The sequence below is a fragment of the Paenibacillus sp. GCM10027627 genome (genome assembly GCF_042675505.1).
GTDB lineage: Bacteria > Bacillota > Bacilli > Paenibacillales > Paenibacillaceae > Pristimantibacillus.
On sequence record NZ_JBHTHB010000005.1, the window covers coordinates 1 to 57,671 of the forward strand.

The 57,671-nt window shown below is 44.3% G+C and carries 59 protein-coding genes and 5 tRNA genes (1 of these 64 running past the window's edge); 13 read left to right on the forward strand and 51 right to left on the reverse strand.

Features of this window, described 5'->3' with window-relative positions:
• Positions 1–261: 261 nt before the first annotated feature.
• Together ACFQZE_RS17400 and ACFQZE_RS17405 are read left to right on the forward strand one after the other, a co-directional pair.
• Positions 262–1,284, forward strand: a complete 1,023-nt coding sequence (locus ACFQZE_RS17400) for a permease (protein WP_379359308.1) — start codon at positions 262–264, stop codon at positions 1,282–1,284.
• Positions 1,281–1,661: a DUF1980 domain-containing protein gene (locus tag ACFQZE_RS17405; RefSeq protein WP_379359310.1), complete on the forward strand. Its 381-nt coding sequence runs from the start codon at positions 1,281–1,283 to the stop codon at positions 1,659–1,661. The genes ACFQZE_RS17400 and ACFQZE_RS17405 overlap by 4 nt, the downstream gene beginning before the upstream one ends.
• A gap of 40 nt (positions 1,662–1,701) precedes the next feature.
• On the opposite strand, the gene ACFQZE_RS17410 is transcribed toward ACFQZE_RS17405, so the two are convergent.
• Positions 1,702–2,115, reverse strand: a complete 414-nt coding sequence (locus ACFQZE_RS17410; protein WP_379359312.1) for an O-methyltransferase — start codon at positions 2,113–2,115, stop codon at positions 1,702–1,704.
• Positions 2,116–2,398: 283 nt separating this feature from the next.
• Between ACFQZE_RS17410 and ACFQZE_RS17415 the strand changes: the two genes are divergently transcribed.
• Together ACFQZE_RS17415 and ACFQZE_RS17420 are read left to right on the forward strand one after the other, a co-directional pair.
• Positions 2,399–3,664 carry a methyl-accepting chemotaxis protein gene (locus tag ACFQZE_RS17415; protein WP_379359314.1) on the forward strand — a complete coding sequence of 422 codons (1,266 nt, stop codon included), beginning with the start codon at positions 2,399–2,401 and terminating at the stop codon, positions 3,662–3,664.
• A 135-nt stretch (positions 3,665–3,799) separates the two neighbouring features.
• Positions 3,800–4,705 carry a polysaccharide deacetylase family protein gene (locus tag ACFQZE_RS17420; protein ID WP_379359316.1) on the forward strand — a complete coding sequence of 302 codons (906 nt, stop codon included), beginning with the start codon at positions 3,800–3,802 and terminating at the stop codon, positions 4,703–4,705.
• 12 nt (positions 4,706–4,717) lie between these two features.
• Here ACFQZE_RS17420 and ACFQZE_RS17425 read toward each other — a convergent pair whose 3' ends face one another.
• The 4 genes from ACFQZE_RS17425 to ACFQZE_RS17440 form a co-directional block, all read right to left on the reverse strand.
• On the reverse strand, positions 4,718–5,356 hold the full coding sequence (locus ACFQZE_RS17425) for a 3D domain-containing protein (RefSeq protein WP_379359318.1): 639 nt from the start codon (positions 5,354–5,356) through the stop codon (positions 4,718–4,720).
• Positions 5,357–5,446: 90 nt separating this feature from the next.
• The gene (locus tag ACFQZE_RS17430) at positions 5,447–6,244 is read right to left on the reverse strand and encodes a CAP domain-containing protein (protein WP_379359320.1); all 798 of its coding nucleotides are present in this window, start codon (positions 6,242–6,244) and stop codon (positions 5,447–5,449) included.
• A 238-nt stretch (positions 6,245–6,482) separates the two neighbouring features.
• On the reverse strand, positions 6,483–7,508 hold the full coding sequence (locus ACFQZE_RS17435; protein WP_379359322.1) for a Gfo/Idh/MocA family protein: 1,026 nt from the start codon (positions 7,506–7,508) through the stop codon (positions 6,483–6,485).
• Positions 7,509–7,523: 15 nt separating this feature from the next.
• Positions 7,524–8,300, reverse strand: coding sequence for a sugar phosphate isomerase/epimerase family protein (locus ACFQZE_RS17440; RefSeq protein ID WP_379359324.1), 777 nt, complete (start codon positions 8,298–8,300; stop codon positions 7,524–7,526).
• A gap of 330 nt (positions 8,301–8,630) precedes the next feature.
• Here ACFQZE_RS17440 and ACFQZE_RS17445 point away from each other — a divergent pair, with 330 nt between their 5' ends.
• Positions 8,631–8,858, forward strand: coding sequence for a 3-dehydroquinate dehydratase (locus ACFQZE_RS17445; protein WP_379359326.1), 228 nt, complete (start codon positions 8,631–8,633; stop codon positions 8,856–8,858).
• A gap of 76 nt (positions 8,859–8,934) precedes the next feature.
• Here the strand turns inward: ACFQZE_RS17445 and ACFQZE_RS17450 are convergent, their stop codons facing one another.
• From ACFQZE_RS17450 to ACFQZE_RS17465, 4 genes are all read right to left on the reverse strand, one after another.
• A complete protein-coding gene (locus tag ACFQZE_RS17450) occupies positions 8,935–10,200 on the reverse strand; it encodes an MFS transporter (protein ID WP_379359328.1) in 1,266 nt (421 codons plus the stop codon).
• 172 nt (positions 10,201–10,372) lie between these two features.
• Entirely contained in the window at positions 10,373–10,945 is a 573-nt protein-coding gene (locus tag ACFQZE_RS17455) for a TetR/AcrR family transcriptional regulator (RefSeq protein ID WP_379359330.1), read from the reverse strand.
• The gene (locus tag ACFQZE_RS17460; protein ID WP_379359332.1) at positions 10,935–11,669 is read right to left on the reverse strand and encodes an MBL fold metallo-hydrolase; all 735 of its coding nucleotides are present in this window, start codon (positions 11,667–11,669) and stop codon (positions 10,935–10,937) included. Before ACFQZE_RS17460 ends, ACFQZE_RS17455 begins: the two co-directional genes overlap by 11 nt.
• Before the next feature lie 95 nt (positions 11,670–11,764).
• On the reverse strand, positions 11,765–12,637 hold the full coding sequence (locus ACFQZE_RS17465; protein ID WP_379359334.1) for a LysR family transcriptional regulator: 873 nt from the start codon (positions 12,635–12,637) through the stop codon (positions 11,765–11,767).
• Between the two features lie 112 nt (positions 12,638–12,749).
• Between ACFQZE_RS17465 and dapA the strand changes: the two genes are divergently transcribed.
• Positions 12,750–13,628, forward strand: coding sequence for a 4-hydroxy-tetrahydrodipicolinate synthase (gene dapA, locus ACFQZE_RS17470; protein WP_379359336.1), 879 nt, complete (start codon positions 12,750–12,752; stop codon positions 13,626–13,628).
• 86 nt (positions 13,629–13,714) lie between these two features.
• Here the strand turns inward: dapA and ACFQZE_RS17475 are convergent, their stop codons facing one another.
• The 6 genes from ACFQZE_RS17475 to ACFQZE_RS17500 form a co-directional block, all read right to left on the reverse strand.
• Positions 13,715–14,494: a YheC/YheD family protein gene (locus ACFQZE_RS17475; protein ID WP_379359338.1), complete on the reverse strand. Its 780-nt coding sequence runs from the start codon at positions 14,492–14,494 to the stop codon at positions 13,715–13,717.
• Between the two features lie 74 nt (positions 14,495–14,568).
• Positions 14,569–15,435, reverse strand: a complete 867-nt coding sequence (gene hflC, locus ACFQZE_RS17480; protein ID WP_379359340.1) for a protease modulator HflC — start codon at positions 15,433–15,435, stop codon at positions 14,569–14,571.
• Positions 15,432–16,484 carry an FtsH protease activity modulator HflK gene (hflK, locus tag ACFQZE_RS17485; protein ID WP_379360093.1) on the reverse strand — a complete coding sequence of 351 codons (1,053 nt, stop codon included), beginning with the start codon at positions 16,482–16,484 and terminating at the stop codon, positions 15,432–15,434. The genes hflC and hflK overlap by 4 nt, the downstream gene beginning before the upstream one ends.
• A gap of 199 nt (positions 16,485–16,683) precedes the next feature.
• Positions 16,684–17,619: an SPFH domain-containing protein gene (locus ACFQZE_RS17490; protein ID WP_379359342.1), complete on the reverse strand. Its 936-nt coding sequence runs from the start codon at positions 17,617–17,619 to the stop codon at positions 16,684–16,686.
• Positions 17,620–18,051, reverse strand: a complete 432-nt coding sequence (locus ACFQZE_RS17495) for an NfeD family protein (protein ID WP_379359344.1) — start codon at positions 18,049–18,051, stop codon at positions 17,620–17,622. It abuts the gene before it with no gap.
• A gap of 264 nt (positions 18,052–18,315) precedes the next feature.
• Positions 18,316–19,290 carry an MraY family glycosyltransferase gene (locus ACFQZE_RS17500; RefSeq protein WP_379360095.1) on the reverse strand — a complete coding sequence of 325 codons (975 nt, stop codon included), beginning with the start codon at positions 19,288–19,290 and terminating at the stop codon, positions 18,316–18,318.
• A gap of 274 nt (positions 19,291–19,564) precedes the next feature.
• Between ACFQZE_RS17500 and ACFQZE_RS17505 the strand changes: the two genes are divergently transcribed.
• Positions 19,565–19,933, forward strand: a complete 369-nt coding sequence (locus ACFQZE_RS17505) for a hypothetical protein (protein ID WP_379359346.1) — start codon at positions 19,565–19,567, stop codon at positions 19,931–19,933.
• 176 nt (positions 19,934–20,109) lie between these two features.
• On the opposite strand, the gene ACFQZE_RS17510 is transcribed toward ACFQZE_RS17505, so the two are convergent.
• From ACFQZE_RS17510 to ACFQZE_RS17540, 7 genes are all read right to left on the reverse strand, one after another.
• Positions 20,110–20,514, reverse strand: a complete 405-nt coding sequence (locus tag ACFQZE_RS17510; RefSeq protein WP_379359348.1) for a hypothetical protein — start codon at positions 20,512–20,514, stop codon at positions 20,110–20,112.
• Positions 20,515–20,682: 168 nt separating this feature from the next.
• Positions 20,683–20,765: transfer RNA gene (locus ACFQZE_RS17515), tRNA-Leu, on the reverse strand.
• A 55-nt stretch (positions 20,766–20,820) separates the two neighbouring features.
• Positions 20,821–20,896 (reverse strand) — tRNA-Lys (locus ACFQZE_RS17520).
• Positions 20,897–20,940: 44 nt separating this feature from the next.
• Positions 20,941–21,015 (reverse strand) — tRNA-Glu (locus ACFQZE_RS17525).
• 167 nt (positions 21,016–21,182) lie between these two features.
• Positions 21,183–21,273: transfer RNA gene (locus ACFQZE_RS17530), tRNA-Ser, on the reverse strand.
• A 5-nt stretch (positions 21,274–21,278) separates the two neighbouring features.
• Positions 21,279–21,354: transfer RNA gene (locus ACFQZE_RS17535), tRNA-Asn, on the reverse strand.
• Between the two features lie 27 nt (positions 21,355–21,381).
• Entirely contained in the window at positions 21,382–21,861 is a 480-nt protein-coding gene (locus ACFQZE_RS17540) for a SprT family protein (RefSeq protein ID WP_379359350.1), read from the reverse strand.
• A 110-nt stretch (positions 21,862–21,971) separates the two neighbouring features.
• Between ACFQZE_RS17540 and ACFQZE_RS17545 the strand changes: the two genes are divergently transcribed.
• Complete coding sequence (locus ACFQZE_RS17545) at positions 21,972–22,337, forward strand: hydrolase/acyltransferase (RefSeq protein ID WP_379359352.1); 366 nt, start codon at positions 21,972–21,974, stop codon at positions 22,335–22,337.
• Between the two features lie 127 nt (positions 22,338–22,464).
• Positions 22,465–22,608, forward strand: coding sequence for a cortex morphogenetic protein CmpA (cmpA, locus tag ACFQZE_RS17550; RefSeq protein WP_379359354.1), 144 nt, complete (start codon positions 22,465–22,467; stop codon positions 22,606–22,608).
• Positions 22,609–22,682: 74 nt separating this feature from the next.
• Here the strand turns inward: cmpA and ACFQZE_RS17555 are convergent, their stop codons facing one another.
• The 5 genes from ACFQZE_RS17555 to ACFQZE_RS17575 all read right to left on the reverse strand — a co-directional run bounded on the left by ACFQZE_RS17555 (position 22,683) and on the right by ACFQZE_RS17575 (position 27,836).
• Positions 22,683–23,339 carry a nitroreductase family protein gene (locus ACFQZE_RS17555; RefSeq protein ID WP_379359356.1) on the reverse strand — a complete coding sequence of 219 codons (657 nt, stop codon included), beginning with the start codon at positions 23,337–23,339 and terminating at the stop codon, positions 22,683–22,685.
• Positions 23,340–23,623: 284 nt separating this feature from the next.
• Entirely contained in the window at positions 23,624–25,792 is a 2,169-nt protein-coding gene (locus tag ACFQZE_RS17560) for a Tex family protein (RefSeq protein WP_379360097.1), read from the reverse strand.
• A gap of 191 nt (positions 25,793–25,983) precedes the next feature.
• Positions 25,984–26,628 (reverse strand): MBL fold metallo-hydrolase, encoded by a 645-nt coding sequence (locus tag ACFQZE_RS17565; protein WP_379359358.1) that lies wholly within the window; start codon positions 26,626–26,628, stop codon positions 25,984–25,986.
• A gap of 1 nt (position 26,629) precedes the next feature.
• Positions 26,630–27,196 (reverse strand): thioredoxin family protein, encoded by a 567-nt coding sequence (locus tag ACFQZE_RS17570; RefSeq protein ID WP_379359360.1) that lies wholly within the window; start codon positions 27,194–27,196, stop codon positions 26,630–26,632.
• Positions 27,197–27,221: 25 nt separating this feature from the next.
• Entirely contained in the window at positions 27,222–27,836 is a 615-nt protein-coding gene (locus ACFQZE_RS17575; protein WP_379359362.1) for a DedA family protein, read from the reverse strand.
• A 223-nt stretch (positions 27,837–28,059) separates the two neighbouring features.
• Between ACFQZE_RS17575 and ACFQZE_RS17580 the strand changes: the two genes are divergently transcribed.
• Complete coding sequence (locus tag ACFQZE_RS17580; protein WP_379359364.1) at positions 28,060–28,371, forward strand: dehydrogenase; 312 nt, start codon at positions 28,060–28,062, stop codon at positions 28,369–28,371.
• A 66-nt stretch (positions 28,372–28,437) separates the two neighbouring features.
• Here the strand turns inward: ACFQZE_RS17580 and ACFQZE_RS17585 are convergent, their stop codons facing one another.
• From ACFQZE_RS17585 to tuaD, 18 genes are all read right to left on the reverse strand, one after another.
• Entirely contained in the window at positions 28,438–28,626 is a 189-nt protein-coding gene (locus ACFQZE_RS17585; RefSeq protein WP_379359366.1) for an H-type small acid-soluble spore protein, read from the reverse strand.
• Positions 28,595–28,825 (reverse strand): hypothetical protein, encoded by a 231-nt coding sequence (locus ACFQZE_RS17590; RefSeq protein WP_379359368.1) that lies wholly within the window; start codon positions 28,823–28,825, stop codon positions 28,595–28,597. Before ACFQZE_RS17590 ends, ACFQZE_RS17585 begins: the two co-directional genes overlap by 32 nt.
• A gap of 80 nt (positions 28,826–28,905) precedes the next feature.
• Positions 28,906–30,348 (reverse strand): cardiolipin synthase, encoded by a 1,443-nt coding sequence (gene cls, locus ACFQZE_RS17595; protein WP_379359370.1) that lies wholly within the window; start codon positions 30,346–30,348, stop codon positions 28,906–28,908.
• 677 nt (positions 30,349–31,025) lie between these two features.
• A complete protein-coding gene (locus ACFQZE_RS17600) occupies positions 31,026–32,048 on the reverse strand; it encodes a glycosyltransferase family 2 protein (RefSeq protein ID WP_379359372.1) in 1,023 nt (340 codons plus the stop codon).
• A complete protein-coding gene (locus ACFQZE_RS17605) occupies positions 32,038–33,444 on the reverse strand; it encodes an undecaprenyl-phosphate glucose phosphotransferase (protein WP_379359374.1) in 1,407 nt (468 codons plus the stop codon). The genes ACFQZE_RS17600 and ACFQZE_RS17605 overlap by 11 nt, the downstream gene beginning before the upstream one ends.
• A gap of 84 nt (positions 33,445–33,528) precedes the next feature.
• On the reverse strand, positions 33,529–34,470 hold the full coding sequence (locus ACFQZE_RS17610; RefSeq protein ID WP_379359376.1) for a glycosyltransferase: 942 nt from the start codon (positions 34,468–34,470) through the stop codon (positions 33,529–33,531).
• A gap of 40 nt (positions 34,471–34,510) precedes the next feature.
• Positions 34,511–35,500, reverse strand: a complete 990-nt coding sequence (rfbB, locus tag ACFQZE_RS17615; RefSeq protein WP_379359378.1) for a dTDP-glucose 4,6-dehydratase — start codon at positions 35,498–35,500, stop codon at positions 34,511–34,513.
• A gap of 8 nt (positions 35,501–35,508) precedes the next feature.
• Positions 35,509–36,066, reverse strand: a complete 558-nt coding sequence (gene rfbC, locus ACFQZE_RS17620; protein ID WP_379359380.1) for a dTDP-4-dehydrorhamnose 3,5-epimerase — start codon at positions 36,064–36,066, stop codon at positions 35,509–35,511.
• A gap of 44 nt (positions 36,067–36,110) precedes the next feature.
• On the reverse strand, positions 36,111–36,998 hold the full coding sequence (rfbA, locus tag ACFQZE_RS17625; protein ID WP_379359382.1) for a glucose-1-phosphate thymidylyltransferase RfbA: 888 nt from the start codon (positions 36,996–36,998) through the stop codon (positions 36,111–36,113).
• Between the two features lie 6 nt (positions 36,999–37,004).
• The gene (locus ACFQZE_RS17630; RefSeq protein ID WP_379359384.1) at positions 37,005–40,664 is read right to left on the reverse strand and encodes a glycosyltransferase; all 3,660 of its coding nucleotides are present in this window, start codon (positions 40,662–40,664) and stop codon (positions 37,005–37,007) included.
• A gap of 36 nt (positions 40,665–40,700) precedes the next feature.
• The gene (locus ACFQZE_RS17635) at positions 40,701–41,432 is read right to left on the reverse strand and encodes an ABC transporter ATP-binding protein (RefSeq protein WP_379359386.1); all 732 of its coding nucleotides are present in this window, start codon (positions 41,430–41,432) and stop codon (positions 40,701–40,703) included.
• Positions 41,433–41,442: 10 nt separating this feature from the next.
• On the reverse strand, positions 41,443–42,219 hold the full coding sequence (locus ACFQZE_RS17640; protein WP_379359388.1) for an ABC transporter permease: 777 nt from the start codon (positions 42,217–42,219) through the stop codon (positions 41,443–41,445).
• 22 nt (positions 42,220–42,241) lie between these two features.
• Positions 42,242–43,414 (reverse strand): glycosyltransferase family protein, encoded by a 1,173-nt coding sequence (locus ACFQZE_RS17645; RefSeq protein ID WP_379359390.1) that lies wholly within the window; start codon positions 43,412–43,414, stop codon positions 42,242–42,244.
• Positions 43,411–43,923, reverse strand: coding sequence for a GNAT family N-acetyltransferase (locus tag ACFQZE_RS17650; protein WP_379359392.1), 513 nt, complete (start codon positions 43,921–43,923; stop codon positions 43,411–43,413). Before ACFQZE_RS17650 ends, ACFQZE_RS17645 begins: the two co-directional genes overlap by 4 nt.
• A 12-nt stretch (positions 43,924–43,935) precedes the next feature.
• On the reverse strand, positions 43,936–45,063 hold the full coding sequence (locus tag ACFQZE_RS17655) for a DegT/DnrJ/EryC1/StrS family aminotransferase (RefSeq protein WP_379359394.1): 1,128 nt from the start codon (positions 45,061–45,063) through the stop codon (positions 43,936–43,938).
• Positions 45,056–45,946, reverse strand: a complete 891-nt coding sequence (rfbD, locus tag ACFQZE_RS17660) for a dTDP-4-dehydrorhamnose reductase (protein ID WP_379359396.1) — start codon at positions 45,944–45,946, stop codon at positions 45,056–45,058. The genes ACFQZE_RS17655 and rfbD overlap by 8 nt, the downstream gene beginning before the upstream one ends.
• A gap of 25 nt (positions 45,947–45,971) precedes the next feature.
• Positions 45,972–46,973 carry an NAD-dependent epimerase gene (locus ACFQZE_RS17665; RefSeq protein ID WP_379359398.1) on the reverse strand — a complete coding sequence of 334 codons (1,002 nt, stop codon included), beginning with the start codon at positions 46,971–46,973 and terminating at the stop codon, positions 45,972–45,974.
• 41 nt (positions 46,974–47,014) lie between these two features.
• Entirely contained in the window at positions 47,015–48,352 is a 1,338-nt protein-coding gene (gene tuaD / locus ACFQZE_RS17670) for a UDP-glucose 6-dehydrogenase TuaD (RefSeq protein WP_379359400.1), read from the reverse strand.
• A gap of 331 nt (positions 48,353–48,683) precedes the next feature.
• Between tuaD and ACFQZE_RS17675 the strand changes: the two genes are divergently transcribed.
• From ACFQZE_RS17675 to ACFQZE_RS17685, 3 genes are all read left to right on the forward strand, one after another.
• On the forward strand, positions 48,684–50,927 hold the full coding sequence (locus ACFQZE_RS17675; protein ID WP_379359402.1) for an O-antigen ligase family protein: 2,244 nt from the start codon (positions 48,684–48,686) through the stop codon (positions 50,925–50,927).
• Positions 50,928–51,015: 88 nt separating this feature from the next.
• Positions 51,016–52,050, forward strand: coding sequence for a peptidoglycan DD-metalloendopeptidase family protein (locus ACFQZE_RS17680; RefSeq protein WP_379359404.1), 1,035 nt, complete (start codon positions 51,016–51,018; stop codon positions 52,048–52,050).
• Positions 52,051–52,097: 47 nt separating this feature from the next.
• Positions 52,098–52,556 carry a bactofilin family protein gene (locus ACFQZE_RS17685; RefSeq protein WP_379359406.1) on the forward strand — a complete coding sequence of 153 codons (459 nt, stop codon included), beginning with the start codon at positions 52,098–52,100 and terminating at the stop codon, positions 52,554–52,556.
• A 115-nt stretch (positions 52,557–52,671) separates the two neighbouring features.
• Here ACFQZE_RS17685 and ACFQZE_RS17690 read toward each other — a convergent pair whose 3' ends face one another.
• From ACFQZE_RS17690 to ACFQZE_RS17715, 6 genes are all read right to left on the reverse strand, one after another.
• Positions 52,672–53,457 (reverse strand): ABC transporter permease, encoded by a 786-nt coding sequence (locus ACFQZE_RS17690; RefSeq protein WP_379359408.1) that lies wholly within the window; start codon positions 53,455–53,457, stop codon positions 52,672–52,674.
• On the reverse strand, positions 53,450–54,370 hold the full coding sequence (locus ACFQZE_RS17695; protein ID WP_379359410.1) for an ABC transporter ATP-binding protein: 921 nt from the start codon (positions 54,368–54,370) through the stop codon (positions 53,450–53,452). The genes ACFQZE_RS17690 and ACFQZE_RS17695 overlap by 8 nt, the downstream gene beginning before the upstream one ends.
• Before the next feature lie 130 nt (positions 54,371–54,500).
• On the reverse strand, positions 54,501–55,355 hold the full coding sequence (locus ACFQZE_RS17700) for an ABC transporter permease (protein WP_379359412.1): 855 nt from the start codon (positions 55,353–55,355) through the stop codon (positions 54,501–54,503).
• A gap of 28 nt (positions 55,356–55,383) precedes the next feature.
• Positions 55,384–56,160, reverse strand: a complete 777-nt coding sequence (locus ACFQZE_RS17705; protein ID WP_379359414.1) for an ABC transporter ATP-binding protein — start codon at positions 56,158–56,160, stop codon at positions 55,384–55,386.
• A gap of 170 nt (positions 56,161–56,330) precedes the next feature.
• A complete protein-coding gene (locus ACFQZE_RS17710) occupies positions 56,331–57,332 on the reverse strand; it encodes an aliphatic sulfonate ABC transporter substrate-binding protein (RefSeq protein WP_379359416.1) in 1,002 nt (333 codons plus the stop codon).
• A 69-nt stretch (positions 57,333–57,401) separates the two neighbouring features.
• Positions 57,402–57,671 carry the 3' end of a TauD/TfdA dioxygenase family protein gene (locus ACFQZE_RS17715; protein ID WP_379360099.1) on the reverse strand. 642 nt of this gene lie beyond the right edge of the window, so 270 of the gene's 912 nt are visible here — the last part of the coding sequence; its start codon lies off the right edge, out of view — the gene reads right to left on this strand; its stop codon occupies positions 57,402–57,404.

The following is a 57,671-nucleotide window of genomic DNA, read 5'->3' on the forward strand; positions in this document are numbered from 1 at the left end:
AAACAAAAACACCTCCAAAGTTGTCCTCCACATCTTACGATGTCTCGGCATTTTCTTGAAGGTGTTTTGATTTGTCTCACACTATGGGGTCAGTTCCTAGAGCGTCGGCTTTTTTTTGCGCCAAAGCTTGCGGCAGTAGAAATAGACAATGGATGGCACTGGACGTGCAATAGTTGTCCTAATGGATGCATGATTTGCATACGATAAAATAAACCATTCAATCGTTATTCTTACTTATTACAGAAGGAGGAAGCTGCTGCCATGACACAATCTCTATTTCGTTACGGCACGCCGCTTTCGGCTCTCTGCTGCCTCCTTTTGACGGTCCTTATCCTAACAAACCGCGAGCTGCCTAACGATTTGGCTGTCCTTCTTCAAAATAGCCAAGTCCAAACGTTCAAAGAGCTATTTCTCGGTATTTTGCTGGAGGCTTTCCCCTTCATCCTTTTAGGCGTCATTTTCTCCGCTCTCCTGCAAGTGTTTGTGTCGGATGATACGATTCGCAAATTTACGCCTCGCAACCGATATGCAGGCGTTCTTTTCGGCGGGTTGATCGGGATCCTGTTTCCCTTATGCGAATGCGGCATGATCCCCGTTATCCGGCGATTGATTCGCAAAGGAATGCCGGCCTATATCGGGGTCGTCTATTTACTTGCCGGGCCTATCGTCAATCCCATTGTATTCGCCTCTACCATTACTGCATTCCGCGAGGCTCCCGAAATGGCCTATACCCGCATGGCGCTTGGTTTTGCCGTAGCGGTAGCCATCGGCTATGCCTTTTCCAGAAAAATGGATTGGAATCCGCTGCGGGTCGCGTCTGCGCCTCCTTCATCCGCTTTTCATATCGTTACCCCATCCGTCGGAGGAACGCCGCCGGCTACAAACAAATGGACTTCCACCCTGACCCATGCATCCGATGAATTTTTTGATATGGGCAAATATTTTATTTTAGGCGCTTTGCTGACGGCCTTGATCCAAACATCGGTGGAACGCGACATTTTGCTGTCTTTTGCCGATCAACCTCTCTTGTCTTACCTATTTATGCTTGGCTTCGCCTTTGTCCTGTCCATTTGCTCCACTTCCGACGCTTTCATCGCCTCTTCTTTTCAAGGTGTATTTCAGCCGGGACCTTTGCTCGCCTTTCTTGTATTCGGCCCTATGATGGACTTTAAAAGCATGCTCATGATGATCTCGGCCTTCAAAGTGAAATTTGTTCTTATTGTTATGATAGCGGCCTTCGCGCTTACGCTGGCCGGATCCTGGCTCGCGGGGGTGCTGCTATGATTCATCCATTGGCGAAAGCCATCATTATGTTAGGGTTTTCCTTGCTAGTCGCTTATTTGACTTACACGGGAGAAATTGTCCGTTATATTGAGCCGGAAATGGTACTTCCAGTGAAAGGATCCGCCGTTATTCTATTTGCGGCAGCAGTCTTTCAGCTTTTTTCCTCTCTTCGGCCCCAAGCTCATCGCCACTCTCCTAATTGCGGATGCGAGCATCACAAAGCTTCGCCTTTCAAAAAAACAGCTATTTACGTTCTGTTTCTCCTTCCGCTGCTGCTGGGCTTTTTCATTCCTGGGGAGGGTCCCCCTCGTTCCGATTACCCGGCTGCTCTTTCAGAACCACCAGGCGGCGATCCATCCCTCCTGGACAAAAAATAAGCAATGGCTCCTATATTAGGCTGCCATTGCTTATTGGCGTTTAAAGATATTCACGCAGCATATGCTGCGGTCTTGGCTGTGCGGCAAACCGATTGTTCCAAGTCGACATATTGTAATTGGATTCGTAGAGAATGCTTGCCGACCAGGAATTCGTACTTTGGCGAACGGAGAAATCATACATAATTTCGCCATGTGTCCAGTCCTTTCTATATTTAAGAGCATCGATAGCCATTTGGCGAAAATCTTGTACCTGAGCGGGCGTCAGCCCTTTTCCCATCCCTTCAATTTTCCCGTCTTTACTCTCGATGGGATGATGCCTGATTCCAAACTTGCCTACCGTATTGTTTCGAATATGAATTAGAACCGTCCCTGCCGCTAAGTTCGTCAATTCGCTCTCCAACTGACGGAAAACAAAATCGATCTGGCGCGCCAACGAAACTGAACTCGCTTCCATTCCTGTATCCCCCTCATCATTTCGACATGTCATTTCTCTATCCGACAAAAACCAACTTGATGAACATCGAATTGTTTATTATCGTAGCAAACGAAAATACAATGTTCACCGAAAAATTTTTTAGTATTTTCCGAAAAAACCGTTGCGCTTTTATGCCTAAAATCAATATTTTTTATAAGTCTTAGGTCCTGTGCCGAGGGGCAATATTGCTTTCGACAATTATAGACCATTTTCGATACCGGTGTTATAATATGGGTATTCCAATAAAAGGAGCGCTTACATAATGGTTCAATGGTACTATTCGCTGTCAGTACGCAATAAATTGATGGTTTTCGCTTATTTGATTTTAGCGCTTTTTGCCATTGTCACACTTTTATTAAATAGCTTTTGGGGAGGAAATGCACTGCCGATTATTATTGGGACTATTATATTGGCCATTGCAGCTTTTCCGATCGTTGCCTTTGTAGAAAAATCGATTACAGGGTCCTTTGACGAAATATCGGGAGCCGCTTATCGCATTTCCAAAGGAGATTTTACGCAAAAGATCGATACGTCGGCATCGGCGGGCGCAGGCGAGCTCGGCCATTCCTTCAACAGCATGGTGGACAAGCTTCGCGAGATTTTGACCGAGACATCCAATATTATTAAGCATGTAGCGGACACGAGCCGCAGCATATTCGAAAAAAACAATCACATCGGGACGGCTATGGGGCAGGTTGCGGCTTCTGCCAATGAGCTTGCGACGGGCGCCAATGAAATTTCGGAGGATGTCACCGACATGAGCGCATCTATTACCGAAATTGAAGAGAAGGTTGCCGCTTACGCCCTGTCGACAAAAGAGATGAACGCCAGAAGCGAGCAAACGATCACGCTGGTGGACAAAGGCCGCGAGGCGCTTGAAGTTCAAGCCGCCGGCATGCAGCGCAACGTAGAGGCTACCGCCAAAGTAGCGGAAACGATTGAAGATTTGGCACGGAAGGCGCAAGGCATCTCCGCCATTACCACTACCATTTCCGATATTGCCGAGCAAACCAACTTATTGTCGCTCAACGCATCCATTGAGGCGGCAAGAGCGGGCGAGCATGGCCGCGGCTTTGCCGTTGTGGCCCAAGAGGTTCGGAAGCTCGCTGAAGAATCGACTTCTTCAACAAAGCAAGTATTCCATCTTGTAAAAAGCATCGATGAAGGCATTCAGCAAGCGATTAGCAATATGAAAGTAAATGAAGAAGCCGTTACACTGCAAACGGAGCATATTCGCCAGTCGGAACAAGTATTTAAAGAAATCGAACAAAGCATCGGATTTATTACGACTCAAATTTACGCTTTTTCACAAGAAAGCGATGTCATGCTCGAAAGCGCACAAAAAATTTCCGGAGCGATCCAAAACATTTCGGCTATTACCGAGCAGTCCGCAGCAGGCACCGAGCAAGTATCCGCATCGATGAACGAGCAAATTTCTTCTGTACAAGCTGTCGTTCAAGAGACGGAACGGATGCTGCAAATGGCTACTCAGCTCCAACGCACAATTCAAGTATTCAAAATGAAGTAACGCCAAAGTGAAAGCGCGTGTTCAGGTCAACTGAGCACGCGCTTTGTTTTTTTCGAAAAAAACGAATGAATCCCCCGGACGTCGGAAAAATTACTGTTACGCTTCAATATTATGTAACGGGAATGGATGGGGAGAATGGATAAACAAGCATCGAGACCTTTTAAAAGGGTCGCCATTTGGGGGGCTGTTATGATTGCAGCTATCGCCTTAATGATCGCCTCTCCTGCTTTTCGGCCGGATAAAGGAGTGCAAGCCGCTTCTACACATAAGCAATCTAACGATCAAGTAGACAAAAAAAAGACGCGGCCAAAGTCCGCCAATCCGAGCAGAAAAAAATCGGCGAAATCGTCCGGAAATCAAAAACAGACCCGCTCCGCCAGCGTCTCATGGGTTAAACTGGGCAAATTATATCCCGGCGCTTTTATAACCAACGGGCCAAGAGGCAAAAAAAGAGTGGCCCTTACGTTTGACGATGCGCCGGATTCCAGGGTTACTCCCCAAATTCTTGAAATTTTGTCCAACTATCATGTCCGCGCTACATTTTTCCTTGTAGGAAATAAGGCGGCCAACCATCCCCAGCTCGTAAAGCGCATTTTAAAAGAAGGCCATGTCATAGGCAATCACTCCTATAATCATGCAATCTTCTCCAAACTGACAAACGCGCAATTTCAAAATCAAATTTGGCGGACGGATAAAGTGATCAATCAAATTTCAGGAGTTTCTCCTAGACTTATTCGGCCTCCATACGGAGATTTGCTTCCTCATCAAGTAGCGTGGAGCCGGGCAAATGGATTTACTATGGTTAACTGGGATGTCGATTCGGAGGATTGGAAAAAAAACCCGAGCAGCGCACTTGTTTTGGCCAATATAAAAAGAACCCTTCAACCGGGTTCTATCGTGTTGCAGCATGCGGGCGGCGGGGAAGGCCAGTACTTATCCGGCACTATCCGCGCGCTTCCCGATTTAATTGAGATGCTTCAGGACAAAGGTTATGAAATCGTTACGCTGCCTGAGCTGTTGGGGAAAAAAGCATATCGATAAAACGTTGCGCGCTTATTTTAAAATATAAGCTTTTACGTTTTGAATACCGAATTTATAGGCTTGCTGGGTCGTGCCCGGAACAAAAATATCGATGCGGTTTCCTTTAATGGAGCCGCCCATATCTGTCGCTGTAGCGATAATGCCGTTTTGCGGCAATCCATTATAGTCATAGCCTGTAATGTAAAGCTTCGTTCCTAGCGGTATCATTTTTGGATCAACGGCAATCGTTCCCACTTTGAGCTTGTTGCCGAAGTAATCGACTCCGCCCCAGCCGCCGTTTTCGGAAGCGGAAGCCGTATATGCAGTAGCTTGAACAAACAGCTGCTTCGTGTAAACGTAGTCGTAACCGCCGGGACCTTGTACAAGCCCTTCGCTGCTTTGCCCGGCAGCGGCCATCGAATTCGATTCTTTTGGCTTAGACGGCTCGCTTTGATCTGGAATCGACAGCTTCATGCCCGGCTGCAAATTCAAAGCATCAAACGATTTGTTGGCGTCCATGATTGTTTTCAATGGAAGATTATATTGCTTGGATAAAGTCCAAAATGTATCATTGTCTTTCACAGTATGTGTTTTTGCAGCCGCTCCAGCCGTCCCTGCACCTAGTACAACAGACAACGCGATGGCCGCGCTTGCTATCATTGCTTTTTTCAAAACGAAGTACCTCCTGAATTTTGTAAGAAAGAAGGGGGAACGTTAAGCCGTAAGCCGTTCTCAACGTTCCGCCTATAAAACCTTTTGGCTTTAGCCGATAAACATTTGCACCCATTCGCCGTTGACATAGCCAACGCCGATTTTCGTAAAGTCTTTATTTAAGATGTTGGCGCGGTGACCCGGGCTGTTCATCCAGTCACTCATCACGCGAGCCGGAGTCGGTTGCCCGGATGCAATGTTCTCTCCCGCGAAGTTGTACTTCACGCCGAAGGAGCGCATCATATCAAAAGGCGAGCCGTAAGTCGGCGAAGTATGGCTGAAATAGTTGTTTACATCCATGTCTCTTGCTTTCTCAGTAGCCACTTTGCCAAGCAAAGAGTCCGTCTGCAATGCCGGAAGTCCTTGCTTTGCTCTTTCTTGGTTAACGAGCGTTACCACTTGAGCTTGGAATGTGCCTGCTTCAGTCGTTGGCGCTGGTGTCGGTTGAACCGGCGCTGTTGGCGTTGGCGTCGGTTTTACTGGAGCCGTCGGTGTCGGCGTTGGTTTCACTGGCGCTGTCGGCGTCGGCTTGATTGGAGCCGTTGGCGTTGGCTTCACCGGCGCTGTTGGCGTCGGTTTGACCGGTGCCGTCGGTGTTGGCTTGACCGGAGCCGTCGGTGCCGGGAACTTGATCGTTACGCCGTTTATGACGATATTAAATTGGCTTAAGTCGAAGCCGTATTTTTTAGCTATCGAATTCAGCGTTTCATAGTTCATATAAAAAGTTTGCGTCTTTACGTCAATCAGTTTGGCAGAAGCAGCATCAGCTTTTGGAGCAGCTAGACCCGTTCCGATCATCGTTGCTGCAAGTATGCTGGCCACACCAATGCGTATCGGTTGCATTTTCATTCCTTAATTCCTCCTAAGCATGATTGAGTTGTTATCGGTTTCGCTTGCCGATGTCCCTAATCTTAGCATGGGGGGTATACCGAATCATGTCTCAAAAACTGCCAATTCGCCTAAAACAGGGCTCAATCATGCGCCGCTGCTGCTTTATTAGAATCTACTAATCGTCGTTTTTGGACGCAAAAAAGCCCCCAAAACCGCTCTTCGAGCCAGTTTGGGGGCTTCTATTTTAGTGGAACCGTTAACGATTTACAGAGACAAATCCGCCCGTTTTTTGAGATTCGAATGCGCATAAAATGACCTTCAGCGATGCCCGGCCTTCTTCGCCCGAAATGTCCGGTTTGGTGTTGGTCAAAATGCTTTCGAGGAATGCGTCGACCACACCGCTCGTCTCTTGTTTATCGTTGGTAGAGATCGCTCCTACATTATACTTCTCTACCGTGCCGTCACGGAGTTCTACAATAACTTGGTCCTCGGGATGAGTTCCAATTTTCAGGACGCCATTTTCGCACCATAGAATTGTACTGTTGTCCTCGCCTCTATAATATGTCCAGCTCGCAACCAGAGTACCGATTGCTCCGCTTTCCATACGCAAAATGCAAGAAGCGTTGTCGTCCACTTCCGTTCCCTTTTTATCGAGAGTGCCTACGAATGCGCCGATTTCCGCCACTTCATCGTTTAGAAGGAAACGGATTAGATCGGATTTGTGAACGCCAAGATCGCCCATCGCTCCCATTAGCGCTTCTTCTTTGCGGAAAAACCAGCTGTTTGCGCCGTCGACGCTCCAGCCGTCCGGTCCTGGATGGCCGAAGGAAGTACGGAAAGTAAGCACTTTGCCCAGTACGCCGGATTGCAAAATGTCTTTCGCCTTTACATGCGGCGGCATGTAGCGCTGGTTATGTCCTACCATTAGATGAACGCCATTTTCGCTTGCTGCTGCGATCATCGCTTCCGCTTCTTCGTCGCTTACAGCCATCGGCTTCTCCACCAGCACATGCGCTCCAGCTTTAGCTGCGGCAATGCTCATTGGAGCGTGATAGGCATTCGGCGTACAAACGCTAACGGCTTCCGGCTTCACTTCGGCCAGCATCGTTTCATAATCGGCAAAGGCTTGCCCGCCGTGCTGCTCCGCATAATGCTGCGCCCGTTCGATCACGGGATCGACAAACGCTACTAGCTCTACATTGGGATGAGCCGCATATTCCGGAATATGGCGATGTTTCGAAATGGATCCGCAGCCAATAACCGCTACTCTTATTTTAGACATATACATTCCCTGCCTTTATTCAAATTTGTTCAAATAATTGTTTTTCACCCATTGCATGCTGGTTGCGACCGACTCAAGCGGCGGATTGCTGCACATGTCCTGCTCCACGATAAGCCACTCTACAGAAGCTTCGGACGCGGCTTCGATCACTTCAAGTAAAGGCAGCTCGCCATTGCCAAGCTCAACCGTATCGATTCCTTTTTCCGAGTCGCCGCTGCGGAAATCTTTGAGATGGAGCAGCGGCAATCTGCCCGCGTACTTTTGAATATAGCCGATCGGATCTTGGCCTACATACTGAACCCAGCCGATATCCATCTCAACTTGCAAATGCATAGGGGAAATATGTTCGTAAAGGACATCAAAGATTAGTTTGCCGTCTATTTCCACTTCAAATTCAAAGTCATGGTTATGATATGCAAAAGCAATGCCTTCTTCGCGAAACCGTCTACCGTATTTCTCAAATTTGACGAAATGAGATAACCAAGCTTCCGCGCTGCGCGCGTCTTCCGGCAGCCATGGACAAATTGCATAGTTGGCCCCGATCATTTTGAGATAAGCAATTTCTTCTTCCAAATGATTCTCAAGCCGCTCAAGCCCGATGTGGCTGCCAATGGCTGTTAGGCCAAGCTCTTGCAAAAGCTCGCGCATGCGGCCAGCTTCGATATTGCCGTAACCGGCAAATTCGACGCCCTCGTAGCCCATTTCCGCCACCTGGCGAAGCATGCCTTCAAAATTTTCGGCTGCCGCCTCGCGGAGCGTATACAATTGCAAGCCAATTCCCATTTTTCTCATTGAAGCCGCACTCCTTTAAGTCATAGTATGCTTTTGTAAGGATGTGTCTTATTTTGCTTTACGCTTTCATTATATCGGCCAAACCGCCCCGAAAATAGCTATTTAATTAGCTTCTTTTTATGCGATTTTGTCCTGACGTTATTATGCTGGCATAAGATCCGCTTGTTTCGCTTTATTAAAAACGGCCCAAAACAATTTGAAACTTTATGCCAGCGGACTGCGTATTATGAGAAATTTGTAACGATTTGATCATCGATTTTTAAGACTTATTTAATATTTATCAGTTAAACTTATTAAAAATCAATCCTATTTAGGATGGAGGCCATACTTATGAAAACTATGCTGGTATTTGAAAATAAAATGATTCCCGTATACTTAACCGATACAAACAAACAAGCGATAGACAAGCTCGCGGCCATTCTTCAACGGAAACTGACCACCGGCAAAAACGCCTTGAAAAAATGCATCACTTCGCTCATTAGCGTCGAAATTGTCGGCAGCGAAGCAACGCTGCATTCCCTATACGAACGCGATACGCTAACCATTTCCCTTTATTAATGCAATAAAGACGCCCTCTAAGCTGCTTAGCAGCAAGAGGGCGTCTTTTTTTTGTTATTATGTTAGCCTTAACTCATCAGCCCGCAGCCAACTCATTTGTTTTGCCGCGATTTCCCCATACAAACATCGCCGTGCCAACCCAGCCGCAAATCGATGCCGCAATAAGCAGAGCGCTAATCGACGTGTCGGAAGCAAGAGAAGAGCCGAGCAGCGGGCCAATGCTTCCGCGAATGCCGAACAGCATCAAATGAATGCCGAACACCGTCGCTTCCCGACCAGGTACGAGGCGAAAAACAAAAGCCAAAATTCCGATATCCCATATCGCCTCGCCAATCCCTTGAATCGCATTGCCTACAATAACAGCCTCGTAGGTTCCCCATAGCCCGTACAGCATAGGGACAACCGCGTAGGCTCCAATCCCCACCGTAAGCGTATATTTAATGTGGAACCGGTCGATCATCAATCCTGCGATCCAAAAGGTTAGCAGCAGCGCAGTAAAGTAAGCAACGCGCGCATAGCCAATTTGCACATTGGAAAGCTCCAGTACATCGACCTGTATAATTTGATAGAGCGGGCTTGAAAACATATTGCCAAAACCAGCAAATGTGGTAGCCAGCAGAAATACGGCCAGCGTCCGATTATTCTTAACCAGTTCCCACTGCTCCGTCAGCGAAAACTTGATCTTTGGACGTCCTGCCGTGTCAGCAGCCTCCGTTTGATTCGGTCGATCACTCTTTTTGGACAGCTTAAGCGTATTAAACAATCCGATGGACAGCATGCCCGCGATAGATGCGGCAATAAGCGGACCCGAAGGGCCAAACGCATCGGACCAGCTGCCGACCAAATAGGCAAGCGGGATCATCAGAATGCCCATCGCTACCCGAACATACCCCATCAAACGTCCTCTAATATCGGAAGGGTACATCCGCGAGACTAGCGCCGCATAAGCCGGAGCCTGTATGCCCATCAACAACTGAAAAACGAGAGCCGCAGCTACATAAACCGACGGATACGCAAAAAAAGCGGGCAGGAGCAGCATCAGCCTCCCGATTGCGTTTGGAATGATGACGAACGGCTTGGGACGGTTCACCTTTTCGATCCAGCTTGCCCACAGCGGGGACAAAATAAGACCAATGGCAGGCGCCGCCGTAAGCAGTCCGACTTGAAAATGACTTGCTCCTTGCTGAATAGCAAACGCTACGTAAAACTGATTCATGACGACATTAAACAGTCCGAACAGACATGACGCCCACAAATCGATGCGTGCATTTCTCCATACCCTCGCTGTTAAAGGCATCCCGAATTTGACCATTTGAGAGTTTGATTTTGTCACGCGTGCCACATTCATCTACCTTCTTCGTCTAGTTGTTAGAACGGACGGAGGACCCTTCGGCTATCGAAGGATCCTCTTGTTACGTCTCTTTGCAATGGATATTACTACACGGCATCCATTTTGTACAGCATAAGTCATATCTAAATAAACTAACCGCTTCCATTGCGGTCTTCACTCTGTCTTAAAGATCGGGCCGCTTAAGACCGTTCAAATACGCTTTGAGCACATAACGAACGCTATCGTCTACGTCTATCGGCATTCCAAAACCGCTATGGCTTTCAATAGCGGCAAAGCCGTGGAGCAAGCTTCTGAGACCTCTTACGGCATGAATGCCTGCTTCGTCAGTCAGCCCCAGGCCGCAAGCGGCGAGCGATTCCAGCATGAGCTCGACAAGCTCCTTCGCCAGCCTTGCATGCTCTCCCTCCGCTAAAGTCGGCGCTCCCAGCGTTAACGGATAAAGTCCCGGCCTGGTTCTGGCAAAGATCATGTACGATTTCGCAATCGACTCAATCGAGCTTGCGCTTTTTACGCCGGCTGCGTCCCGCAAAACTGCCAGAAGCTCCTTTAATGCGTATTCCATCATATGGCTTTTGAGTGCGGGAAGCCCGTTAACATGATTGTATAACGAAGGTGAGCGAACGCCGAGTCGCTGAGCCAAAGCGGCAAGCGTCACCGCTTCCAGCCCTTCTTCATCCGCTAGCAAAGCAGCGGCCCCAACGATCGTATTCAAATCCAGTCCGGCTCTAGGTGACATGGTTATTCCTACCCTTCTTCATCAGGCTGCGTTCCGCCGATTCCAATGCTTGTTGAATACCGGCAAGCGGCTCTATCGCCATATTGCCATGGCCTGTCGCCAGCACGGATGGCTTTAGAGAAGCCAGCCTTTTGCCGCTTTCCAGTCCAAGAGCCGGATTCCAAGTCGCAAATGCCGGAAAAGGAAACCCGAGCCGCATCCCTCCCGCTACCGCAATTCCTCCACGCGTTTGAAAGGCGTCACCCGCCAGCAATATGCCGCTTCGCTCATCCAAAAAGGCCATCGATCCCGGAGTATGTCCTGGAGCGGCAATGGCAGTAAGCGAGCCAACCCGGTCATTGTCTTGGAGCAAAATATCCGGCTCCGTCTGAACGCCTTTTGGAATTCCGCCTCGAATGGGCATTCCGCCTTCGCTTTTATCCAAACGAACATCGCCTTTAAGCAGCCGGGCGTCTCTCGCGGAAATATACACTTTAGCGTCAGGCAATCGTTTCTTTAATCCGTCCAGTGCGCCAATATGATCATTGTGAGCATGCGTCAACACGATTCGTTCAATCGGTTTGCCTATTTTGTCAGCCGCTTGCAAAATAGCTTCCACATTGCCCGGCAAAGCGGCATCCACTAGCGTCAAGCTTTCTTTTTCTTCAACCAAATAACAATTAACCGGAAACAGCAGCGGCAAATAGGTAAGTTGTACAACCGATTTCTCACGTCTTATTCTCATTTGTGAACTTCCTCCTGAAAACTAATGTTGTTAGTTTTAGTATAAACTAATGACATTAGTTTTCGCAAGCCTCATTTTATACCGCCCTTGCACTTCTACCTCTTCAATCCATCCATAAAAAACTGCAGCGGATTGGAAACCCACTTTCTAGGGTGAAGGATGAGGCCAATTTTAAGCTTCATATCGGCATGCTCGAAGGGCAGAACCTCCAGCTCCCCGCGTTCAATTTCCTCAATGGCTGCCATGAGGGGCAGAATGGAGATGCCAACGCCCGTCTTGATGCTCCTTTTGATCGCTTCCGGATTGCCTAGCTCCAGCCCTATGCGATAAGCCATTCCGTTTGCGCGAAGCATTTTCTCCAAAAGCTGCCTGTAGTTGCATGTATGTTCAGGCATAATCCACTCCATATCCGCCAAATCATTCAGTTCGACTCTGTTTTTTTCGAGAAGCGGATGGCTTGTGTTCACAATTAGAACGAGCGGTTCTTCCCGGATGGTAACCCAGTTTAAAGCGGGATCGATGGCATCGTCTGCCAAAAGAAGTCCGATATCCGCTTCCCCCTCTTTCACCTGATGCAAAATCATCTCTTCGCGATCCGTATGCAATCTTATATTTAAGTTTGGATATTCTCTTCGAGTGGCCTGGATATTGGGCGCCAAAAAATAGGAAGCGATGGAATCCATCGTGCTGATCGTAATGGAGCCTCCGTCCTGCTGGGCTATTCTTTCCTTTGATTGATCATATAGCTCCAGCATTTGTCCGGCTAGTTTAAACAACTCCTCCCCTGCGGAAGTAAGCCGAATTTTATTGTTGCTGTAACGTTCGAACAATTTGACGCTATACGTTTTCTCCAGCTTTTGAATTTGAGTTGTGACGCTGGATTGCGCATAACCTAGCGCCTCTGCCGCTCTTGTGAAGCTTTGGCGTATCGCTACTTCTCGGAACGTTTGAAAATAGGTCAAGTCCATACTGACTAGCCACCTCATCAAAATTTTTGATTACAACTATCGGTTATTATAGATAACTATGATTTTTGCTTCTATGTTACATTGAATTCACCATAATGGAAAGGAATTGTTAATGATGATGAATGAACAGCAAGTTCGAGGAATTTTTATTCCGGCGATTACTCCTTTTACCGAGGACGGCCAATTGGATACCGATTCTTTTCATAAATATATAAGCTATCTCGCAAGGCATGACATTCAAGGACTCGTCATAAACGGCACAACTGGTGAGTCGCCAACCGTTCAGTGGGATGAAGTCAAAGAGATGATTCAATTAACTAGAGACATTTTAACAAAATTGGATAAAAACATTCCTATCGTTGTCGGAACAGGCACAAACGATACTTATACAACCGTTAAGCGAACAGAACTTGCAGCGGAGCTCGGGGTCGACGCCGCCATGGTAGTAACCCCCTATTACAATAAACCGACGCAGCAAGGCATTCAGGAACATTTCCGCAAGGTTGCCGAAGTCGGACTGCCTGTTATCGTTTACGAAAATCCAGCTCGTACAGGATGCCGAATAACGGTAGATACGATGAGAAGCATCATGGAGCACGATTCCGTCATTGGACTAAAAGACAGCTCCGGCGGCATTGAGCTTATGTCCGCTTTACTAAAGCATGAGACCAAGCCAATCCTTTGCGGAGACGATGCATACTTCCATGCTATGTTGTGCCAAGGAGCCGCAGGCGGCTTGCTGGCATCCGCCAATATTCATCCTCAACGCTTTATTGAGGTGTATGAACGATTTGTTAGCGGGGATGTATTTGGCTCGCGGGATCTTTTTAAACCGTTAGTATCGATTATCCACCATTTGTACGAAGAGCCTGCATCCGCTACGCTCAAATGGTGGCTTGCCGACCAGAGAATCATTACGAATGAGCAGCTGCGTCTGCCGCTTGTGCCGGCAACGGATAGCGTTAAACAACGCTTGCTCAGCGTAATCTAACCTGCGAATCGGTTATCGGTATGTAATTGGCTGGAATGCAAAATGGCGGTGCCTGAGAAGTTTCCTCGGGGCACCGCCATCTTCTATTATTTTGCGCTTTTTCTACCGTAAGAGGCAGCAAAATGTTTCATCGTATTGTAGGCTCCGGGATCAATTGTTTTGAGCGGATGAAACTGAGGATGATTGGAGTTGACCTCTAGCACCCAAAGCCGATGATCCCGGTCAAAGGCAAAATCGATGCCCATTTCACGCATGCCCGATCTCTTCGCGCTTAACAGAGCCGCCATTTTGAGCGCCACCCAGCCCAGCTTCCCGCTTCTCGCGGCACTCTCCGACTCCGACAATCCAAGTTGGTCATGCAGCTTGCGAAGCGTCCAGATCGAACCGCCCTGATAATAATTCGTTACAATTTTGCCTGCCGCTCCCGCCTTGACCATAAATCCGGTACAGGTCCATCCCCCGCCCGGCTTCCGCTGTACCATCGCTCTTATATCGTATGGCCTTCCCTTTACTTGATCCAGCTTAATTCCTTGCTGAATAATCAGGTTTTTCCCCTTGCTGCCAGCCGCGATTCGATCGTATAAGGCGGCTGCCGACTCCAGTTTCGTGCTCGTTTGCTGTTTTCCTTGAATGGATTTCAGCTCATAGCCTGAACGGGTCCGCTTTATTTTGCAAATGCCTATTCCGAGCGAGCCGACATCCGGTTTCACATACAAGATGCCATACCGTCCTAACATCGCTTCCAAATTGGAGCGGCTGAAGGAAACCGTATCCGGCACATATTGCCTTAGATCGGAGCTTCCTTTCAAGTAGCGGCAAACACGAAGCTTGCCTCTTATATTGCGGCTAGCATAATCTTTGGCCACTAGATTCACCTCTATTTACCATATGAGATGAATCTATTGGCGACTTGTATGATTGACTAGGGATAAACGCTCATTTATTGTCCCAGCAATATTTTGGCGTAAGGAGAATCGATAGGAAGCATAATAACCGGCTCATTCTGAAGAGTCACGACATAGCTTTCCAGAGTGCGGTACAGGTTGTAAAAGGCCGGGTCTTTGCCGTAAGCCCCGTTGTAGATTTTGGCGGCTTCCTGCTCGCCCTCCGCTATAATCTTTTTGGCGTCGGCTTCGGCTTTTGCGATTAGCTCTTTCGCTGTACGATCTGCCTTGGACGTAATTTTGCGGGACTCCTCATCGCCTTCGGACAAATAACGGGCTGCGATGGACTGCCGGTCGGAAATCATCCGATTGTAGACGCTTTGTTTGTTGCTATCGGGAAGATCCGTGCGCTTCATCCGCACATCAACGATTTCAATGCCGTAATCGTCGCGCTGAAGGGCGATAGTTACCTCATTCGTAATCTCGTCGTTAATATTGCCTCTAGCCGTATTTTCGCTAATGATGACGTCGTATTCCACTTCGGACAGCTTTCTTCTGACCGAGTTGTAAACGGCCTCGTCAATTCGCTGAACGCCACCGCTCACGGTATTGACCGTACGGATAAATTTCTCCGGGTCGACAATACGCCAAATCGTATAATTGTCTACAAGAATCGGCTTTTTGTCTTTGGTCAAAATTTGGCCGGGATGACTTTCGAATGTCATTTGGTATTTGGGCAAAGTCGTCGTGTTTTCAATAAAAGGCAGCTTGAAGTTCAGTCCAGGTTCCGTTTCCGTTCTGATCGCTTCGCCAAATCGGAGGACAACTTTATATTCGCCTTCCTTCACAATAAACATGGAGCCGGCTCCGATTATAAAGAGGAGTACGACGGCTATTAGTGTCAGCCATTGATTCCGTTTCATTGTTCACCGCCTCCTTGCTTTGTTTCTCCGGTGCTGCCCTCTTGGCCGGCAGAATCGGTCGTTTTTCCGCGTTCGCGCAACAGTTCATTTAATGGCAAATAATTGACTGTATCGCTGCCGGAGTTGGTAATGAAGATTTGCGCATTTGGCAAAATTTTCTCAAGCGTCTCTAGAATAAGACGGCTTTCCGTTACACCGGGATTTTTGACGTACTCCGCATAGATGGCATTAAACTTTGCAACGTCGCCTTGGGCATTCAAAATACGCGATTTTTTCTCCGCTTCCGCCTGCTCCAGCAATGCCTGCGCTTCGCCCCGGGCTTTTGGAATCCGGTCGTTTTCATATTTGGCTGCGTTGTTTATTTTCGTGTTTTTTTCCTCGCGGGCATTTGTTACAGAGCGGAATGCATCCTCTACCTCACCGCCCGGCGGCTCTATATCTTGAAATTTAAGATCGATGATCTGTATCCCTGTTTCATAGCGGGCTTGCAGCTCGATCAGCCTTTCCCGTACCTGATCCTGTATCGCCGTTTTGCCGTCGGTAATCGCATAATCCAGCTTTTGCGAACCAATGACGGATCGAATCGAAGCGCTTGCCGCATTGCGGAGAAACTGCTCCGGGTTTCCAATGTTATGTAAATAATTTCGGATATTGCTAATTTTCCAAGTGACAACCGCATCGGCGGAAACGATGTTCTCATCACCGGTAATCATCATCGATTCTTCGTCGTTCGATTTAGACTCGCCATTTTCCTCGCGGTATCCAATCGTTATGTATTGCGTCAGCTCGGCAGGTACGATCCGTACCTCCTGAATTGGACTCGGCCATTTGAAATGCAAACCGGAAGATGTTTCATGCGAATACTTCCCGAACGTAAGCACGGCTGCTCTCTCTTGCTCCTGTACCGTGTAAAAGGAAGTTGATCCTAAATAAATGAGGACGACTGCAGCAGCGATTCCAATGACAAGCTTCTTCACCGTAGCCGGCTTCAACTCCGGCGGTTTTCGATTGGGATTAGGGGTTTGGCCGGTGTTCGGTTCTTGGTTCATAAAGGTCAATACACTCTCTCCTTTCGAATTCCTTACTCAGAAGGTTAATACGTCTCGGCGGGCGTTTGGTCACAACTTTTTAAGGTTGCTTTAAGGTTTGATTATTTTAGTTAACAACATATCATACAAAAGGCAGCTAACCTGTAGAACCTCTACAAGTAGCCGCCTTTTTTGAGCACACTTTGCTTTAACCTTTATTCTAGCCTTTTTTGCTTTCTTTCAGCATTTCGCCAATCGCGCCGATGCTTCCAAGCGTCTCCACCGCTTTGGTCGGAATAAATATTTTGTTGGCTGCGCCATTTGCGATTTCTCCGAGCGCTTCAAGGGACCTGTAGGTCAGCACCTGCTCATCCAACCCAGCGGACTTTATCATTTCGATCCGGCTTTTTTCCGCTTCGGCAATGGAATGAATCGCTTTGGCTTGACCAAGCGCCTCCAGCTCCTGGGCTTGTCGCTGGCCTTCCGCTTGTCTAATCCGGGCTTCCTTCTCGCCCTCCGCCTTCAAAATTTTACTTTGCTTGTCGCCTTCCGCTCGCAAAATCATGTCCTGCTTGGCAGCCTCCGCCTCAAGCACTAACGCGCGCTTGCTGCGCTCCGCCTTCATCTGCTTATCCATTGCATCCTGAATATCTGTAGGCGGCTGAATGTCGATGACTTCAACCCGCTCAATGCGAACGCCCCATTTTTCCGTAGCTTCGTCCAGCGCCAAACGAATGTCCGATGAAATTTTTTCACGGCCGGACAATGTCTCGTCCAGCTCCATTTTGCCGATAATTTGGCGCATCGTAGCCGTACTAATATTGCGCACCCCGAACACATAGTCGGAAATGCCGTATGTAGCTTGCTCCGGTCCCGTCACCTGATAAAAAATGATCGTATCGATTTTCACTTGAACATTATCCTTCGTAATAACCGTTTGCGGCGGCACGTTGGCCTGTTGAATACGAAGGTCGTGATAGGTTCTTACATGATCGATAATGGGGATCAACACATTAATTCCCGGTGTCAGCAAACGGCTGAACTTTCCGAGTCGCTCTACAACCCCAACCCTTTGCTGAGGAATAATTTTAATGGACATTGCAACAAACACAACAGCTATTACAACAATAATTCCTGTAATGACCAATCCCGCCATCTAGTTAGCCTCCCATTTGTTTACTTGTAAAAAGGCGCTGCCACGGTGGACAACAATAATTGACTCGCCTTTTTGGATCGTTTCGTTCGCTTTAGCGCTCCAAGTCTCTCCGCCTACTTTGACTACTCCAGGTTGCTCTGCGCTAACATCCTCCACAACCGTTCCTTTCATTCCGACAAGCTCATCGACGGCATCCTTAAATCCCTTGCCGTTATGAATTCGTCTAGTCAGCGGCTTCGTAAACAAAGTAAGCAGCAACGCGACCACACAGCCGACAATGACTTCCACTAGCAACGCATCCGGGAAGATAACGTCGACTACTGCCGCAGAGAGCGCGCCAACGCCCAACCACAAAAGATAAAAGGTAAGCGTAAGCATTTCAACGACGATTAATACCCCCGCCACGATAAGCCAAATTAGCCACCAATCCATTTTATCCCTCCCCTTCAGCTATATGTATTCGCCGTACAAGAAGGTAAGACCTTCTTGGCTTCTCACAAATGTCGAAAAATGACTGTCGCTTCTTAGAATGTCCAATCTTGTGCCAGGGAAACGTCAGCCCTTAGCATTGGTGAAAAACCTACACGATGGTGACGGTTCGCTGCTTTTCGGAGTTGCTTTCAGCCTATAAAATGCAAAAAACCTTGCGCTGCAAGGTTTCTGCGTTATCCTTATTCTTTTATACCGTATCAAACCTTATATCTGCACAAGCAGCAAAATGATAGACGACAGCGAAAAGCATGTCCCAAGCAAGTATAAAAACATGACGGTTTGCCCTTGGGTCAATCCTGCTTTAAGTAGACGGTAATGCGCTTGGCTGGCATCCGCTTCGTAAATCGCTTTCCCTTGCATCATCCGTCTGACGACTACAAAAATATTGTCGAAGATCGGAACCCCTAACGCAAGGATTGGAATAAACAGCGACATTACCGTCGCTTGCTTAAACGCACCGTCCAGCGCAATAACAGCCAAAATAAATCCGATGAACGTAGCGCCTGCATCACCCATAAAAATTCGGGCCGGAGCTTTATTGTAAATGAGATAGGCAGCCATTACTCCAACTAAAGAAATAGCCATGATTGCGGAGTTCGACTGTCCCATTGCAAGGGCAACGACAAACAAGGTAATCGCGGAAATCGCCGACAATCCTCCGGCCAGTCCATCCATTCCATCCGTAAAATTAATAACGGTCGTTACACCGAATATCCAAAGAATCGTCAGCACAAACTGCAGCCAAAACGGCAGCATGAGATAATCGCCGGAAAACGGATTAACGAAGCCTTCGAAACGAATGCCCGCCGCAAAAACCAAAACTGCGGAAGATACTTGAACGATTAGCTTAGGCAAAGCGGGAAAGTCTTTCCCTTTTGTTTTGTACCAATCATCAATTGTGCCGATCGCAAGCAGAAGCAAACCGCCGGCAAACAGCGCCAGCGTCTTCCATGAGAAGTTTTGCGAAATGAGAAGGTACGCCGCAAAAAATCCAGCGAATATGGCATAACTAGCCGTTAGCGGAATCGGCTCTCTATGAATTTTTCGTTCGTTGTCCACTCTGGGCTTGTCTACAAAATCAAGCCGGAAGGCTATACGGCCCAGGGGAGGAATAAGAGCATACACAATCACAAAAGATAGAATAAAAGCTAGAGCAAATAACAACTGGTTCACCACCATTAAAAGATTCGCATAAACTCTATTATAAAAAAAATCTAGTATTTTGTCGATCTGATCACTTTTTTCGCTAAAATGGTAGACGCAGCACAGCAGCCAAATGTTGCTGGATTCCACTTCCAATTGCATTCACTTTACGAAAAAATCATTCACACAAATTTACATATTTAGTATAATGAGAGACGGAAGGGATACCACAACTCAATAGAACGCTGGCCAGCATTCATGCCTCCAGAAGCTCCTTCTAATAATTTTATTATTGAAAGGATGGGTATTAATGAAGACAAAAAAGGTAGTGGTTCTGCTGTTGTCCGCCCTCATGCTCTTTGCGTTCGCTTCTGTCGCAAGCGCTGATCCGACTCCACTGTCCTCTACGGACACTGTAACAGGTCAAGGCACTCTCGTTATTTCCGGTACTGCTTATTTTAGCGGTCCAGCCGCCGGAGTCATCTTTGCAAAGGTATACCGTGTTGTAAATGGAACGGAAACGCTAGTTGAGAGCAGCCGGTCCAATATTTTCAGCAATCCTTCCACCGTAAATTACACGATCAATTTCAACACAAATTTTACACAAGGCACATACATCATTAGATATTCTTACGGCGGTTCTCTCAACTACTTAAGCAGCTATGCTCGGTTCGTTTAAAAACAGCACTAGTACAATTCATGGAGCACTACTTCCACCAATAAATTAAGACACAATTAAAGGGCATGAACTTGGTATTGTACCGGGCTCATGCCCTTCAAAATGTCTATTACAGATATACGATACAGTACGAAATTTTGGACAAAGAAACACCGTCTTGTTGGCGGTATAAAATATTATGGTTTCGTTTTATTATCCACATAAATCCATTCGGATTCGAATTGAAATTTCTTAATTGAATGTGTTTGTTTAAGTGTGGTTCGACTTTTATTTGTAAAGGTTAATCGTCTTGGCATTTCCTGTTCCTCTGATCCCAGGTTTAGCACTATCCAATTTTCATTTTCGTTTGACTCTAAAATACTGAATTCAGCACTGCTTTTAGTTCCTTGTTCAATCATTGTGAATGAATTTTCATTTATATAGTACTCTATTGGTCCAAAACTAGTTTCATCCGCCTCATTGAGAAACACCTTCCAATGCCCAATCATACTTTTTTCAACGGTAGAAATATCTCTGTCTCCAAATGAACAACCAGTTAAGATTAGCATTAGCGGCACTAACAATAGAAAGCTTTGTATCACTCATCTATCCCCCCAGTAAGTTTATCTTTGTGAAGATAACATACTTGTCGGATTACGTTTGTCGAAATTTGTATTTATTTAAATAATTTCCTTCCCCTTATTAAGCAACCTTAAAACAGAAGATTTAAAAAGGAAAAAAGCCCTTGCTGCGCAAGGACTTTTCATGTATGCGGTAGAGAGGACTCGAACCTCCACGGGTATACACCCACTACCCCCTCAAGATAGCGTGTCTGCCATTCCACCACTACCGCACATATTAAGTTATGCCATTCCTTCATCGCCAGTCTCTTCGAGGGAAGAAAAAACTGGTGAGCCATGAAGGACTCGAACCTTCGACACCCTGATTAAAAGTCAGGTGCTCTACCAACTGAGCTAATGGCTCTCATGATCGAAACAAACTCATTAGAGCTGCTTCATGAGGATGGTTGGTGACCCGTAGGGGATTCGAACCCCTGTTACCTCCGTGAAAGGGAGGTGTCTTAACCCCTTGACCAACGGGCCATATGTTGCAAGTTTACTGTTTTCGCTTTTTGGCGACAAGAATGATTATACCAACTTGTCCCCGATAATGCAAGTGCTTTTTTCAAACCTTAATTCCTCACGGTATCTTTGCAAATAAAAAAGACCGATGCTCGGCCCCTCATTGCGATGAGTCCTGAGAAAAAATGTGGCGGAGAAGGAGGGATTCGAACCCTCGCACCACTTACGCAGTCTAACCCCTTAGCAGAGGGTCCCCTTGAGCCACTTGGGTACTTCTCCATACTTGGCTCCCCGAACAGGACTCGAACCTGTGACAACTCGATTAACAGTCGAGTGCTCTACCAACTGAGCTATCAGGGAAAATAAACAGTGACTTTTAATAATTTATCATGGCTGTCCCGGAATGTCAAGTACTATCCCCTTTAATTTTCCTCTGCATTTTCCGCAGGCGAAACGGGCAGGGTCAACCCTTCTTTTACGCAGATATTCCGTCTTACAGTCGATACAAACAAGCTTGTACCTGTACGGGGACGTTCTACGCGTTTCCTTGCCCGGCAAAGCTTTGCAATATCTCGAGCCGCCAACCCGGGCCAGAAGCGATTTGAAGTCGGCATCGCGATGCTTGTATCCTCTTTTCATCAAGTGCAAATGATAATGGCATAACTCATGCTTAATAATTCTTTCCGTTTCCTCGGCGCCATATGCCTCCAGTTGATACGGACTGATTTCAATATGATGCGACCCGGTAAAATACCGGCCCCCCGTCGACTTTAATCGGCCATTAAATGTAGCCCGATGACGGAATGGCAAGCCGAATGCTTCCATTGACACACGTTCTACCCATATTTGAAGCTCGCCATTATCCACCCGTCTTCCCCCTTACTACTTGAATTTTAACGCTAGTATAAGCTACACTGTCAAGTAGGAAAGTTGAACACCGTATTCCAGCAACAACCGAGGGGAGAGCACATCTAATTATGGCTACCATGCGTTACGTCATTATGAAATCCAAAAGCGACATCTCCTTTGTCGAAATGCCGGCTACGCACGCTTACCAGCTAAGCGCGCTGAACCTTAGGCTTCACAAAGAAATCGATAAATTAACGGCCGACTCCGTGCCAAGCTTGCCATATGCTATTGCGGAATGCGACAACGTCGATTTGCATGACGCAACCATCGCAATTATCGGAGGCCTCAGCTACATCAATCAACTGGAGCAAGACTTTGCGTCCATTCAAGAAAAATCGTATCCTCTTATTTCTCTGCTGACCGAAATTCGGGCTTTGCAGGCGCAGTTGGAGCAATGGTACAAAGAGTTTGAAGAAGAACAACAACAGGGCTAGAATTATAATTCGCTACTGAATCGCTTGCCGCTTTCGGAACGCTTTTTAAGCCGGACTTGCACGGACATTCGCCCTCCGCCATATGGTAAACATACAATATGGTTAGGCCGGAAGGAGGACGATGCGTATGCCGCAGTGGCTGTGCAACCAACTGATGCGCGCATTTCAGCAAAAGGACCGCAGGCAGATTAAGCTGCTGAATGACTGCTGGTATTTTTACCGTACGAAACAAGGTCCGAAGGAGCAAGAAAGCGGAACGGTTATTCAATAAAGCGAGTTTCTTCATTTGCCAAAACAAAACCCGGCTTTCATCCTCAAAGGAGATAAGCCGGGTTTATTTATGCTTTACAGGCTGTTATAGAAAGTGACTTGATCAAGCGACAAACGACTCGTAGGATGGCCTGGAGCTGCCGCTTTGCCGATTGGCAGCATCAATGTCGGCATATAGCGGTCGGAGAGGCCGAACAGCTCTTTTACGCCGTCACGGTTATAGCCGCCCATAGGAACGGTGTCGTATCCTTTGGCGCGCGCAGCAAGCATAAGCTGCATGGATACAAGACCTGTATCAAACACTACAATTTCCTTCAAACGCTCCGCCGGAAGCGTGGAATACAATTTTGTCGAGTTTTCAATCATCGTTGTTTTAACTTCTTCCGTCATATATCCTGCTGCTGCGGCCGCTTCATAAATCGCCCCCGCATTTTTGTACATTTCAAGATCCGCAAGCACGATTACAATAGCCGATGCCTCGGCAACCTGCTGCTGATTAAACGCGATTGGAACAAGCTTCGCCTTCAGCTCAGCATCGGTAACAACCAAAAACCGCCATGGCTGCATGTTGGACGACGATGGCGCTTTAACAGCAACCTCCAGCAGTTCCTTAATTTCAGCATCGGAAATGACCGCGCTGCTGTCGTATTTTCTAACGGAACGACGGCTTTCCACTACTTGAAAAAAGGAAACGTTCTGGTCTTTCTCCGCTTGCACTTCTACATTCGACATGATTGGTTCCTCCCACGTTATCTCTGTTAGAATCTAAAATCTAACTGTATACTTTATTGTCACAGTATAACTTCTAAGACATACTATTGTCAATTAAATTACTTTAAATGATGTACTCACTATTTGGGCAAATTGCCAGAATGACTTCGTCAGCTCGCGGCAATGTGGCGGCCCAAAATGACATGCAGCAGATAAGGAGATCATCACGAATGGCTGCGCATAAAAAAAGCCCTGTCCGCATTGGGAGCAGGGCATGCCATGTATCAACTACCGTTTAGACAGGTTTAAACGGGCTTTTTCATCGTTAAGCCGACGCGCCCTTTTTTCTCATCGACGCTCATCACCCATACCGTAACCGTATCGCCGACAGAAACGACATCCATAGGATGTTTTACAAATTTGTCGCTCAGCTGTGAAATATGAACCAGGCCGTCGTTTTTAATGCCAATATCGACGAACGCTCCAAAATCGATGACGTTGCGTACGGTTCCTTTCAACTCCATGCCCGGCGACAAATCTTCAAGCTGCAGCACATCGGTATGAAAAATAGGCGGAGGCAATTCCTCGCGCGGATCGCGTCCTGGCTTTAAAAGACTGTCGATAATATCGCGAAGCGTCGGCGCCCCAACTCCCAGCTTCTCGGCAAGAGAGGCCGCATCTACGTTCGTCAGGCTGCTTCGTACCGCTTCCGTCCCCATATCCTTTGGCTCAATGCCAAGATCGCGGAACAACTTGTCCACGACATCGTACGATTCCGGATGAATAGGCGTCCGGTCCAGCGGGTTAACCCCGTCCGGAATGCGCAAAAAGCCGATGCACTGCTCGTACGATTTGGCGCCAAGCCGCGGCACCTTTTGCAGTTGCTGCCGTTTCGTAAACCTGCCCTGCTCATCGCGGTATTTGACGATGTTTTTCGCAAGCGTCGCATTTACCCCTGCCACATAAGAAAGGAGAGAGGCGGAAGCCGTATTTACGTCTACGCCTACATGGTTGACCGCCGATTCAACGACTCCGCCGAGCGTTTCATCCAGCCTCTTTTGGCTGACATCATGCTGATATTGGCCAACGCCTATCGCTTTCGGCTCGATTTTGACCAGCTCAGCCAGAGGGTCCTGAAGCCTCCTCGCGATGGAAACAGCGCTTCTTTCCGCTACGTCAAGCGTCGGGAATTCTTCCTGCGCAAGCTTGGATGCGGAATAGACGCTCGCACCCGCTTCGTTTACGATAATGTATTTCAACCCTTCGCCAGTCGGCAATCCTTTGCCTGCGCTCTTCCGCTTGGCAATTAAATTCGCAATAAACTGCTCCGTTTCGCGGGAAGCTGTTCCGTTCCCAATAACAATCAATTCTACGCTATATTTATCGATTAAACGATTAATGAGCGTCTCTGCTTCCGCTACTTTATTGTTCGGCGGTGTAGGGTAAGAAACGGCTACCTCCAGCAGCTTGCCGATATCGTCGATAACGGCCAGCTTACAGCCCGTGCGGAAGGCAGGATCGACGCCAAGAACGACATTGCCGCGAACGGGCGGCTGCAGCAGCAAGTTTCTCAAGTTTTCGGAGAAGATGGTAATCGCATGCTCCTCGGCCTTCTCTGTGAGCTCGCCGCGCACTTCCCGCTCAATGGATGGGGCAATCAGTCTTTTATAAGCATCTTCAATGACCGCCTCCAGCACTTCTCGAACGGATGCGGCTGTACCGCTGCGCAGAAGCTTTCGCTTAATATGTTCGTGTACCCGGTCCACTGGAGTATCAAAAGAAACGCGGAGCACCTCTTCGCGCTCCCCCCTGTTAATCGCCAAAATACGATGCGGAGGAAGCTTTCGGACCGGCTCCTGATAGCTGTAGTACATCTCGTATACGGACTCTGCATCCGCATTTCTAGCTTCTGTACGAAGCAAAGACTGGTCAAATGTAAACTTGCGCACCCAAGCCCGAATAGACGCGTCGTCCGCAATCTGCTCTGCCAAAATGTCCATTGCCCCTTGCAAAGCATCCTGTGCGGAAGGCACGCCCTTTTCCTCATTTACATAATGCGCCGCTTCCGCAAGCGGGTCCCCTTGACGCGGCTGCGACCAGAGCCATTGAGCCAGCGGCTCCAGCCCGCGCTCCTTGGCGACGCTTGCCCGCGTTTTTCTCTTTTGCCGATAGGGACGATACAGGTCTTCCACCTCTTGAAGCTTGACCGATTGCCGAATGCTGCCGCGCAGTTCTTCGGTGAGCTTACCCTGCTCGTCAATTAGACGGATAACTTCCCGCTTTCGCTCTTCCAAATTGCGCATATAACTTAGCTTTTCTTCGATGGAGCGCAGCTCGTTTTCATCCAGCTCCCCCGTCATCTCTTTGCGGTAACGAGCAATAAACGGGATCGTGTTGCCTTCATCCAGCAGCGAAACTGCGGATTTAACTTTCGTAACCGGGATCGACAATTGAGCCGCAATTCCAGCTATGATCCGTTTGTTTTCCGCTTCCGCCTCCTCGGAGCTAAGCTTTACATGAAGCTCTTGATCATCAAGAGCCGTATTTATATTTGTATTTTCCGCCAACTGCCATGCACCGTCCTTCGCTTTTTCCCGTCATGTGATAAAAGCACTCCCGCCCGTCTTTCGGTCGAGAATGCTTTTGCCTAAACATCATTTATTCGCTATGCCGTATAAGGATTGTTTTCCATTTCGAAACCAATAGTCGTTTTACCCCCGTGACCGGGATAGACAATCACTTCCGGGTTCAGCTTGTACAGCTTGCCCCGGATAGAATCGTACAGATCGCGTTCCCTACCTCCCGGCAAATCCGTTCTGCCCACGGACAGCTTGAACAGCACATCCCCGGAAAAAAGATGATTGCCGCAAACCAAACTTACGCTTCCAGGCGAATGACCCGGCGTATGCATCACGTGAAAAGTATGATCAATAAATTGCAGCGTTTGACCTTCATCAAGCGCATATTCCGCAGGATCGGTCGACAGCGGCGGCGTGACATCTTGCCAGCGCATCGAGCCGTTCTTGCGGGGATCGGTCAGCCAGTCCGCTTCCAAATCATGAAGGTAGACGGGACAGCGGGCCACTTTGCGAGTCTCGTCCACGCCGCCCATATGATCGAAGTGAGCATGGGTTAGCACAATCGCCTCGATTTCCATATCGGCAATACGATCAATTAGTCGCTTCGGATTCATGCCGGGATCGATAATGATGCCCCGCTCCTTATCCCCGTCTTTGACGGAAATAAGATATGCGTTCGTTTGCAGCGGACCAAGCGGAAACGTCTCGACTTTAAACTGTGCTTCCGCCATCTTAATACGACTCCAGCAGCTCGCGCAGCTCTTTAACCACGTCGGCCTGATATTCTGGCCCTTCTCCGTACCTGCGCATAATTTCCTGACGAGTTACGGCAAGCTTATCCTGGTAATCCGCAGCTTCGCGATCCGGGTTCTCCGCTTTGAACGCAACCATCGGCTCTTGCACATATTTAGAGCGCGGGCCCCAGTGGCCAAGCACAGCTCCGCCTGTATCTGCGAAAATAACGACTGGAACGGAACGTCCGCCCATTGTCAAAAACTGCTCCATCGTGTCCAAATGCTCTTCCATAATAAGCACTTCCGTCGGAATGCCGCTTACTTCAAGCGCGCCAAAAACGGCAGGCACGTTGCGAACGACATCGCCGCACCAATCGGCCATCAAAATAAGGCAGCGCAGGTCGTCGCGGTTGTTCAGCGATTCAAAATATTCGCGGTCGTCCGCCGAAGGCCAGCTGAATTTCTCCATCCAACCTACAAAAGCTTCCTTGTTTTTCGTCATGCCATCGATAAATTGTTGAGCGCTAATGCCCTTGCCCAGCTTGTCCGCTACACTCTTGCCCATATGTATCCCTCTTTTCTTTGGTCTATTATACTTTAAACTTTTTGGCTCTGCGAATGTACAGAACAAAAACGACAATAACCGCTATCGCAATTAAAGCGTAAACGATATTGGAATATACATCTACAAAGTTGACGATATCATGCCAGTTGTCACCGACCGCCGCGCCGATGGAAACCAGTATCGTATTCCAGATCAGCGTGCCAATCGTCGTAAAAAACAGGAACGGCACAAGCTTCATCCCCGACATTCCCGCCGGCAACGAAATCAAACTTCTAATGAGCGGGATCATGCGGCATATAAAAACGGCCCAGTACCCGTATTTGTCAAACCAAGCATCCGCTTTGCGAATATCTTCTTTTTTTACGCGAAGCACTCGGCCCCAACGGTCGACTATTTTCTCAAGCCGCTCCACGCCAAGAATTTTACCAATATAGTACAAAATAATGGCTCCGACAAGCGATCCGACAGTCGCAACCATAATGACCCCAAACGGAGTCATCTCCGTATTCGTCGTCATAAATCCACCAAAGGTGAGAACGACCTCGGACGGAATCGGAGGGAACAAATTTTCGAGTGCAATCATAAGCAAAATGCCGAAATAACCGTACTGCTCCATAAATTCGGTAATCCAACTTTCCATGCGCTACCTCCAACCAATAGTATGCGATCCAAAGACAGCAAAGCCGGATCACCTATCACATTTTAACATACCCTAGCACATTCAGCCAATCTGAGTACCCTCTCGGTTTAGTCCTATCCTATGCCCAGGCAATGCTGATATTCCAAGATCAGCCCTATACGCGCCGGTGACCTTCCCCCAACCAAGCGCATACCTATAAATCAGAGGGGAGAGTCGGTTCAGCATGAAGCCAAACACGCAAAAACATAAATTCGAATATCCGTCGGCGCGCAAAATTAGAAGGTCGTGCAGCAACGAGCTATACCGAACCGTCAAACGTATGAAGCTGTGGATATCCAAAGAAAAAATGGATCAAGGGGAGCAGCTGTATATCAAAAAGGTCGCTGGTAACATTCACTGGATATTCGAGCATCAAAACAACCGCAAAGCGCAAGTCGACTGGTGGGAAGAAAATGTAAGCTCGGAGCTTGCCGCTCTTTGGGAAGTTGACCGGCAGCGGCTTTGCGAAGCGTTCCGCGAAGCTTACGGCGGCTAAAACGCATGAAAAAAGCCCGAAAGACGGCGGCAGCCAGTCTTTTGGGCTCGTTTTTTTAGCTAAGCTTTATTTCTCCTCGGCCTCTTGAAGACGGTCTATAGACACCGTTTGCGTGTTCGTCGGATTGTTGCCGACAGTTACAGTCGCCATTCCGTTAGCTTCATCCACGTTTTCAATCCAGATCGGATCTCCTTCCAAATGAACGGCTACCGTATCTTTTGATTCATAAATTTGTTTGGCTCTGGTCGTTTCCATCCTTCAGTTCCTCCCCTGGCTTCTCTACCATCGTATCCGTTGTCGACTCGGCGATTAGGCCATTATGCAAAGTAACCTGACCGCCGCCAAGCCCCTCGTTCACCATACGGTCGATATCCATGTCATAGTTTTCCCGGCCTTCATTGCGTGGCTCGGAAAATTCGCTGCCCGTTTGACCATCTCCATCTTGCCTGCGCATAACATTTCCCTCCTCGATCTATTGGACCTGCCAATACGTACGGAAAAAATATGCCCATATTCCTCCTTGCTCATTCATCTTTATAGCAAGGGGGACAGCATATGCATGATCGCTTCGGCTGCCTTTTGCTTGCCGGACCTTCGCTTGAAGCGTTCCGGGTCGATCTCCTCGCTGTGCTTCAAATCATTGAGAAAATCCTCCTCCAGCTTCCGGATCGGTTTCTCGTCGAAAAGAAGCGCCAGAAGCTCATAGTTGCTATACAGGCTCCGCATATCCAAATTAGCTGTACCTACAGATGCAAGCATATCGTCAATGATCAGAACTTTGGCATGGATAAATCCCTTCTGGTAGCGGAAGATTCGCACGCCAGCTTCTAGCATGTCTTGAACATACGATAACGTCGCCATCAGAACGAGCTTCGAATCAGAGATGCCGGGAATAATCAGCTGCACGTCAATTCCGCTCCTGGCCGCTGTCCGCAAGCTGGCCGCCAAGCTAGGATCGGGAATAAAATAAGGCGTCGTGGCATAAATTCTCGTCCTCGCCATCGCCATCGCCGAGAACAGCACCTCTACAATCTTCTGGTCATTAATGCCTGGTTTGCCGGGGACGATGAGGACACGTTCATTGTTAGCACTGTGAATGGGTGGAAAATATCGTTTATCTTCACTAAATTGTTTGCTGGTCACTCTTAACCAATCTGACATAAATATCAACTGCATATAATATGCCGCCTCCCCTTGAATATAGAGATGCGTGTCCCTCCAGAAACCCAATTTTTTATCTAATCCTAAGTATTCATCCCCTATATTGATGCCACCCAAAAAGCCGACCTTACCGTCGACTACTATGATCTTTCGATGATTGCGGAAGTTAATTCTCCGATTGAGGAGCGCTATGCGCGGGGGTGAGAAGCAAGCTGAACGCCCCCCCGCTTCGTGAAGCCGCTCCAAAAAATCTTTATCCAGCTGCAAACTTCCAATACCGTCATAAATAACGCGAACTTCAACTCCCTGCCGGGCCTTTTCCATAAGGACGGCTAGAACCTTGCTTCCGACTCCATCGTTCCTAATGGTGTAGTATTCCAAATGAATATGATGTTCCGCCTTCCTCAGTTCCGCTAGAATTGAAGCAAACGTCTCTTCTCCATTTGTCAGCACAACCGTCTTGTTATGGCTTGTTATAGGGAATGGGGCCAATTCGCTTAATAAGGCATAGAGCCTCTTAAACGAAACATTGCTTTCGTTAGGCTGCTTGCTTGATTCTAAGATTTCATCAGGTTTGCACACATCCAGCTTAACTTGAAAGTCAAGCTCATTAATACGCTCTACTTCACCGATTTCTCGCTTCATTCTCCTCCCTGCTATCAAGTAAACAAAAAAGCCGATAAAGGGGAACAACAGCGATAAAAACAGCCAGGCAGTCATATAGGACTGCCTTCTATGCTCCAATAGGAGAATAGCTATAATCTGCGCTACATAACCCGCAAGCAGTCCCGTTCCCGTTAACAGCCAAGCAGCCATTAAATCACCCCATCATTCTCGCAAATCGATATGGAAATAGAAACTTCATGTCATACAATAGAGAAATGACTAAACAATACTCAAATGAAACAATAACCGGTAACGTGGATTGTTGGCTTTATTTAAGGTGATCTACCATATTTAAAGATCAGCTGTTATTGAAAACTATATCCCGGAATTGCCCGAAGGTTTATGGCTTACACTAATCACTGCAGCCGGACCTGTTTCGGTCCAGTTATTTTTATCATTAGCGGTTATTTAATTATTCGCAGCATTATGAAGAAAGGTACTGGATTGAGCTATCTATTTTTTATTCAAATCCTTTTCCAACAAGGCTTATTTTCAAATTTCCTTCGCGCTGCTCCAATGCTCTATCTCGGGAAGATTAGTTTTAGCTTGTATATGTGGCATACAATGGTCATGTTTCCGCTTAAAATGATTATGCCCAAAATCAACGCATACGTTACTCAACCACTAACAATAATTGTAGTATACGGTTTGCTTATGTTGACTTTATCTCTCAATACTTCTCATTTTTCATATATGATTTTGGAGAATAAGCTTACCCGCTGGCTAAAAAAGCGAGGGAACAGTAAATCCGCCTCTCCCCTCACCACTATTTCCACTTCACGCAACTAAAAAAGGCTATCCCCTCCTGTATGGATGGATAGCCTTTATTATTGATCTAAAGTGTTGGTCTGATTCGGTATTGTAATCGTTTCAGATCGGCCGTTTAATTGCCCCCAAATAAGTGGATGCATACTAATTCGCTTTATGAAAAATTTAGGAAGCCGACGATGATGCAAGCCTAATTTATAACCAAACAGCTTAGCTGCAGATTCCACAATCAACTTGGGAATCATATACCAACGTCCATTCGCATATAAACCTTTTAGTTGGGAGCGTACTAATTGCGAACCTGCATTCCCAACTGAGCTGTATGGGGTTATCCAGGCATTAAGCCGCATGGATACTCCATTGTCGAAATACCTCTTGAATTGTTGCATAGCGGTGTAGTCATGAGAGTGTGTGACCATTGCTTCAGCGCAGTAAGCAACCTTCTTTCCGCCTAATATACACTTCGCCGACATAAATAAATCCTCATTAAAAATAACGGGCTCTTGAAACCTGCCCATACTCTCAAATGATTTCTTCCTTATAGCGGAGCAGACATTGGAACAAAAAAATGTTTTGATGCCCAATTTCTCCAATTGATCGATGGATTGTATGCGTGAAGCTGGGGGATAATTATGCTCTCTAGCTAATTTCTCTGGAATCGAAGCGTCCGATCTGGCTAATTGACGGGCGTATGACATAATAACATCATCATATCGGCACGAATCATTTGACTCATCTCCAAGATCAGTCAATGGCTTTATCAGTTCCTCAATCAGCTTTTCGTTATAAGGGATTGCATCCTGAGTCATAAACAACAGAATCTCTCCGGTTGCTGTACTCGCCGCACGATTGCGTGTTCCCCCATGATCGAATTCGTAACGATTTATTGAAATAATTCGTGCCCCTGCTTCTCTTGCCCATACTGCTGTGTCGTCCTTCGATTCTGAATCGATCACAATAATTTCATGGGGCGAATGTGTCTGGTTCCAAAGTTTGCTGCATAGGTCTTTAATTGATATACCTGCATTTAGAGTCGGTATAATAACTGAAACTTGGACAGATTTTTTGCAGTTAGTATGCATTTTTGTTCATCAAGCCCTTTACGATGGTCTTTCCGATAATTTTCAAATCAAAAATAAATGTCCAGTTTTCAATATAGAAGATATCATGTATGATCCGATCCTGAATGGACGTATCTCCCCGCAAGCCATTTGCTTGGGCCCATCCCGTAATACCCGGTTTAATCTGATGTTTGATCATATACTTCGGAATATCTTCCTTGAATTGATGAACAAAGTACGGACGTTCCGGACGAGGCCCAACAACGCTCATATGCCCCAGTAGTACATTAAAAAACTGCGGCAGTTCATCCAAACTGGTTCGCCGCAAAAAAGATCCGAACCGCGTTCGTCTTGGGTCATTCTCCACCGTCCACACGGTATCCGCCATTAGCTCCGTCGACATGCGCATGGAACGGAATTTATACATATGAAAGGACTTACGGTCAAGTCCCATACGTTCCTGCTTGAATAGAATCGGTCCTGGTGAGGTGAGTTTAATGCCTATGACGGCCACTAGCATAAGTGGCGAAGTCAGTACAATAGCCAAAATTGAAAAAGCTATGTCGAAGCATCTTTTCAATACACGATTGCTCATTTCATCCAATGGCACATCTCGCACGTTAATTAATGGAATCCCTGCAAAATTATCAAAAAACGGACGAGCAGGCAATAAATCAAAAAAATCAGGAATGATTAGCGTTTTGACGCCCGACTTTTCACATGTTTCTATTATTTCTGAATACTTTCTATGAGCATCCAACGGTAAAGCAACGATTACTTCATCAATAGGCCCCTGAGCCAATTGATTGCCCAATTCGCTAATAGTTCCGATTATCGGTTTGTATCCATCGTATTCGATCGTGTGTGCCTCCTGAAAGTCATCCAGGAAACCTACAATCTCATAGCCCAACTCTGGATGCTGCTGCAAGTTTTGATGAAAACTTCTACCAATTCTGCCAGCACCTACAATTAAAATGAAACGTTTATTATACCCGCGACGTCGAAAATCGGACAGTATGAGTTTAACTGAATAACGATATGTAGCAATGGCAATTAAATTCATCATGAAAAAAATAACGAGAAACTGTCTTGAAATATTCGATTCGTTACTGAAATACAATAATCCCAATAGGCCTAAGAAACTGATAGCTTGGATTTGAATAATTTTCAATATATCATATGAAAATTTCTTTCGGCGTTTTGGCGAATAGAACTGCAAATAAAATCCCACTAGTACTGCCGAGAATGAATAAACAGTCCCCCAAAGCAGGTAAGTTGAAAAAGGAACTGATTTTATAAAAAAAAACCATCCGCTGTTAAACTTGATCCAATAAGCGGCAAGAAACACAAACAGTGTGCATATTAGATCAGAAAACATATAAAGTTGTGTTAAAAACCGCTGATTCTGTCGAAGCATTTATAGTTTGCACCTACAATCCTCGAAAATTCGACTTAACCATATTGTACTAAATTATAGGATAGAACTAAATATATGGAACCCTCATTTTGCTTTTATGTTAACCGATACGCTCCCATAAATCTTCCGCCGCTTGTCTACCATCTGAGGGGCAAGTTTGATTATATCTGGCCACACTCTTAACAGACCCGGCTCTCTTAAAAGTAAATAGACCAATTTGGCAACTTCCAAGAAGACCAGAATTGGAAGCATATACACAAGTCTCCACCCTACGGCTTCGTTTTTAATAAGAGTGTAGATATGATTTTGGTAAGATCGTTTCCGAAGAAACAAAGAAATCCTTCTCCGATCTCCAGCCTTCCAGCCTCGTTTATGTCGAGCCAAGGCAGTGGGGATAAAATAGGAACGCCAGCCCAGGTTTTGAGCGCGCCATGCTACATCGACATCTTCTTTGTAAGCAAAATAATCTTCATCGAAAAAGTGGTTATCCAAGCTGATTTGATTTATCATTTCAGCACGGTAAACAGCTGCTGCTCCTGAAACGCCAAAAACGGGGGTGATGCTATTCCAGTCAGCTGCAAGTTGGCCCGCTGCCAAATCATTGGCTTTTCTATACCATTTCAATTCAATACCTGCACTGTCCATAATTTTATTGTCACTTTCAAGTACAAGCTTCCCCGTTGCGCTTCCAACTTCCCGGTGACTTTCCATAAATTTAATAACTTCCGAAATATAATCGCTATGAAGGAATACATCCGGATTCAAAACCAGGTAATAATCAGAAGGAAACAATCGAATAGCCTGATTCTGACCGCCGGCAAAGCCGTTATTAATTTGATTGCAAACTAAATGAATACGATTAAGATATGGAGAAAGCCGATTTAGTGTTCCATCTGAAGAGGCATTGTCGATTACGATAATTTTCCCAACCGGATACGACTGTTCTAAAACGGCATCAAGACAAGATGTAATGTCTTCCTCACTATTATACGTTACAATACAAATATTTACATTTGGGATTTTCATTACATTGTGCCTCCCGCTTTAGTTCAGCCGACCATCGAATCTAATGACGATTTTGCTTGTATGATCCGGTTAAAATTCGATTCATCCATTGCTGATTATCCAAGTACCACTGAACCGTCAACTTTATGCCGTCCTCATACATATATTTAGGTTCCCAGCCTAGTTCTCTTCTAATTTTATTAGCATCAATCGCATAACGGCGATCATGGCCCAGTCGATCCTCTACAAAATGGATAAGAGAATTTGGTTTGCCTAACAACTCTAAAATAGTCTGTACAACTTGAAGATTGTTTTTTTCATTTCGTCCGCCAACATTATACACTTCCCCTGGCTTTCCATTATGAAGAACCAAATCAATAGCGCTGCAATGGTCCTCCACATAAAGCCAATCCCTAACATTCATACCATCGCCATAAACAGGCAACGATTTGTCGTTAAGCGCATTAGAGATCATCAGCGGGATGAGTTTTTCAGGGAATTGATATGGGCCATAGTTGTTTGAGCATCGCGTAATATTTACGTTCATCCCAAAAGTTTCATAATATGCCCGCACTAATAGATCAGCGCCTGCTTTGCTCGCAGAATAGGGACTATTGGGCATCAATGGGGTCATCTCCGTAAACAATCCGCTATCCCCCAAAGTCCCGTAAACTTCATCCGTAGACACCTGAACATATTTTTTAACTTCGTATTTTTTAGCTAAATCCAATAAATTCTGTGTCCCTACAACATTCGTTTTCACAAAAATGTCAGGTTGAGTTATGCTTCTGTCCACGTGCGACTCAGCCGCAAAATGCACAACAGCATCAATGCCTCCCAGAAAGATAGGCTCGATGTCGGAATGATTGGCGATATCCGCTTTTACAAACTTATATCTCTCTTCATGCTCAATAGCGGAAAGATTGTCCAAGTTGCCCGCGTAGGTAAGTGAATCCACATTAATGATTTCATAGTTTTTAAACTTCTTTAACATATACAATATAAAGTTACTTCCGATGAATCCCGCACCGCCAGTTACCAGTATCTTCACTTTTCTGCTCACCCCTCGTAATAGAAATTGAACTCTGCTTCCGATAATTGGGGATGGCGCTTGTCTTTATCCGATAAAACAGGATGCTCCGCAGGCCAAGAAATGGCCAAAGCAGGATCATTCCAACTTATTCCCCTATCATATTCAGGTGAGTAATATTCATTAACCTTGTACACGACTTCCGTATTAACAGATGTTGTACAAAAGCCATGAGCAAAGCCGCTTGGAACAAAAAGCTGCCTTTTGTTGTCCGCGCTTAAATGGAACCCTTCCCATTTGCCAAAGGTAGGAGAGCCCCTCCTAATATCAACTACAACATCAAAAATCGATCCGGAAATTACCCTAACTAACTTGGCCTGCGCTTTTGGGTTCAACTGATAATGAAGGCCGCGAATAACGCCAATATCGACCGATAAGGAGTGATTGTCTTGAACGAAATCAATGTCAATACCTAACTCATTAAAGCTATTTTTGCTATAACTTTCAAGAAAGAATCCTCTTGAATCCATATGCACTTTAGGCTCCAATACTTTTACACCATTTAAAGTTTCTTTGGATATAATCATGTTTTTCACCCTTATTTGATTAATTGAGGGGTTAAAGGAATCGGCTACACTTCTAACGTTTTCGAATTCATACTTGCTATAGACAGCAGGTATTGTCCGTAGTCGTTTTTCATTAAGGGTCCTGCCAGTTTTAGCAATTGCTCTTTTGTAATATACCCTTTTCGATATGCGATTTCTTCGAGACAAGCAATTTTTAATCGTTGTCTTTTTTCCATGGTCTCGACAAAATGTGAAGCCTCCAGCAAAGATTCATGTGTTCCCGTATCTAACCACGTAAAACCTCTACCAAGCAATTCGACATTCAAAGCCCCTTGTTTCAAATAGACTTTGTTTACATCTGTAATCTCCAATTCGCCTCTTAAGGAAGGGGTAATGCTTTTTGCGATTTCCACAACGTCATTATCATAAAAATAGAGACCGGTTATTGCGAAATTAGATTTGGGGGTTTCCGGTTTCTCTTCAATAGACAGAACTTTAAATGATTCATCAAACTCAACAACCCCAAACCTTTGCGGATCCCCCACATTATACCCGAATATAGTAGCTCCTGATTTTCTAGAAGCCACTTTCAACAGCAATTCAGAAAACTTATGTCCGTAAAAAATGTTATCACCCAAAATAAGAGCGACTTGATCGTTGCCGATAAAGTTCTCACCAATGATGAAAGCTTGGGCAAGACCGTCTGGCGAAGTTTGTACTGCGTAACTGATTGAGATTCCAAGCTCAGAACCGTCTCCTAACAGTTGACTGAACCTAGGTGTATCCTCGGGAGTCGAGATGATCAATATATCTTTAATCCCGGATAACATAAGAATTGATAAAGGATAATAAATCATTGGCTTATCATAAATAGGCAATAATTGCTTAGACATAGCTTTTGTCAAGGGATATAATCTAGTTCCGCTACCACCAGCCAATACAATTCCTTTCAAAGTTTTTCACTCTCCTTCAAGGCTATACAAATTATAACCATACAAATGATACGAATTTTTATAATTTAACTTATACAAAACCTTATCCATAAATGTTTTTTTATTCGTATATTCATATAAAGAAAGTCTTCCACTATCAAATGGTTTTCTTTTGTATTGCATAGTTAGCACATATCTTTTTTCTCGTGAATCTGCGATTGGATCAAATTTCAAAACAACAAACTGATTGTCAACAAAATCTAAAAGCGACAGTTCAACTACATGTAACGGTTCATTCAAATTGTCTATTGAAAACAATGTCCCCACTAACGACCCCAAACAATTTGTTCCGTGCGTACCTATCATCACTCTTACGCCACAGAAGTAATCATATTTAGAATACAGACTATAAGATCTTTTATTAATTACTTCTGGCCCCCCAATAGCTGTCTCTTCAAAGTCAAAAGAATGAATTCGTTCTTCCATATACGGTTTATTATTATCGAAGAATCTTTGACTAACAATGCTTCTCATTTCCGATAGAATATCGTTTACAATAACAGGAGTATTACTCATCTTATTTTCAATAAAAGATTCATTATAAATTTTAAATAATTCACCACATATATGATCATGATGAGCAACTAAAGAAATTGTTTTATTGGCATTTGTAATTATATCTATTTTTTCTTGAGTCTTTAACTTTATTGCTCTCTCGATAGCTTCCGCAATAGCATGCTCATTCGTCCCTGTTGCAATTATTCCTGTATAATTATCTTTTATTATTTCTCTAACTCCTCCAACTTCAGTTGTAACAACTATCAATCCAGCGGCCATAGCCTGCAAAATAGTTTGAGGCATTGATTCATCAATAGAGCTGCATAATAATATATCAGAATGATTATTATAAAATCGATCTGGTTCATTAATAAACCCATGAATTTTGACTACATCATTAAGCCCTTCCTTTAAAATAACTTCTAAGCATTGATCTGCATAATCTACCACCAAATTATCATATCCAATAATGTCCAAATGAATCGATAATCCTCTATCTCTTAAAAGCTTTATCGCTTTGATTGCACTTAACTGATTTTTCCTATCCTGAATCGTCCCTGATAATAATATTTTTACAGGCTCATTTTCATTATATCTATCTGTACTACTGTTATTATTGAAATACTCAAAATAATTATTGCTAACTGGACAAGCCATTGTATAAGATTTAACAAACAGATTATTAGACCAAAGATTCGCGTATTTCAACGATGAAGAATGAATAATATCCACTAATCGATTATCAATCAGAAACTTTTCATTAGTTGTATTCTGATAAAATTGATGTAATGTATTGACGTGTGGAATGTTATTCACTTTTGCAGCAATTCCAACTGAAGGAATGTAGGTAACAGAATGTACAAGTCCAATATTATTTTTTAACATCCACTTTGATAGAGACTTGCCGTTATTAATATCACTACTAGTAGGTTCTACAATATTTAGATACTTAGTATATTCTAAGTATTCAACTGGTATATTATGACTATCGGCTAGTAATAAAAAATCGTCAATTCCCTTTTGGTTATTCGGCAAACAAAAAATAACTTCAATCCCATATTTTTTAACAAAAAGTGAATGACGTAGTAGGTGAAGTGTTGCCCCTCCTAAATATGCTTCATGTAAAAAATAAGCAATTTTCTTCTTCTGGAGTTTTGCAATTAATCTCGCTGCTTCAAATGAAGCAATAAACTGTTGAGCTTGTTTTTCTGTTGAAAATGATTCTCCAATATAATTCCTAGCATTATTTAAATATTTCGATCGTTCTGATTCATTTAGATTCAAAGAATAATTAAGAGCTTTCAACCAATCTCCATGTCCATTTTTAGTTTTAATGCAAACTTCATCTGAAAGTTCGGAATAAGGTGCAACGTCAGAGAAAATACCTATTGCTTCAGAAACTGAACCTTCTAACAATTTCACTGGACTTTTGCTGGCTGTAGTAGTATCAAGTTTAACTAATGGTGAGATATGATAATCAATCGAGTTCTCTTTCAATTGAGTTAAATATGCATCATAAGAATGATTAAACGGTTTATAAACTACAGAACAACTTAAACTACCGAACTCGCTCGGATCGATCCCCCAAAAATGAAATTCAATTGTATCTTGGTTTCTATCAGAGAATTCTTCTAAAACGGGCCAAAGATATTTAAGTTCATCTTTTCTAATTGGCCCTGAAAAAATTCCATATTTCACACGACCGGTTCTTTGTTTGATTTCTGATTCTGCAATTAGGTATTTCATCGGTATGTTTGTTTTATGTTGGATAACATGACTATTATGAATTTCACAATCATTTGTAATCAGCGGATTGTATGTAATGACCAAATCGGAATTGCTAACTTGGTTTAAAAGGTTTTTGTAATTCTTTGTGTCTGGGGCTATATAATTAAATTGTTCACCTATTTCATGAAATGTGAACATATTGTCATCCATCATATAGATTACTGGTTTATTATGTTGATGACTTTTCTCTAAAGCCGTATTAGCTAATTCCCCAATAGTCCTGTATAGCACTAAATAATCATACTCATTAGGATTTATGAGATTAGTTAATCTTTCGCTCAAAAAGAAAAATACGTAAGGGAAGTCCTTTATTCTTTGAGTGAAATTTCTAATTGTGACATCTATCGATGTGGAATATTCACTTTTCAATACCGCAATTGTTTTCTTGTTAAAGAGTAACTTATTTGCAATAACGAGTTCATCTTCATGCATATAATAAGGAACTTTAACTCTAAAAGGAATGATCTCAAATCTAAATATATACTCCAGTTGCTCGTTACTAAAACAATTATTATAAACATTTAATTCATCAACTTCATACTCCAAAATGTTGGCTTCCGATAATAAATCATATCTATCTTGTTCAATGTACTTCCTTGTATACGCTAGTTTGTTTATATTATAATCAATATCAATTCCAAGTGAGTACTTTTCACCTGCGTACACACAAGTAACGATTTTATCAATAAATTTAAATTGTGAGAATCTCGACATTCTCAACCAAAGATCATAATCTGAAAAACGTCGAATAAGGATATGAGGATCGTAGAGTCCCGAATACTTAAATATCTCTTTATGGTGCAATACAGAATTATTTGCTATAAAGTTTCCGTTCATTAGCTTAGAATAGGAGAACTCCTCACCAAGCACTCCACTTTCAGACTCTCCATCTGACTTTAGCTTTTGAATCTTGCACTTCCCATAAATTACACTTAGTTCTTCTGTTTTTATAATTTCGTTATATAACGTTTCCAAACAATCCGGCAAATACTCATCATCGTCGAATTGATAACTAATATATTTCCCTCTCGATTGGATGATCCCCTCATTAACACGCAGTGCAGGCAAGCCGCTATTATATTCATGGCGAATAATGACAATACGAGGATCAATCAAATAATATTCCATTAAAATATCAAAAGTTCCGTCCTTTGAGCCGTCATCGACAATAATAAATTCAAAAAGACTAAAAGTTTGATTCAGAACGCTTTCAATAGCTCTTCTAAGCGAAATTTCTCCTCGACAATATGTCGGCATAATTATCGATACTTCCGGTTGTTCATAGCTATTTTCATTTCTGAGTATACGTGTATCCTCTAGAAAACGTGAAACTGGTAACATCCTCTTCCTCCTAGTAATCTCCTGTTGTTAAAAACATCATTCTTGGCTGCTTTCTATATATAATTGAGAAACTTCTTCCGGTGATCCAATCATTTTAATTTGCCCTTTTTCTAACCATATGCATTTATTGCAAAACTGTTTAAGGCTACTCATACTGTGAGTAACAAAAACAAGTATTTTAATTTTATTCATTAAATCATTGATTCTCTTATTCGCTTTATTAATAAACTTCGCATCACCCGCTGCTATAACTTCATCTAACAGCAAAATATCCGGCTCAATTGCCGTTGAAACAGAAAAAGCCAACCTCATAAACATTCCAGAAGAATAATATTTCACAGGAATATTCAAATAATCGCCCAGCTCACTAAATTCGGCGATTTCATCCTTTTTCTGCTTCATACTTTGGGGCGACTCACCTAACATTAATCCTCTTAATAAAATATTTTCCCAACCTGTAGCTTCCATCTCAAAGCCAGTTGCTAGTTCAAATAAAGTAGCTACTCTGCCTTTTACCTCCAGCCCCCCGGAAGTTATTGGGTAAATCTTAGCTATTGTTTTCAACAGAGAACTTTTTCCTGCTCCATTATGACCAATAATCCCTAATTTATCACCCTCAGATAATTGAATACTAATGTCCTTTAACGCATGTATGGATTGTTGTGCGATTAATTGACTCCCCTGAGGCTTAAAAAAAATATCTTTAATTCTTCTCTCCGTGAAAACTCTATAATTTAAATTGACCTGCTCCAAAATAATACTGCTCATAACCTCACCCTTATAATCTGAATATGATCTTCCTGCCGATTCTCCGCATTAGCAAGATGGCTATCGTTGCAAAGATTAATGTAAATCCAATTGCGACAATCCATTCAAACCTTTCAGGCTTCTGGCCTAACAATGGTTTTCTTATTATTTCCAACATATAATACATCGGATTGAGTTTATAAATTAAACCGTATCCTCTATCATCCAATATACTTGTCTGCCATACAATAGGTGTTACATAAAACATGCCTTGAATGAGTAGCGACTGAACTTGTGCATAATCTCTCACATAAGTATTTATAAAGGCTGATACGGTTGAAATCGCTGCCCCAAATACCGCAAAGATCAAAATGGATAAAAAGGTCATGATCATGTAAAGGTTAAAGCTCTGGGGGCTGAGAATAAAAAACAATATAAAGAAGATGGCTAATGAAAACAACAGATTAGACAACTCTACAAAAGCCGTCCGAATCGGGAAAATCTCAATCGGTATTTGCGTCTGTTTAATATAACCTTGGGCAGAAATAAATGAATTTGTTCCCGCTTGAGCAACCCCAGACAAAAAAAGCCATGGCATTAACCCAGAAAATAAGTATGGAATAAACGACTTTAAGGGTTGTCCCCACAGCAGTGAAAACACTGTCCCCATAATGATCGCAAGGCCAAATGGCGTTATTAGAGACCACGCTATTCCAAAGATCGTCCCTCTATACTTGGCGTTCAAATCCCTTTTTATTAAGCTAAACAATATATGCCTGCCATGATATACATTTTTAAAATACTGCATATGCACATTCTCTTTTCGCTCATTATTTTTTACGCATAAAACCAATTACTTTTTTTATAATGAACTTTGGCGTATTGAATTTTTCACGTTTTATCATGCCTAGTACCTTTTGATAATAAAAAGACTTTACGTAAAAGGGGTCCCTAATGCTGCTTTCATGAACGTATGGCGCTTTGTATTGCACCATTTCCGGAATTAAGGTTTCTACACGTGCAGCTATCGCTGATAAAGAATGATTATACTTGACATCGTTAAAACTCTCGAATGCTGCATGATTTCTCATTTCTTCATTTTCAATTAAGTAACATAACATGTTAGTCCATTCTTCATGTTTATTGTCGACTAAAAATCCATTGCTTCCGTGAATTACTTTCAAAGTGTAAGGTTCTACATTCGAATATACGCCTACAATTTGTTTGCTTGCATACTCCAAATATTTATTAAAGTATTTACATTTGTGGAAGCTACTATCTTCTAACGGCGCTAAGCCAATATCCCAATTTCTTGATAAAATGATTTCACTATATTGGTTATAGTCCGATTCATATGGGATGTGGGTTGCATTGTACTTGTCAATAAAATCAGGTTTTGCGCCAAAAAATTCAAATCTAACATTGGAATATCGCCCAATGATGTTTTCTATAACTTTATCCAGCATTTGATCCAAAAACTTCCCATGGTCTATGCTTCCAGCAAATCCTATCACTACTGGTTTTATTGTTTCTGATTTGAAAGACTCTGCTTTCCTCTCATGCAAACAAAGAGCAGGAACATCAATAACTACGACATGTTTATTAATCAAATCATAGTTTTGAGCAATGTTCCTGTTTGTGGTCCAGAGACAATCAGAAGTGCTGATTAAATTTTTTATGTTATGCTGAATTTGTTCATTTAAGTAATAGAGAGAGGATGCAGCCGATTTAGGCACATTTAAAAGATCGTCATCAAGAAAATAAATGACATACTTATTCAACCTCTTTAACTCTTTGACGATTTTAATATCCAGTTCTTCTGAGCCCCGTATGCAAATGGCTATATCAGCCTGTCCGATTAACTGCTTATTCATTTTGGAACTCTCTACAAAATGAAAAACAATTTTCCCTTGACTCTGCAATTCCTCCATTAATGAAATAACGCCTAGCCTTGCAGAAGGAATTTCCCTTATGCAAAAGGCTAATACATTCGTTTTTTTCATCGTCTCTTCACCATATACAGCAAGTCCAATTCCTCATTCTCTGTGGAATCCTGTATTATGAACCCTGCTTTTTCATATAAATGAATTGCCCTAACGTTAGTTTTTAGAACTTCCAAATAAACTTGTTCTAATTTCAACTCATTAAAAGCGAATTCGCAAACTCCCATTATTGTTTTATATCCAAGTCCCAATCCTTTGGCAGATTCCTCCCCAATCATGAACCTGCCAAACTCGGCTTTAGCGTTTGCCGAATCAATCCGGTATAACGAAACTGCGCCAACAGGCCGACTATTAGTAGAAGTCTCTTCGATAATAAAAAAAATGTCCGTTGAATTGAGCAGATATCGTTCGTACCATGCTTTTTGTTGTTCAGTATCAATTAATCTCTGATCTTTAAAATGAACACGAATCGAGTCCTTATTTCTCCAGAGTCTTAATTGTTCCAAGTCATCAAATTCCAGGGGCCTTAAACGCACATTGTCAAAAACAACTGAATACTGATGTTTCACCAACAACACCCTCTAACTAAATCTGATAACTTGATCAGCAATGTATTCCACATCGGACTTCGATAAATTCAAATGCAAGGGTAACGAGAGAATCCGATTGCTTAACCTGCTGGAGTTAGGGCAAGTACCTTTAGCATATTCATATAAAGAGTATTCCGTATTATCACGGTAATGAACGCCTGGATAAATTTCCTGTTCATTCAACGAAGCTAGCAAGCCATCCCTGTCGTCTACTTCAATAACGTACAAATGACGTGAAGACTCGCAGTTGTCATAAACACCAATAGGACGTATTTTATCGGCATGCTGAGCGAATTTCTCGTCATACCAACTTGCAATTTCCCTGCGATAAGCGTTGTCCTGATCTAAGTACTTCAGTTGCACCAGACCAAGAGAAGCCATAATCGAATTTCCGTGATACTTATATCCTAAAAATTCCACATCATATTTCCATTTGTACGAACCTTTTTGTCCTGTCCGCTCGTAGGTATCTTTATTGATGCCAAGCCAAGTTAGCTTTCTGCAAATCTCATCGTATTTATCGTCCCTAAAACAAATCATACCTGAATCCGCAGTCGGCAAGTTTTTTACGGCTTGAAACGAATATACTACTACATCAGCTTCCGCCCCCGGTATTACACCGTTTGATCTGGTACCAGCCATATGGGCTGCATCAAGAATTAATTTCAAATTATGTTTTATGCATAAATCTACTATTTTTTGATACTGCCCGATGTTGCCCCCAATGCCAACATATAAGATGGCTTTAGTCTTGCTCGTTATTTTCCGCTCTACGTCTATAGGATCTAAGCAAAGCTGGTCGTCCACATCTGCAAAAACAACTTTAAGATTCTCGTATAGGATGGCATGGTTTGTGGAGACAAACGTTAATGGAGTTGAAATAATCTCATCCTGATCTTCCCATTCATTTTCCATCTTTAAAATTTTCACTGCAAGATGAAGGCCAACGGTTGCTGAGTTCACAAAATGCGCATTCGGCAAACCTGTGTACTCTTTCCATTGCTTTTCAAACTCTACCGTTTTAAAGCCAAGGCCTGTCCAACCTTTTTCCAAACACTCTCTTATTTCTTCCAAACATTCATCTACCCGAAATTTTGGTACAAACAGTTGATTAGCCATGTTGATTCTCTCCTATTCTGGATATAACTTGATTCAATGAGTACTTCCAATCATTCAGATGGACATTGAATGTATCATTGATCTTTTGATTTGACAGTATTGAATTTTGCGGTCTCTTTGCAATTGCATGGTAGTCTTTACTTGATATCGGAATCACTTGCGGTATTGTTTCACCCGTATGTTTCATATATAAATCAATAAATGTATGGGCGAATTCAAACCAAGTCGTACTTCCCTGTGACGTAAGATGATACAAGCCACTGTGTTGTTTAAAAAAACTATTCATATCAGATTTACCTAAATCCAAAATATCCAAAATAGCATTAGAAATATCACTGCACCATGTCGGGGCGCCCCTTTGATCCGTCACAACTTTAACTTCCTGATGATTTCGGACGAGGTCAAGAATAGTTAGCAAAAAATTTTTTCCTCGTAATCCATAAGCCCAACTAGTTCTAAATATCATGTACGAGCCGCCGACTTGTTTGATATTCGTTTCGCCTTGCAGCTTTGACTTACCGTAAGCGTTAATAGGATTTGGCATATCTTCTTCTGTATAGGGACTGCTTTTAGTTCCATCAAAAACATAATCTGTTGAAAAATGAATAAACGCCGCCTTTTGATTCAGCGCTTCTTCCGCCAATATCCCCGGAATTGTGCCGTTTATCCAATCCGCCTCTTTGGAATCCTTTTCGGCAAGCTCAACTCCATTAAAAGCCGTTGCATTTATGATCAACTGAGGATTAACCGAACGTATAAAAGCCCTTGTTTCCTGCTCGTCCTTCAAATCCAATTGTTCCCGGCTTACTGAGATCAGCTCATTTGCAAGCAAGAGGCCTTTATTTAATTCCCAGCCAACTTGACCGTTTTTCCCTATTAACAATACTTTAATCTCTAATCACCAACTTTCAGTAATAATTTTTATACCACTCAACAAATTGACGTAATCCATCTTCAATAGAAGTTAAAGGCTTAAAACCTATTTCGGATTGAATGCGTTCTATATCGGCATAGGTTTCTTTCACATCACCGGCTTGCATCGGACAAAACTCGATTATAGCCTTGGATCCGATATGTTTTTCTAACGTTCTAATAAAATCCAATAACATTACTGGCTTGTTATTGCCAATATTATAAATTTTATATGGAGCATAACTGCTTGATGGATCAGGATTCAGCCTATCCCACTCCTCATTTGGCTTTGGCGGAACGTCTAATAATTGTCTAACAGCATTTATAATATCGTCTATATATGTAAAATCTCTTTTCATCTCACCGTTATTAAACACTTGAATAGGTTCTTTTTGAATAATTTTTTTAGTAAATGAAAAATAGGCCATATCAGGTCTGCCCCATGGACCATATACGGTAAAGAAGCGAAGCCCTGTTGTTGGCAATTGAAACAAATGACTATAAGAATGAGCCATAAGCTCATTACTTTTTTTAGTAGCAGCGTATAAGCTTACGGGATGGTCTACTCCATCACTTTCTGAAAATGGCGTTTTAATATTGGATCCATATACAGAACTTGATGATGCATACAAAAGATGTTGTATTTTATACTGTCTGCAACATTCAAGTACATTAATAAATCCACTCACATTAGACTCAATATACGCTTTTGGATTTTGCAGACTATATCTCACCCCCGCTTGTGCGGCGAGATGCAGTACTCTCTGTATTGAATGTTGGTTGAAAATGCGATTTAAAAGCAGAGCATCAATCAAATCTCCATTATAAAAAGTAAAATTTTCATATTTACGTAAAACCGATAAGCGATCCGTTTTTAGTTTTGGATCATAATAATCGTTTAGATTATCTAATCCTACAACATTAACTCCTTCACTCAGTAAACGCAAAGCTGCATGAAAACCAATAAAACCAGCTGCTCCTGTAACTAAAACATTCAATAGAGACACTCCCACTCGTCCTTGAACTATTATGTAGTCTGTTAATTATTTGCTGCCTTTGCCCTGATAGAACCTATATGAGGTCTTCCAATTGAATGGTAGATAAATCCATTTTCCTTCATCGTATTCATGTCCATGCAATTGCGTCCATCCACAATAACCGGCAAGCGGAGCTTTTCCCGCAGTTTTTTCGGATCAAGAGTAACGATCTCATCCCATTCTGTAAGTATTACGCAGGCATCGCAATCTATTACTGTATCGTATAAATCGTGATGAATTTCTGCTTTGTTCTGTATCAGGTTAACCGCATGGCCCGTTGCAATTGGATCATAAGCTGTAATGATGGCTTGATGTTTATGCAATTCATTAATAATGTCAATTGATGGTGCAAACCTCAAATCATCCGTATTCGGTTTAAACGCTAAACCAAGAATTCCGATTTTTTTGCCAGCCAGTACGCCTAGTATAGAAACTAACTTATCAATTACAGTTAGTCTCTGCTTATTATTAGTTTTAATGACGCTCTTCATGAGTTCAAATTCGTAACCTTCTTTTTCGGCAATATGCACCAAAGCATGAGTATCTTTTGGAAAGCATGAGCCACCATAACCTATTCCCGCTTGCAAAAATCGACTGCCAATTCTACTATCCATCCCCATTCCCTTAGCAACTTCATTTATATCAGAGCCTACTTTTTCGCATATGTTCGCAATTGCATTTATGTATGAAATTTTTGTTGCCAAAAAACCATTGGATGCGTACTTTATCATTTCGGCACTTCTTGTATCCGTCAGCATTACATTTGTATTGAAAGGATTATGAAGCTTCTTAATTTCGTGTGCGGCATACTGGCTGTCCGAACCGATAATCGCGCGCTCCATATTCATACAATCTTCAATAGCCGAACCTTCCCTTAAAAACTCAGGATTAGCTACAACATCGAAGTTTATATTTTTATCCTTCAAATTTTTATTTATGATCTCTTTGACCATTTCCCCGGTTCCTACAGGAACTGTGCTCTTATTTACAATTATGGTGTACTTTTCTAAATTTTCGCCAATCGTTTTCGCTGCGGCTTCTATATATGTTAAGTCTGCTTTTCCGTCGGCCCCCATTGGGGTGCCTACTGCGATATAAATAATATCGCTGGATTTTATTGCATCCGGTATATTTGAAGTGAAAGTCAGTCTATTAACACTTGTATTTTTCTTTATCAATTCCGACAGGCCAGGTTCATAAAATGGGACGCGGCCTTGGCGCAGTCCTTTTATTCTCTCTTCATCTATATCACAACAAATAACTGAATTCCCAATTTCAGAGAAACACGTGCCAGATACAAGCCCCACATACCCTGAACCAATAACTGTAATAAACCTCATTGATGACCTCCATGTTGAAAAAATCTGCCGCGCTTATCGATCGTATATTTTGATAAATCTTGTCGAATTTTAATTCAGTTAAAGTATTTATTTGTAGAATATTCCCTTACATTCTAACAAACTAATGTATAGTTGAATACCTGCTTTCAACTTCCAAATGCTTGATATCGACTCAAGCGATACCTCCGATTCTCTATCAACCCCCTTTTTTCATAGATACGTGAATCCTGTACTGCCTTTCCTAATAGTATTCCTCCTTCCCTTTTGTTAAAATGGAAAAGCAACTCTTCCAATTATACGACAGAAACTACATAGATAGGGGAACAAAAAAATGGCTGCAAAACAAAGAGCTACAAATAAAAACATAAAGGGTGATTCTGACATACCGCTCCTGTCATGGATAGGAGCTATCGGCATTGCCTTGTTTTTATTCATTTTTCCGTACGACAGGGCCATGTTTAACGGCTACGAGGTCGGATTTGAACGCACCATTAACAAAGGTGCCATCTTTGCCTTCTTGCTTTTGCTCGCTCCAGCGATTTATCTTATTCGCAAGTGGCGCTTTAATAATCATATAAATATTTTGTCGATTGTTGTCTTAATCATTCCCTTTATTTATTGGCTCGCTTCATTTGGAGCGGTCTCGGCTTACTATTCAAAATTTATGGTCATTGTGTACGCCTTGCTCGCCGCCCTGTTTATTGTCGGGGTATACGCTGCTCGAGCACAAAGGACAAGAATAGTAATAGAAGCCAGTTTTATGATTTCCGGCGGCATTATTGTACTATTTGGCCTATTAAATCTGTTTGGGCAAATCTATTACCGTGATGCATTATGGCTAGCCCATGACGGTTATCGACTAACCTCCGTCTTTCAATACTCCAATACGTACGCCGGATATTTGATCGCATTGTTTCTGGCTGGCGTTTTTTATGCTGTACATAGCTCTAAATTGAAAATCAGACTTATCTACGCCGCTATGTTAGTCCCTGTTTGGATATCGTTTATGATGACATTCTCTCGCGGCGCAATAGTGGTGATCCCCTTTGTCGTCATTGCTGTCTTACCGTTCCTTCGCTTATCGAAGCAGATTGCTTTCATCATATTTGCCGGCGGGTCCGTAATCGTTTCAATGGCTATACTTGGGAAAATCTCTTCAAATGCAAAAGAAATAGCAACACTTGTACAACCAACCGAGGTGAAAACGTCTACTCCAATCTCCATGTTTAGCGCGCTTCCGATTCAAAGCTGGGGATTGCTATTATTAGCTATGGCATTAATGTCAGCTTTCGTATGGTTCTATCATGCGAAGCTAGACTCGTGGATCGATGGAAAGCTGCAAAAGTTGAACAGCCGAAAATGGTCATTTATATTCATCCCTGCAACTGTCATCCTCTTTGGCGGATTGGTCGGGGGATTGCTTATTGGCAGTTCGGCTGTTCGCAGCATGCTTCCTCAGCAATTGGCCGATCGTATTGCCAACATCAACTTCCAGCAGCACAGCGTTCTGGAACGGTTAACCTTTTATAAGGACGGTTTAAACGTAGCTAAAGATTATCCTCTTCTTGGCGTTGGCGGAGGCGGATGGCAAGCGATTTACGAACAGTATCAAAACAACCCCTACGAAAGCCGCCAAGCCCATAGCTTTTATATCCAGGTGCTAGTGGAAGTCGGATGGGGCGGTCTGTTAGCGTTACTCGCAATTATCGCTTATGTCTATTTTCTTTATATTCGATCCCATATTCGTTATCCAGATAGGAGAGGCAGCCATTTCGTCTTCTTTATTTTCTCACTGACTTTGCTGGCTCATAGCGCCATTGACTTCGATATGAGCTACATCTATTTAGCTGCTTTACTATTTATCTCCTTAGGTGCGATGGTGGCGCCATTTAGCGACAAGCTGAACATTGATCGATTGGAGAAGTCATTCAGCAAGCCGTGGCAAGGAAAAGTTTATCCAGCATTGCTAGTTTCCATATCCTGCTTTTTCTTATTCTCTGTCATTCAAAACAATCGGGCAGTGACCAGCTTTTATGGAGCGATCAATATGGCCAAAGAACAAGCGCCTTTTCAGCAAATTATTAGCCAGTTGGATAAGGCTATCGTTCTTTCACCTGACCAAACCGCCTTTGCAGCTACTAAAGTCAATTGGCTGCTTCAATCGTATGAACAAACTAAGGATGCAAGCAGTTTGACATTAGCTCTTGAAACGATTGAAGATGCTGAAACTAGAGATCCATACAACCGTTCCTTATATGTAAATAAAATAAAAATCTTAAAAATGGATAATCAGGTGGAGAAACTTCTCCCCGTTGTTGAGAGCGCTCTTACTAGGTTTCCATGGGATATAACCTTCTACGAGCAAGCTATGTTGACCTATCATGATGCCCGAACGATTGCAATTTCAACAAAAGACTCCGATAAAGAGGCTCAGTATGAAAAACGAATTATTGAAATTTCATCCGAGGTTCAAAGAAGAATTGACCTGTTGAAGACGCTCCCGCCAGAACAAGCTCAAGGCCGGGATTTTGCATATACCGAATCCATGAATACGGTTTTGGCTTCGCTTCCCTAAACTTTTCAGGCATGTTTTCTAGCTTTTCCGAATAAATAGTCATAGAACGTTCTGCATGACTATAACGCCGGCCGGAAGGAGAAAAACAGTGAAACGAGCGCGGAAGCCAGCTTGGTCATTTGTAGTGATGCGAGGCGCCGACAAGACCGTGAAGCAATTCTCCGTATCCAAACGATCAGTCGTAGCTGCGCCTGTTGCCGCCATAGTGGCGATTTCAGGCACAGTTGCGGGCTTGCAGCTAAAAGCGGCCTACGAACTGAAGCAGTTGGAGGATGAGTTGTCCTCCCAGTCCGCACAATTCACGCAAACGATCACCGGAATGGATGGGGTCATCGCCGGTAAGGACGAAGCCATCGTCTCCTTGCAGCAACAATTGCTGGAGCTGTCGCGGCAGACAGAAGAAATGAAGCTAAAAATGAAAGAGCTCGGAGAGCTTGAAGGAAAGCTTAAGCAGTTTATTGAAAACTACGGCGGATCAACAAGCGGATTAAGCAATACTGAAGCCAGCGGAAAAACAAGCGGCAGTGTACAAACGTTATCCGCCCGCTCTCAAACTTCCACCCCCCTCCCCTCAATCGGATTTTCCGCCGATATGATGGGAATGGCCTCGCTTGCGCAGCATTCCTCGTTGGATTTGCAGGCGTTAAGCAGCATGGTCGACACATTGGAGCAATCGATGGAGCAAACGCTTCTGAAGGCGCAAAACAAAAGAATAACGGTGGATTCATCGCCGACCCTCTGGCCAACCCGGTCCAAAAAGCTGACTTCGGGCTTCGGCTACCGAAAGGACCCCTTCACCGGCAGAGCGACATTCCATGCGGGCATCGACATTGACGGCGAAATTGGAGACGCGGTTTTTAGTGCGGCGGATGGAACAGTGAGCGATACCGGCTTTGACAGCAGGCAAGGAAACTACGTCATTATCGACCATCGCGGCGGTTTGCAAACCGCCTATATGCATCTAAAGCGCATAGACGCCAAAAACGGCGATAAAGTCGTGCGCGGCGAAAAAATCGGACTTCTCGGCAACAGCGGCAGAAGCACGGGCCCTCACCTGCACTTTCAGATCATGCAGCGAAACGAACCTCTAAACCCTTTAACTTATTTAGCCCAGCGCAGCTAATAGATGAGGCCCTCTATTCCACTTTACGGCTAAGGAGGATCACGTACATGTTTAAGGATAATAAGCGAGCAATCGCTACGGATACTCTTATTGGGCAAGGCACGATTGCGGAAGGCAAAATCATCAGCGAAGCTAATTTGCGAATTGAAGGGGAATATCGGGGAGATATCGAATGCCGGGGGGATGTCATTATCGGCGAATGCGGTGTTGCACGTTCCAACATTACCGCACGCGACGTGACGCTTGCCGGCAAGCTGTATGGCGATATTACGACAAAGGGCAGGCTTGTCATTACGGCCTCCGGCCAGTTGTACGGCAATTTGACAGCCCAATCGCTCATCGTTCAAGACGGTGGATTAATTAATGGAAACAGCCATATGGAGCAACCACCGGAAGCCAAACAAAAACCTCTCTCCAATTCGGATGCAGGCGACGCCGGTGCAAAATCGGATTCGAAAGCCGATTCCCGTGCCGACTCTCGCTCCAAATCCCGTCAGGCGGGATAACGGCTAAGTCGTCAAAACGGAATCATGACCAATCTATGCAAAAAGCCGCCAAGCACTATCTCATGGAGATGTGACTGGCGGCTTTTTTAATATACAGGTTTACCGATTTTTTGAATTAGGTTGCTACATCCCTTTTGGTAAAGATCAACCATGTTACAGCAATAAATATTACGTAGTAAACGCCGAGCACAGCTAGCGAAAACCCGAGCGTATATCCATTTATACTACTTCCCGATACATACTGGATCAGGCTCAAATGCGAAAAGATGAGGTAGTCGACCCACTTCTTTTCGATCAATTGAAGAAGCATCAGCACGTTGTTCATAATAAGCTCCATAAACAAAGCGATACCGATAGCGAGCGCATTGCTTCTGAAAATCGTCGACAGCATAAACGAAATCGTCACCGTAATGATGCTAGACAAAAAATACAACCCATAAAACTTCAATATGTATTCGAAGCCAGGTATAGTTGTTTCATCGCCTAAATGCTTTACAACATTCCAACCGCCGAACAGTATGCCGTTTACGAGCAAAATAGAGGCTAACAAAAACAAGGTCAGCAAAAGCGAAAACAGCAAACATGCAATATATTTAGACAACAAAATTTTGGAGCGGGACCATGGCCGAATAAGCAGCAGCTTGATCGTTCCTGTCGAAAACTCCTCAGCGACTGTTCCTGCCGCCACAATAACCGAAAAAATCGTCACCAGCATAGTAAGAACCAGCGAAGATATATCTGACATTTCCCACATATCCAGAGAGCCTTTATCAGCTACATAATAAGTAGTAATGCTTATGCCGAGCACAAGAACAAAAATAATCCCCAAAAAGATAAACAAACGGGGCAGTCTGTATATTTTCATATTTTCGTTGCGCAGCAATTGCAGAAAATCAACCAATTCCTTCGCCCCCTGTCATTTCGATAAATTGATCCTCGAGCGTCTTCACCGCTGCCCGGATTCCGAACACTTTTATTCCCGCACCGACTAACAATGCATTAACGGCCGCGGCCCGTTCCCGGTCGCCTTCGATCACAATTCCCCCGCCGTCCAGCTCAGCTGGAATTCCAGCAGACGTTAGCGCCTCTATCGCCCCTTCGGGACGATCCACTTCCAACAAATAGCGAGCAATGACGCTGGATGTGTCCTGATTGGATTGTATCGTTCTTACGTCAATGACTTTTCCATTTTGAATAATCGCTACGCGGTCGCACATGAGCTCCATCTCGGCCAAAAGATGGCTGGATACAAAGACGGTTACGCCTTCATTTTTCGCCAAATCGCGCAAATAAGTCCGAAGCTCTCGAATGCCCGCCGGATCGAGACCATTTGTCGGTTCATCCAAAATAAGCAGCTTCGGCTTATGCAAAATGGCTTGAGCAACGCCTAGACGCTGCCTCATGCCCAAAGAATACGTTTTAACTTTGTCGTGAATGCGGTTTTCTAAACCGACAAGCGCCACCACTTCTTTTACACGGTGGGCCGTTATGCCGGGAATCATTCTGGCAAAATGAATCAAGTTTTGATACCCTGTCATGTATTTATACATTTCCGGATTTTCAACAATAGCTCCTACGTTGCGGATCGCCTTTTCAAATTCATTTCTAATACTATGCCCGTCAATAATAACATCGCCTGAAGTGATCGACATCAAACCTACCATCATTCTTATTGTAGTCGTTTTGCCGGCTCCGTTCGGTCCCAAAAATCCGAATACTTGCCCCTTAGGCAAATCAAGCGTCAATCCGTCGATGATCGTGCGGCTGCCGATTCTTTTCGTTACGTCTTGCAAACGAACGATGACTTGCTCCATTTATGTATACCCCCTCTTTTTGACCTCACTCTGCATGTTAGCTTTATAGGGCTAACCTCTCTATTATATATGAGTAAGGAAACAAATGGTAGCGAACTATTCGACAAACCTGTTCATTATAATACAAAACCTATCCTTTATAACTGTCCTGCCACTTTAAAAGCCTTCTCTCGAGCAGCCTGACAAGCGAGTCCGTTAGTTTGCCGACTGCGGCAAAAATGATAATTCCAATAAAAACAACTTCCGTGCGCATAAATGTCCTTGCGTCTTGAATCAGGTAGCCTACTCCTCGATCGGCACCCATTAATTCAGCCACCACAAGCACAAGCCATGCGACGCTAATAGAAAGCCGCAGCCCAAGCAGCACATTCGGCATAGCCGCAGGGAGCACTAGCCTAATCAACTGCTTCGTACGGGTAAATTCCAATACTCGCGCAATGTCGAACAGCTTCGCGTCAACGTTGCGAACGCCAAGAAAGGTGTTGACGTACATCGGGAAAAAGGAGCCTAGCGCAATTAACAGCACTTTGGACAGCTCTCCAAAGCCGAACCATAAAATGAAGAGCGGAGTAATCGCCAGCAATGGCACCGTTCGAATCATTTGTACAGCAGGATCAACCGTCTCCTCCACCCGCTTGAACATCCCTACGGCGGCGCCCGTTAGCAGACCTAAGCTCCCCCCAATCAAAAAGCCGACGATTGCGCGCTTCACACTAATTTCCAAATGCGGATACAGCTCGCCGGTTTCCACGATGCGGTAAAACTCGGCAGCGATAGTCGTCGGCGCAGGAAACAAAGCGGCGTTCATTACGCCCGTTCCGCTTAAATATTGCCATATGAGAATAACAAAAACGGGGAGCAAACTCCCCATTATAAGACGGCGTCCTACAAATTGGCGCGGGCCCGAATGGGATCGGAGAATTCGCTTATTTTGTTTTTGACCAAATGGCAAAGCTTGCAGCCTATCACTCTTTACTGCTTTCATAAACATCTTCCTCTCCATCTAACCTCGGTTAAATCTCCCAATTTTCCTTATCTTGCGGCGCTTCATCTTGAAGCGCTCTGAGCAGCAGCGATCTAAATTGCTGAAACGCAGCTCCTGCCCGATTTCTCGGATAAGGAAGATCGATCGGAACGGTCGCTTTAATTCCGCCCTTCCCGGCTTCGAGCACAATGACCCGGTTCGCAAGAAATATCGCCTCGTCAATATCATGAGTGACAAACAGCATCGTCGTCCGATTGTTCTGCCAAATATCAAGCAAAGCATCCTGCATATGGCTTCTTGTAAAAGCGTCCAGCGCGCCAAACGGCTCATCCAGCAGCAATACTTTGGGACTCCGCATCAGCGCCCGCGCAATGGCGACCCTTTGCGACATCCCTCCCGATAATTGCTTCGGATAAGCTTTCTCGAACCCTGTCAGCTTTACGAGCCTGATCAGTTCATCTACCGTTCGGCGAACCTCCGGGTCGCGCAGCGACAGATTTGCCGCGATGTTTTTTTCAACTGTCAGCCATGGAAACAAGCGATGCTCCTGAAAAATAAACCCTTTATTTTGCGAAGGCTTCACAACACGCTTTCCCTCGATGAGCACCTCGCCCTCTATTTCGGCATCCAGTCCCGCCACAATTTTAAGCAGCGTGCTTTTGCCGCAGCCGCTTGGTCCGATAATGGAGACGATTTCCCCTTGGCTCACCGATAGCCTGAGTCCTTCCAGCACATGAGTCGAACCGTTTTCCGCATGAAAGGTTTTGCTAACATTGATAATTTCCAGCAATTCCGCACTCTGCACTCTAACAACCTCCCGCTTAATTCAAATAGACCGGAATGCGCGAGAAGAGCGGCATCGCCGCTCCTCTCGCGCATCCTCGTTTCTGCTGCTCGTTCGTTCTCGGAACCTCTTTGCAGAAGCCGCTTACGTGTTCCCGTCGCTCTCGCTTCCGTCGTCACTGCGTACGCCGCCTAATCAGCCAGCCCATTTACAAATGAATTGTCCACGTAGTCGGCGTAAGCAATCTCCTTTTTCAAAAATCCCGTTTTCACCAAAATGTCGGCAGAAGCCTGTTGAGTAGAGATTTCCGCTTCAGAAATAGGAGACAGCTCCGGATGCTGTTCGCTGAGCACCGTTTTCATAATCGGAACGGGAATCTTTTTGCTTTCGGCGAGCAAAGCGGCAGACTCATCGAGATGTTCCGCTTGCCAAGCTAAAGCTTTCTTATATACGTCCAGAAACGCTGTGACGAGCTCAGGATGTTTTTCCGCAAAGGTGGAGTGTGCAATTAAAGTAACCGGAGCCAATATATTCGCCTCCCCATCGCTGAGTACAACGGCTTTGTTCTCAAGCGTCAATTGTGTAATGAAAGGATCTACGGTCACCCAACCGTCGACTTGCCCCGACAAAAAGGCTGGCAGCCCATCCGTGTACTGCAAATTGACAATGGCCACGTCGCTTTCGGCCAATTCGTTTTTCTCCAGCAGCTTAATCAGGTATACATGTGAGGTCGTTCCTTTTGCTACAGCGATTTGCTTCCCTTTTAAGTCGGCAACACTTTGAATCGACGAGTCTATCGGCAAAAGAATGCTGTTTAAATTCACTCCTTTGCTAATTAAACCTATATTGACGAAGGGAAGTCCTGCAGACTGTCCTTGCAAAGCGGCGCCATCCCCCAGCAAGGAAATATCGACCCGCCCTGCCGCGAGCGACTCCAGAAGCGGAGGGCCGCTTGGAAACTCGCTCCACTCTACATTTGCGCTCAGCTTCTTAAAGCTTTCGGTTAACCAACCTTTATCCTTAATGATTGCGAATAGATTGGTTCCGCCGTTAATCGCAACGTGGACGGTAACCGGCTCGCTTTGCTTCGCCGGAGCGGCACTTTCGCTGCAAGCGGCCAATAAAATGGCGAACATAATGACCATGAATACGGTAAATAAAGTCCGATTTTTTCGTTTTGGGTTATAGTACATCCGAGCCGCCCTCCTTGCCTTGAAGTCAGTCTAAGTCAGTCTTTACCTTGAAATGGGTCAAACAGATGCTTATGCGCTTGCATTCGGCACTTTCAAATAGGTTGTGCTGTTTTTGCCGTCTATGCTTACAGGCACTTCGCCCGCTAGCGTAACGCGCCGTACTACGCGGTGCTGATCGCCATAGTCATTTACCGCAATATGCTGGGTCGCCCGGTTGTCCCAAATGACGACGTCTCCTTCCGCCCAGCGCCAACGTACCGTATTTTCCAAACTGGTCACATGGCTTTGGAAAAGATCGTACAGCCTCGCCGATTCGCTAGACGATACACCCAATATTCG

Bases quoted from the DNA above. Each gene is read 5' to 3' on its own strand.
- ACFQZE_RS17400 (WP_379359308.1), top strand. From the start codon at position 262: ATGACACAATCTCTATTTCGTTACGGCACGCCGCTTTCGGCTCTCTGC.
- ACFQZE_RS17405 (WP_379359310.1), top strand. From the start codon at position 1,281: ATGATTCATCCATTGGCGAAAGCCATCATTATGTTAGGGTTTTCCTTG.
- ACFQZE_RS17410 (WP_379359312.1), bottom strand. From the start codon at position 2,115: ATGGAAGCGAGTTCAGTTTCGTTGGCGCGCCAGATCGATTTTGTTTTC.
- ACFQZE_RS17415 (WP_379359314.1), top strand. From the start codon at position 2,399: ATGGTTCAATGGTACTATTCGCTGTCAGTACGCAATAAATTGATGGTT.
- ACFQZE_RS17420 (WP_379359316.1), top strand. From the start codon at position 3,800: ATGGATAAACAAGCATCGAGACCTTTTAAAAGGGTCGCCATTTGGGGG.
- ACFQZE_RS17430 (WP_379359320.1), bottom strand. From the start codon at position 6,244: ATGAAAATGCAACCGATACGCATTGGTGTGGCCAGCATACTTGCAGCA.
- ACFQZE_RS17435 (WP_379359322.1), bottom strand. From the start codon at position 7,508: ATGTCTAAAATAAGAGTAGCGGTTATTGGCTGCGGATCCATTTCGAAA.
- ACFQZE_RS17440 (WP_379359324.1), bottom strand. From the start codon at position 8,300: ATGAGAAAAATGGGAATTGGCTTGCAATTGTATACGCTCCGCGAGGCG.
- ACFQZE_RS17445 (WP_379359326.1), top strand. From the start codon at position 8,631: ATGAAAACTATGCTGGTATTTGAAAATAAAATGATTCCCGTATACTTA.
- ACFQZE_RS17455 (WP_379359330.1), bottom strand. From the start codon at position 10,945: ATGTCACCTAGAGCCGGACTGGATTTGAATACGATCGTTGGGGCCGCT.
- ACFQZE_RS17460 (WP_379359332.1), bottom strand. From the start codon at position 11,669: ATGAGAATAAGACGTGAGAAATCGGTTGTACAACTTACCTATTTGCCG.
- ACFQZE_RS17465 (WP_379359334.1), bottom strand. From the start codon at position 12,637: ATGGACTTGACCTATTTTCAAACGTTCCGAGAAGTAGCGATACGCCAA.
- dapA (WP_379359336.1), top strand. From the start codon at position 12,750: ATGATGATGAATGAACAGCAAGTTCGAGGAATTTTTATTCCGGCGATT.
- hflC (WP_379359340.1), bottom strand. From the start codon at position 15,435: ATGAAACGGAATCAATGGCTGACACTAATAGCCGTCGTACTCCTCTTT.
- hflK (WP_379360093.1), bottom strand. From the start codon at position 16,484: ATGAACCAAGAACCGAACACCGGCCAAACCCCTAATCCCAATCGAAAA.
- ACFQZE_RS17490 (WP_379359342.1), bottom strand. From the start codon at position 17,619: ATGGCGGGATTGGTCATTACAGGAATTATTGTTGTAATAGCTGTTGTG.
- ACFQZE_RS17495 (WP_379359344.1), bottom strand. From the start codon at position 18,051: ATGGATTGGTGGCTAATTTGGCTTATCGTGGCGGGGGTATTAATCGTC.
- ACFQZE_RS17500 (WP_379360095.1), bottom strand. From the start codon at position 19,290: ATGGTGGTGAACCAGTTGTTATTTGCTCTAGCTTTTATTCTATCTTTT.
- ACFQZE_RS17505 (WP_379359346.1), top strand. From the start codon at position 19,565: ATGAAGACAAAAAAGGTAGTGGTTCTGCTGTTGTCCGCCCTCATGCTC.
- ACFQZE_RS17545 (WP_379359352.1), top strand. From the start codon at position 21,972: ATGGCTACCATGCGTTACGTCATTATGAAATCCAAAAGCGACATCTCC.
- cmpA (WP_379359354.1), top strand. From the start codon at position 22,465: ATGCCGCAGTGGCTGTGCAACCAACTGATGCGCGCATTTCAGCAAAAG.
- ACFQZE_RS17555 (WP_379359356.1), bottom strand. From the start codon at position 23,339: ATGTCGAATGTAGAAGTGCAAGCGGAGAAAGACCAGAACGTTTCCTTT.
- ACFQZE_RS17565 (WP_379359358.1), bottom strand. From the start codon at position 26,628: ATGGCGGAAGCACAGTTTAAAGTCGAGACGTTTCCGCTTGGTCCGCTG.
- ACFQZE_RS17570 (WP_379359360.1), bottom strand. From the start codon at position 27,196: ATGGGCAAGAGTGTAGCGGACAAGCTGGGCAAGGGCATTAGCGCTCAA.
- ACFQZE_RS17575 (WP_379359362.1), bottom strand. From the start codon at position 27,836: ATGGAAAGTTGGATTACCGAATTTATGGAGCAGTACGGTTATTTCGGC.
- ACFQZE_RS17580 (WP_379359364.1), top strand. From the start codon at position 28,060: ATGAAGCCAAACACGCAAAAACATAAATTCGAATATCCGTCGGCGCGC.
- ACFQZE_RS17585 (WP_379359366.1), bottom strand. From the start codon at position 28,626: ATGGAAACGACCAGAGCCAAACAAATTTATGAATCAAAAGATACGGTA.
- ACFQZE_RS17590 (WP_379359368.1), bottom strand. From the start codon at position 28,825: ATGCGCAGGCAAGATGGAGATGGTCAAACGGGCAGCGAATTTTCCGAG.
- cls (WP_379359370.1), bottom strand. From the start codon at position 30,348: ATGGCTGCTTGGCTGTTAACGGGAACGGGACTGCTTGCGGGTTATGTA.
- ACFQZE_RS17600 (WP_379359372.1), bottom strand. From the start codon at position 32,048: ATGCATACTAACTGCAAAAAATCTGTCCAAGTTTCAGTTATTATACCG.
- ACFQZE_RS17605 (WP_379359374.1), bottom strand. From the start codon at position 33,444: ATGCTTCGACAGAATCAGCGGTTTTTAACACAACTTTATATGTTTTCT.
- ACFQZE_RS17610 (WP_379359376.1), bottom strand. From the start codon at position 34,470: ATGAAAATCCCAAATGTAAATATTTGTATTGTAACGTATAATAGTGAG.
- rfbC (WP_379359380.1), bottom strand. From the start codon at position 36,066: ATGATTATATCCAAAGAAACTTTAAATGGTGTAAAAGTATTGGAGCCT.
- ACFQZE_RS17630 (WP_379359384.1), bottom strand. From the start codon at position 40,664: ATGTTACCAGTTTCACGTTTTCTAGAGGATACACGTATACTCAGAAAT.
- ACFQZE_RS17635 (WP_379359386.1), bottom strand. From the start codon at position 41,432: ATGAGCAGTATTATTTTGGAGCAGGTCAATTTAAATTATAGAGTTTTC.
- ACFQZE_RS17640 (WP_379359388.1), bottom strand. From the start codon at position 42,219: ATGCAGTATTTTAAAAATGTATATCATGGCAGGCATATATTGTTTAGC.
- ACFQZE_RS17645 (WP_379359390.1), bottom strand. From the start codon at position 43,414: ATGAAAAAAACGAATGTATTAGCCTTTTGCATAAGGGAAATTCCTTCT.
- ACFQZE_RS17655 (WP_379359394.1), bottom strand. From the start codon at position 45,063: ATGGCTAATCAACTGTTTGTACCAAAATTTCGGGTAGATGAATGTTTG.
- tuaD (WP_379359400.1), bottom strand. From the start codon at position 48,352: ATGAGGTTTATTACAGTTATTGGTTCAGGGTATGTGGGGCTTGTATCT.
- ACFQZE_RS17675 (WP_379359402.1), top strand. From the start codon at position 48,684: ATGGCTGCAAAACAAAGAGCTACAAATAAAAACATAAAGGGTGATTCT.
- ACFQZE_RS17685 (WP_379359406.1), top strand. From the start codon at position 52,098: ATGTTTAAGGATAATAAGCGAGCAATCGCTACGGATACTCTTATTGGG.
- ACFQZE_RS17695 (WP_379359410.1), bottom strand. From the start codon at position 54,370: ATGGAGCAAGTCATCGTTCGTTTGCAAGACGTAACGAAAAGAATCGGC.
- ACFQZE_RS17700 (WP_379359412.1), bottom strand. From the start codon at position 55,355: ATGAAAGCAGTAAAGAGTGATAGGCTGCAAGCTTTGCCATTTGGTCAA.
- ACFQZE_RS17710 (WP_379359416.1), bottom strand. From the start codon at position 57,332: ATGTACTATAACCCAAAACGAAAAAATCGGACTTTATTTACCGTATTC.